At 69.5% G+C, this 54,946-nt stretch carries 61 protein-coding genes (2 of these 61 running past the window's edge); 44 read left to right on the top strand and 17 right to left on the bottom strand.

Translation table 11 applies throughout. The features are described from left to right. Positions 1-86, top strand: partial view of an acetaldehyde dehydrogenase ExaC gene (gene exaC, locus ACFXP5_RS10115; protein ID WP_394544525.1) — the 3' end only. The gene continues 1,465 nt to the left of window position 1, outside the view; the window shows 86 of its 1,551 coding nt (coding positions 1,466-1,551); its start codon lies off the left edge, out of view; the stop codon is at positions 84-86. Between the two features lie 61 nt (positions 87-147). After that, positions 148-594 carry a DUF779 domain-containing protein gene (locus ACFXP5_RS10120; protein WP_394544526.1) on the top strand — a complete coding sequence of 149 codons (447 nt, stop codon included), beginning with the start codon at positions 148-150 and terminating at the stop codon, positions 592-594. On the opposite strand, the gene ACFXP5_RS10125 is transcribed toward ACFXP5_RS10120, so the two are convergent. Beyond that, positions 583-1,746 carry a hypothetical protein gene (locus ACFXP5_RS10125; RefSeq protein WP_394544527.1) on the bottom strand — a complete coding sequence of 388 codons (1,164 nt, stop codon included), beginning with the start codon at positions 1,744-1,746 and terminating at the stop codon, positions 583-585. The genes ACFXP5_RS10120 and ACFXP5_RS10125 overlap by 12 nt on opposite strands. Before the next feature lie 216 nt (positions 1,747-1,962). Here ACFXP5_RS10125 and rpsF point away from each other — a divergent pair, with 216 nt between their 5' ends. From rpsF to rplI, 4 genes are all read left to right on the top strand, one after another. Further along, positions 1,963-2,349, top strand: a complete 387-nt coding sequence (gene rpsF / locus ACFXP5_RS10130; RefSeq protein WP_394528154.1) for a 30S ribosomal protein S6 — start codon at positions 1,963-1,965, stop codon at positions 2,347-2,349. Continuing rightward, a complete protein-coding gene (locus ACFXP5_RS10135; protein ID WP_394528155.1) occupies positions 2,349-2,882 on the top strand; it encodes a single-stranded DNA-binding protein in 534 nt (177 codons plus the stop codon). Before rpsF ends, ACFXP5_RS10135 begins: the two co-directional genes overlap by 1 nt. 149 nt (positions 2,883-3,031) lie before the next feature. Continuing rightward, entirely contained in the window at positions 3,032-3,286 is a 255-nt protein-coding gene (gene rpsR, locus ACFXP5_RS10140; RefSeq protein ID WP_013584646.1) for a 30S ribosomal protein S18, read from the top strand. A gap of 8 nt (positions 3,287-3,294) precedes the next feature. Continuing rightward, the gene (rplI, locus tag ACFXP5_RS10145) at positions 3,295-3,747 is read left to right on the top strand and encodes a 50S ribosomal protein L9 (RefSeq protein WP_394528156.1); all 453 of its coding nucleotides are present in this window, start codon (positions 3,295-3,297) and stop codon (positions 3,745-3,747) included. A 96-nt stretch (positions 3,748-3,843) separates the two neighbouring features. Here rplI and ACFXP5_RS10150 read toward each other — a convergent pair whose 3' ends face one another. Continuing rightward, positions 3,844-5,052: a hypothetical protein gene (locus tag ACFXP5_RS10150; protein WP_394544528.1), complete on the bottom strand. Its 1,209-nt coding sequence runs from the start codon at positions 5,050-5,052 to the stop codon at positions 3,844-3,846. Positions 5,053-5,151: 99 nt separating this feature from the next. Next, a complete protein-coding gene (locus ACFXP5_RS10155) occupies positions 5,152-6,231 on the bottom strand; it encodes a hypothetical protein (protein WP_394544529.1) in 1,080 nt (359 codons plus the stop codon). A gap of 551 nt (positions 6,232-6,782) precedes the next feature. Between ACFXP5_RS10155 and dnaB the strand changes: the two genes are divergently transcribed. From dnaB to ACFXP5_RS10170, 3 genes are all read left to right on the top strand, one after another. Next, positions 6,783-8,150 (top strand): replicative DNA helicase, encoded by a 1,368-nt coding sequence (gene dnaB / locus ACFXP5_RS10160; RefSeq protein WP_394528159.1) that lies wholly within the window; start codon positions 6,783-6,785, stop codon positions 8,148-8,150. 258 nt (positions 8,151-8,408) lie between these two features. After that, on the top strand, positions 8,409-9,296 hold the full coding sequence (locus ACFXP5_RS10165; protein WP_394544531.1) for an SAM-dependent methyltransferase: 888 nt from the start codon (positions 8,409-8,411) through the stop codon (positions 9,294-9,296). A 134-nt stretch (positions 9,297-9,430) separates the two neighbouring features. Then, on the top strand, positions 9,431-10,438 hold the full coding sequence (locus tag ACFXP5_RS10170) for an endonuclease/exonuclease/phosphatase family protein (protein WP_394544532.1): 1,008 nt from the start codon (positions 9,431-9,433) through the stop codon (positions 10,436-10,438). A 55-nt stretch (positions 10,439-10,493) separates the two neighbouring features. Here ACFXP5_RS10170 and ACFXP5_RS10175 read toward each other — a convergent pair whose 3' ends face one another. Beyond that, entirely contained in the window at positions 10,494-11,159 is a 666-nt protein-coding gene (locus ACFXP5_RS10175) for a trimeric intracellular cation channel family protein (protein WP_394544533.1), read from the bottom strand. 76 nt (positions 11,160-11,235) lie between these two features. After that, entirely contained in the window at positions 11,236-11,958 is a 723-nt protein-coding gene (locus ACFXP5_RS10180; protein ID WP_394544534.1) for an alpha/beta fold hydrolase, read from the bottom strand. 150 nt (positions 11,959-12,108) lie between these two features. Here ACFXP5_RS10180 and ACFXP5_RS10185 point away from each other — a divergent pair, with 150 nt between their 5' ends. Further along, positions 12,109-12,795: a GntR family transcriptional regulator gene (locus tag ACFXP5_RS10185; RefSeq protein ID WP_394544535.1), complete on the top strand. Its 687-nt coding sequence runs from the start codon at positions 12,109-12,111 to the stop codon at positions 12,793-12,795. Positions 12,796-13,084: 289 nt separating this feature from the next. Here the strand turns inward: ACFXP5_RS10185 and ACFXP5_RS10190 are convergent, their stop codons facing one another. Next, positions 13,085-13,309, bottom strand: coding sequence for a hypothetical protein (locus tag ACFXP5_RS10190; protein WP_394544536.1), 225 nt, complete (start codon positions 13,307-13,309; stop codon positions 13,085-13,087). 155 nt (positions 13,310-13,464) lie between these two features. Between ACFXP5_RS10190 and ACFXP5_RS10195 the strand changes: the two genes are divergently transcribed. Beyond that, a complete protein-coding gene (locus ACFXP5_RS10195) occupies positions 13,465-14,400 on the top strand; it encodes a D-cysteine desulfhydrase family protein (protein WP_394544537.1) in 936 nt (311 codons plus the stop codon). Positions 14,401-14,440: 40 nt separating this feature from the next. Here ACFXP5_RS10195 and ACFXP5_RS10200 read toward each other — a convergent pair whose 3' ends face one another. Continuing rightward, positions 14,441-14,923, bottom strand: coding sequence for a MarR family winged helix-turn-helix transcriptional regulator (locus ACFXP5_RS10200; protein WP_394544538.1), 483 nt, complete (start codon positions 14,921-14,923; stop codon positions 14,441-14,443). Between the two features lie 50 nt (positions 14,924-14,973). Between ACFXP5_RS10200 and ACFXP5_RS10205 the strand changes: the two genes are divergently transcribed. Then, a complete protein-coding gene (locus ACFXP5_RS10205; protein ID WP_394544539.1) occupies positions 14,974-16,653 on the top strand; it encodes an FAD-dependent oxidoreductase in 1,680 nt (559 codons plus the stop codon). On the opposite strand, the gene ACFXP5_RS10210 is transcribed toward ACFXP5_RS10205, so the two are convergent. Both ACFXP5_RS10210 and ACFXP5_RS10215 read right to left on the bottom strand, forming a co-directional pair. After that, positions 16,650-17,909 (bottom strand): FAD-binding oxidoreductase, encoded by a 1,260-nt coding sequence (locus tag ACFXP5_RS10210; protein WP_394544821.1) that lies wholly within the window; start codon positions 17,907-17,909, stop codon positions 16,650-16,652. The genes ACFXP5_RS10205 and ACFXP5_RS10210 overlap by 4 nt on opposite strands. A gap of 19 nt (positions 17,910-17,928) precedes the next feature. Further along, positions 17,929-18,699, bottom strand: coding sequence for an SDR family NAD(P)-dependent oxidoreductase (locus ACFXP5_RS10215; RefSeq protein ID WP_394544540.1), 771 nt, complete (start codon positions 18,697-18,699; stop codon positions 17,929-17,931). 198 nt (positions 18,700-18,897) lie between these two features. On the opposite strand from ACFXP5_RS10215, the gene ACFXP5_RS10220 reads away from it, so the two are divergent. The 4 genes from ACFXP5_RS10220 to ACFXP5_RS10235 all read left to right on the top strand — a co-directional run bounded on the left by ACFXP5_RS10220 (position 18,898) and on the right by ACFXP5_RS10235 (position 22,665). Beyond that, entirely contained in the window at positions 18,898-19,488 is a 591-nt protein-coding gene (locus ACFXP5_RS10220) for a nitroreductase family protein (RefSeq protein ID WP_394544541.1), read from the top strand. Positions 19,489-19,612: 124 nt separating this feature from the next. Then, entirely contained in the window at positions 19,613-20,920 is a 1,308-nt protein-coding gene (locus ACFXP5_RS10225) for a hypothetical protein (RefSeq protein ID WP_394544542.1), read from the top strand. 39 nt (positions 20,921-20,959) lie between these two features. Beyond that, on the top strand, positions 20,960-22,435 hold the full coding sequence (locus ACFXP5_RS10230) for an SDR family NAD(P)-dependent oxidoreductase (protein ID WP_394528168.1): 1,476 nt from the start codon (positions 20,960-20,962) through the stop codon (positions 22,433-22,435). Further along, positions 22,429-22,665 (top strand): putative acetyltransferase, encoded by a 237-nt coding sequence (locus tag ACFXP5_RS10235; RefSeq protein WP_394544543.1) that lies wholly within the window; start codon positions 22,429-22,431, stop codon positions 22,663-22,665. Before ACFXP5_RS10230 ends, ACFXP5_RS10235 begins: the two co-directional genes overlap by 7 nt. Here the strand turns inward: ACFXP5_RS10235 and ACFXP5_RS10240 are convergent. After that, on the bottom strand, positions 22,634-23,059 hold the full coding sequence (locus ACFXP5_RS10240; RefSeq protein ID WP_394544544.1) for a DUF1801 domain-containing protein: 426 nt from the start codon (positions 23,057-23,059) through the stop codon (positions 22,634-22,636). The genes ACFXP5_RS10235 and ACFXP5_RS10240 overlap by 32 nt on opposite strands. A gap of 811 nt (positions 23,060-23,870) precedes the next feature. Between ACFXP5_RS10240 and ACFXP5_RS10245 the strand changes: the two genes are divergently transcribed. Genes ACFXP5_RS10245 through ACFXP5_RS10260 form a run of 4 tightly spaced genes read left to right on the top strand, consistent with a single transcriptional unit; the run spans position 23,871 to position 26,403 of the window. Beyond that, a complete protein-coding gene (locus ACFXP5_RS10245; RefSeq protein WP_394544545.1) occupies positions 23,871-24,569 on the top strand; it encodes a cyclase family protein in 699 nt (232 codons plus the stop codon). 51 nt (positions 24,570-24,620) lie between these two features. Next, complete coding sequence (locus ACFXP5_RS10250; RefSeq protein ID WP_394528172.1) at positions 24,621-25,385, top strand: Pr6Pr family membrane protein; 765 nt, start codon at positions 24,621-24,623, stop codon at positions 25,383-25,385. Between the two features lie 50 nt (positions 25,386-25,435). After that, positions 25,436-26,068, top strand: a complete 633-nt coding sequence (locus tag ACFXP5_RS10255; protein WP_394544546.1) for an acyl-CoA synthetase — start codon at positions 25,436-25,438, stop codon at positions 26,066-26,068. After that, a complete protein-coding gene (locus ACFXP5_RS10260) occupies positions 26,065-26,403 on the top strand; it encodes an amino acid transporter (protein WP_394528174.1) in 339 nt (112 codons plus the stop codon). The genes ACFXP5_RS10255 and ACFXP5_RS10260 overlap by 4 nt, the downstream gene beginning before the upstream one ends. A 4-nt stretch (positions 26,404-26,407) precedes the next feature. On the opposite strand, the gene purB is transcribed toward ACFXP5_RS10260, so the two are convergent. Beyond that, complete coding sequence (purB, locus tag ACFXP5_RS10265; RefSeq protein ID WP_394544547.1) at positions 26,408-27,787, bottom strand: adenylosuccinate lyase; 1,380 nt, start codon at positions 27,785-27,787, stop codon at positions 26,408-26,410. Positions 27,788-27,810: 23 nt separating this feature from the next. Next, entirely contained in the window at positions 27,811-28,317 is a 507-nt protein-coding gene (locus ACFXP5_RS10270; protein WP_394528176.1) for a low molecular weight protein-tyrosine-phosphatase, read from the bottom strand. Between the two features lie 154 nt (positions 28,318-28,471). Between ACFXP5_RS10270 and ACFXP5_RS10275 the strand changes: the two genes are divergently transcribed. After that, positions 28,472-28,723 (top strand): hypothetical protein, encoded by a 252-nt coding sequence (locus ACFXP5_RS10275; protein WP_394528177.1) that lies wholly within the window; start codon positions 28,472-28,474, stop codon positions 28,721-28,723. Beyond that, on the top strand, positions 28,720-30,024 hold the full coding sequence (locus ACFXP5_RS10280) for a hypothetical protein (RefSeq protein WP_394544548.1): 1,305 nt from the start codon (positions 28,720-28,722) through the stop codon (positions 30,022-30,024). Before ACFXP5_RS10275 ends, ACFXP5_RS10280 begins: the two co-directional genes overlap by 4 nt. Here the strand turns inward: ACFXP5_RS10280 and ACFXP5_RS10285 are convergent. Next, positions 29,990-30,388, bottom strand: a complete 399-nt coding sequence (locus tag ACFXP5_RS10285) for a phage holin family protein (RefSeq protein ID WP_394528179.1) — start codon at positions 30,386-30,388, stop codon at positions 29,990-29,992. The genes ACFXP5_RS10280 and ACFXP5_RS10285 overlap by 35 nt on opposite strands. 105 nt (positions 30,389-30,493) lie before the next feature. On the opposite strand from ACFXP5_RS10285, the gene ACFXP5_RS10290 reads away from it, so the two are divergent. The 15 genes from ACFXP5_RS10290 (at position 30,494) to rpsN (ending at position 43,278) form a co-directional block, all read left to right on the top strand. Then, the gene (locus ACFXP5_RS10290) at positions 30,494-31,600 is read left to right on the top strand and encodes a histidinol-phosphate transaminase (RefSeq protein ID WP_394544549.1); all 1,107 of its coding nucleotides are present in this window, start codon (positions 30,494-30,496) and stop codon (positions 31,598-31,600) included. 86 nt (positions 31,601-31,686) lie between these two features. Then, entirely contained in the window at positions 31,687-32,814 is a 1,128-nt protein-coding gene (locus ACFXP5_RS10295; RefSeq protein ID WP_394544822.1) for a thiamine pyrophosphate-dependent dehydrogenase E1 component subunit alpha, read from the top strand. Then, positions 32,811-33,788, top strand: coding sequence for an alpha-ketoacid dehydrogenase subunit beta (locus tag ACFXP5_RS10300; protein ID WP_394528181.1), 978 nt, complete (start codon positions 32,811-32,813; stop codon positions 33,786-33,788). The genes ACFXP5_RS10295 and ACFXP5_RS10300 overlap by 4 nt, the downstream gene beginning before the upstream one ends. Before the next feature lie 19 nt (positions 33,789-33,807). Beyond that, on the top strand, positions 33,808-35,187 hold the full coding sequence (locus tag ACFXP5_RS10305) for a dihydrolipoamide acetyltransferase family protein (protein WP_394544550.1): 1,380 nt from the start codon (positions 33,808-33,810) through the stop codon (positions 35,185-35,187). 75 nt (positions 35,188-35,262) lie between these two features. Further along, positions 35,263-36,258, top strand: a complete 996-nt coding sequence (locus ACFXP5_RS10310) for a metal ABC transporter solute-binding protein, Zn/Mn family (protein ID WP_394544551.1) — start codon at positions 35,263-35,265, stop codon at positions 36,256-36,258. Next, complete coding sequence (locus tag ACFXP5_RS10315) at positions 36,255-37,073, top strand: metal ABC transporter ATP-binding protein (protein ID WP_394544553.1); 819 nt, start codon at positions 36,255-36,257, stop codon at positions 37,071-37,073. The genes ACFXP5_RS10310 and ACFXP5_RS10315 overlap by 4 nt, the downstream gene beginning before the upstream one ends. Beyond that, positions 37,070-37,936: a metal ABC transporter permease gene (locus ACFXP5_RS10320; RefSeq protein ID WP_394544554.1), complete on the top strand. Its 867-nt coding sequence runs from the start codon at positions 37,070-37,072 to the stop codon at positions 37,934-37,936. Before ACFXP5_RS10315 ends, ACFXP5_RS10320 begins: the two co-directional genes overlap by 4 nt. A 132-nt stretch (positions 37,937-38,068) precedes the next feature. Next, complete coding sequence (locus ACFXP5_RS10325; protein WP_394544555.1) at positions 38,069-38,482, top strand: Fur family transcriptional regulator; 414 nt, start codon at positions 38,069-38,071, stop codon at positions 38,480-38,482. After that, positions 38,469-39,500, top strand: coding sequence for a permease (locus ACFXP5_RS10330; RefSeq protein ID WP_394544556.1), 1,032 nt, complete (start codon positions 38,469-38,471; stop codon positions 39,498-39,500). Before ACFXP5_RS10325 ends, ACFXP5_RS10330 begins: the two co-directional genes overlap by 14 nt. Next, positions 39,493-40,287: a TIGR03943 family putative permease subunit gene (locus ACFXP5_RS10335; RefSeq protein ID WP_394544557.1), complete on the top strand. Its 795-nt coding sequence runs from the start codon at positions 39,493-39,495 to the stop codon at positions 40,285-40,287. The genes ACFXP5_RS10330 and ACFXP5_RS10335 overlap by 8 nt, the downstream gene beginning before the upstream one ends. Beyond that, positions 40,277-41,701 (top strand): hypothetical protein, encoded by a 1,425-nt coding sequence (locus ACFXP5_RS10340; protein ID WP_394544558.1) that lies wholly within the window; start codon positions 40,277-40,279, stop codon positions 41,699-41,701. The genes ACFXP5_RS10335 and ACFXP5_RS10340 overlap by 11 nt, the downstream gene beginning before the upstream one ends. Beyond that, positions 41,698-42,399: a DNA-3-methyladenine glycosylase gene (locus tag ACFXP5_RS10345; RefSeq protein ID WP_394544559.1), complete on the top strand. Its 702-nt coding sequence runs from the start codon at positions 41,698-41,700 to the stop codon at positions 42,397-42,399. Before ACFXP5_RS10340 ends, ACFXP5_RS10345 begins: the two co-directional genes overlap by 4 nt. A 164-nt stretch (positions 42,400-42,563) precedes the next feature. After that, positions 42,564-42,800 carry a 50S ribosomal protein L28 gene (rpmB, locus tag ACFXP5_RS10350; RefSeq protein ID WP_394528191.1) on the top strand — a complete coding sequence of 79 codons (237 nt, stop codon included), beginning with the start codon at positions 42,564-42,566 and terminating at the stop codon, positions 42,798-42,800. Further along, a complete protein-coding gene (rpmG, locus tag ACFXP5_RS10355; protein ID WP_013584775.1) occupies positions 42,800-42,970 on the top strand; it encodes a 50S ribosomal protein L33 in 171 nt (56 codons plus the stop codon). Before rpmB ends, rpmG begins: the two co-directional genes overlap by 1 nt. Positions 42,971-42,972: 2 nt before the next feature. Next, positions 42,973-43,278, top strand: a complete 306-nt coding sequence (gene rpsN, locus ACFXP5_RS10360; RefSeq protein WP_394528192.1) for a 30S ribosomal protein S14 — start codon at positions 42,973-42,975, stop codon at positions 43,276-43,278. Between the two features lie 83 nt (positions 43,279-43,361). Here the strand turns inward: rpsN and ACFXP5_RS10365 are convergent, their stop codons facing one another. Further along, positions 43,362-43,826 (bottom strand): RidA family protein, encoded by a 465-nt coding sequence (locus ACFXP5_RS10365; protein WP_394528193.1) that lies wholly within the window; start codon positions 43,824-43,826, stop codon positions 43,362-43,364. A gap of 325 nt (positions 43,827-44,151) precedes the next feature. On the opposite strand from ACFXP5_RS10365, the gene ACFXP5_RS10370 reads away from it, so the two are divergent. Beyond that, entirely contained in the window at positions 44,152-44,439 is a 288-nt protein-coding gene (locus ACFXP5_RS10370) for an HU family DNA-binding protein (RefSeq protein ID WP_394528194.1), read from the top strand. Between the two features lie 119 nt (positions 44,440-44,558). Continuing rightward, positions 44,559-46,598, top strand: coding sequence for a bifunctional copper resistance protein CopD/cytochrome c oxidase assembly protein (locus tag ACFXP5_RS10375; RefSeq protein ID WP_394544560.1), 2,040 nt, complete (start codon positions 44,559-44,561; stop codon positions 46,596-46,598). Between the two features lie 6 nt (positions 46,599-46,604). On the opposite strand, the gene ACFXP5_RS10380 is transcribed toward ACFXP5_RS10375, so the two are convergent. Next, positions 46,605-47,732, bottom strand: a complete 1,128-nt coding sequence (locus ACFXP5_RS10380) for a hypothetical protein (protein ID WP_394544561.1) — start codon at positions 47,730-47,732, stop codon at positions 46,605-46,607. A 141-nt stretch (positions 47,733-47,873) separates the two neighbouring features. Here ACFXP5_RS10380 and ACFXP5_RS10385 point away from each other — a divergent pair, with 141 nt between their 5' ends. From ACFXP5_RS10385 to dctP, 4 genes are all read left to right on the top strand, one after another. After that, on the top strand, positions 47,874-48,476 hold the full coding sequence (locus ACFXP5_RS10385; RefSeq protein WP_394544562.1) for a TRAP transporter small permease: 603 nt from the start codon (positions 47,874-47,876) through the stop codon (positions 48,474-48,476). 3 nt (positions 48,477-48,479) lie between these two features. Next, complete coding sequence (locus ACFXP5_RS10390; RefSeq protein WP_394528198.1) at positions 48,480-49,757, top strand: TRAP transporter large permease; 1,278 nt, start codon at positions 48,480-48,482, stop codon at positions 49,755-49,757. Between the two features lie 14 nt (positions 49,758-49,771). Beyond that, positions 49,772-50,221: a type II 3-dehydroquinate dehydratase gene (locus tag ACFXP5_RS10395; RefSeq protein ID WP_394528199.1), complete on the top strand. Its 450-nt coding sequence runs from the start codon at positions 49,772-49,774 to the stop codon at positions 50,219-50,221. Positions 50,222-50,491: 270 nt separating this feature from the next. After that, positions 50,492-51,544: a TRAP transporter substrate-binding protein DctP gene (dctP, locus tag ACFXP5_RS10400; RefSeq protein WP_394528200.1), complete on the top strand. Its 1,053-nt coding sequence runs from the start codon at positions 50,492-50,494 to the stop codon at positions 51,542-51,544. Positions 51,545-51,601: 57 nt separating this feature from the next. Here dctP and ACFXP5_RS10405 read toward each other — a convergent pair whose 3' ends face one another. Both ACFXP5_RS10405 and ACFXP5_RS10410 read right to left on the bottom strand, forming a co-directional pair. Then, positions 51,602-52,315 carry an IclR family transcriptional regulator gene (locus ACFXP5_RS10405; protein ID WP_394544563.1) on the bottom strand — a complete coding sequence of 238 codons (714 nt, stop codon included), beginning with the start codon at positions 52,313-52,315 and terminating at the stop codon, positions 51,602-51,604. Positions 52,316-52,319: 4 nt separating this feature from the next. Continuing rightward, positions 52,320-53,087, bottom strand: a complete 768-nt coding sequence (locus tag ACFXP5_RS10410; RefSeq protein WP_394544564.1) for an IclR family transcriptional regulator — start codon at positions 53,085-53,087, stop codon at positions 52,320-52,322. A gap of 129 nt (positions 53,088-53,216) precedes the next feature. On the opposite strand from ACFXP5_RS10410, the gene ACFXP5_RS10415 reads away from it, so the two are divergent. Further along, positions 53,217-54,946: the 5' portion of a bifunctional sugar phosphate isomerase/epimerase/4-hydroxyphenylpyruvate dioxygenase family protein gene (locus ACFXP5_RS10415; RefSeq protein WP_394544566.1), read on the top strand. The gene runs 118 nt beyond the window's last position; only the first 1,730 of its 1,848 coding nucleotides appear in the window; it begins with the start codon at positions 53,217-53,219; its stop codon lies beyond the right edge, outside the window.

The following is a 54,946-nucleotide window of genomic DNA, read 5'->3' on the forward strand; positions in this document are numbered from 1 at the left end:
AGAACCACCTCCGCATGCTCGATCACTACCAGCAGACGAAGAACCTGCTCGCGTCGTACGCAGAAGGCCCGATGGGCTTCTTCTGAGTCGACGGCCGGGACGGGCGCCTCACCCGCGTCCGTCCCGGCATCGATCCGAAGGGATGAGATGACGCAGTTCTCCCGCGTCGAGGTGACCGAGGCGGCAGCATCCCTGCTTCGCGACCTCACGAAACAGCATGGTCCGCTGATGTTCCACCAGTCGGGGGGATGCTGCGACGGCAGCTCGCCGATGTGCTTCCCGGTGGGGATGTTCCTCACGGGTCCGGGTGATGTGCACCTGGGCTCCGTCGATGTCAGCATGCACCCTTCGACGAGCTCAGGGCCGGTATCGATCGGCGCTGAGCCGATCGACCCGATCGAGGTCTATATGTCGGAGTCGCAGTTCGAATACTGGAAGTACACGCACCTGACGATCGACGTCGTGCCCGGTCGCGGTGGGGGTTTCTCGGTCGAGGCGCCCACGGGCATGAGGTTCCTGATCAGGTCCCGGATGCTGGATCAGCCCGAGCTCGAGCACTTCGGCCTCGTGGCCGCCGAGGAATCAGCGCGATAGCAGACTCGCGAAGACGCCCCACCCGCCGAACACCGAGAACAGCCACACGAGGCCGATCCCCCCGAAGACGAGGATCGCCACCCACGGGACGCCGCCCTTCAGGCGCCGACCCGCCGGAGCGACGCCCGGCGGCGGGGTCGTGAGAGGTGCCGGCACGCCGGGAGCCGCCCCCGGGATGCCGGAGGCCGCTCCCCCCGCGCTCGGGGCCAGCGCGCTGTCCAGGTGATCGTCGCGCCACCGCGCCCACTGGGCCATCTTGTCGAGCAGCGCGGCGACCGTGGAGAACAGCCACCCCCACGTGGCGGGGTCGAGAGTGGAGAGATCGCGCTTGGCGTAGAGGAACATCCAGTCGTCGACGATCTCGACGTCGAGCTGCGCGGCGTTGTCGATGAAGCGGGCCATGATGTCGGGCGTGAAGAGGTACAGAGCGTCGCGCTCGTAGCCCTGCGGGCAGAACAGCGCGAAGTACCGGTCGAAGTCGCCCTCGAGGCTGAGCCGCTGGTCGCGGTCGAAGAACATGGGGAGGTTGGAACCGAACAGGGCATTGTTGCCCGTCGCGTCGAGGATGATGTGCGGCAGCGGCACGTCGAGTTTGACCGCGACGTAGCCCCACCGGTGCGTGGTGCGGCTCTTACCCGAGCCGGTGACGTAGCGGTAGTTGCCGAACTCGACGAAGCGGGGCTGCTCGCCGCGCACGAGGTCGCTGGACTCGCGACTGCCGCCCTGGTTGAAGATCATGCCCGGCAGATGGGGGTTCGGCAGGCTGGGAACGAAGCTCATCCCGTTGGCGCGAGCGAAGCGATCCAGGCGCAGCCATCGCACGTTCCCGTTGCGTGAACCGCGGACGATCGCCGTGATGACGACGACGGCGATCACGGTGAAGACGACGAACGGCACAGCCGCGGCGAGGGCACCCGCGCCCCCGCCACCGCCTGAGATCGCTTCGATGATCCCGCCGATCACCGCCAGGAAGGCGCCGCCGCCGATGAGCAGACCGAATCCGCCGACGATGACGACCGCGATGATGCCCGCGATGTTGGTGCTCGGCACGCGGCCCTGCGCCCGCAGCATCCGCGTGAACTCCCGCGTCTCGCGCGGATCGACGGGATCGACGAGGGGACGCCAGTCGAAGCCGACCTGTGGTGTCGTCATGCGGTGCGCTCCATGGCGTCCACGCTACCCACGGCCCGGCCCGACGGAGGGACGGATGCTGCGCCGGAGCTCGTGATCGTCAGGCCGGCCAGTTTCCGCTAGACTTCGAAGGTTGTCTGGCGGTGGGTCTATCCACGTGAGCCCCGATGACGTGCACACACCCTCCTGCTGCCGGGAAATGCCCGGTGGCCGTTCAAGTCCGAAGGAGGTGGGTTAGTGACGCACCAGTACGAACTCATGGTCATCCTCGACCCCGAGGTTGACGAGCGCCAGGTTGGTCCCAACTTGGACAAGTTCCTCAAGGTCATCACGAACGATGGCGGCTCGATCGACAATGTCGATATCTGGGGTCGCCGCCGTTTCGCGTATGAGATCCAGAAGAAGACCGAAGGCATCTACGCCGTCGTGAACTTCACCGCATCCAGCGAAGCCACGCAGGAGCTCGACCGTCAGCTCAAGCTGAACGAGCAGATCCTGCGCACCAAGGTGCTCCGCGCCGAGGAAGCGATCGCTCTGGTCGCCTCCGAGAAGCTGCGCTCCGACGCGAAGGCTGCGCGTAAGGCCGCGATGCCCGAGACCCGGACGGCCAAGAAGGAATCCTGATGGCCGGCGAAACCGTCATCACCGTCGTGGGAAACCTCACGGCCGACCCCGAACTGCGCTACACGCAGAACGGACTCCCGGTGGCGAACTTCACCATCGCGTCGACTCCTCGCACGTTCGACCGTCAGGCGAACGAGTGGAAGGACGGCGAGGCGCTGTTCCTGCGCGCCTCGGTGTGGCGCGAGTTCGCCGAGCACGTGGCCGGTTCGCTGACGAAGGGTGCCCGCGTCATCGCGACCGGTCGCCTGAAGCAGCGTTCCTACCAGGACCGCGAGGGCCAGAACCGCACCTCCATCGAGCTGGAGGTCGACGAGATCGGCCCCTCGCTCCGCTACGCGACGGCTCAGGTCACTCGCGCGGCAAGTGGCAGCGGCGGTGGCGGCAGCGCCGGTGGCGGACAGTCTCGCCCCCAGGTCGCGGCCGACGAGCCGTGGTCGACCCCGGGTTCTTCGTCCGGAGGCAGCACTCCTGCCACCGGCGGAGCCGACGCCTGGTCGACGCCCGGTAACTACGGCGACGACACCCCTTTTTGAGTCGAGACGGATCATCGCGGCGTAGCCGCGTTGACGCGTCTACGACTCAACACTGAGCGAGGAGCGCCGAAGGCGCCCCGAGTCGAAGTGCAGACATTCCGGATGCGGGTCAGTCCCGGCATCCGAAACATTTTCAGAAAGAAGGAAGCATGGCTGGAAAGGCCACCGGCGATCGCCGCAAGCCGCGGAAGGGCGCGAAGAACGCCGCCCCCGCGAAGGCGATCCGCGTCGGCGTCATCGACTACAAGGACGTCGCCACCCTCCGCAAGTTCATCTCGGAGCGCGGGAAGATCCGCGCCCGTCGTATCACCGGTGTTTCGGTGCAGGAGCAGCGTCTGATCGCCCGTGCGATCAAGAACGCTCGCGAAATGGCGCTCCTGCCTTACGCCGGCGCCGGCCGCTAAGGAGCACCATGTCGAAGCTGATTCTCACGAACGAGGTCACCGGGCTCGGTAGTGCCGGTGACGTGGTCGAGGTCAAGGACGGGTACGCCCGTAACTTCCTCATCCCCCAGGGTTTCGCCGTGTCGTGGACCCGTGGTGGCGAGAAGCAGGTGGCGTCGATCCGCGCCGCTCGCGAGTCGCGTGCCATCCACGACCACGAAGAGGCCCTTGCACTCAAGAACACTCTCGAGTCCAACAAGGTGCGCCTCGCCATCAAGGCCGGTAACGAAGGTCGCCTGTTCGGCGCCGTCAAGACCGGTGATGTCGCAGACGCTGTCAAGGCCGCCGGTTTCGGTGACCTCGACAAGCGCAAGATCCAGATCACCTCGCCGATCAAGTCCGTCGGCGAGCACGAGGCGACTGTTCGCCTGCGTGACGACGTGACCGCCGTGATCACCCTTCAGGTGGTCGCTGCGAAGTAGTGGTGCGACCCCGGTCGCTTCGGCGATCGGGCGCGACGGATGCCGCGGGCCCTCATCGGGTCCGCGGCATCCGTCGTTCACTGCGAGCGTCGTCCCTCAGGCGACGCGACGGCGAAACCGCAGCGCAACGGCTCCGAACAGGACGAGCAACGCGCTCACCAGCAGCATCGGCCACCCGATGCCCTGGCCACCGGTGGCAGCGAGCTCACCAGCGGTCAGCGCCGAGACGGAGCCGGTCGCTGCCGGGCTGCCGACGACGGCCAGCGGGAAACCACCGGTGGGGTTCACACCGTCACCGCTCGGTCCCGCCGGCGTGACGGGAACCGTCGGCGTCGTCGGCGTCACCGGCGTCACGGGCGTCGTCGGCGTTACCGGCGTCGTCGGCGTCACGGGCGTCGTCGGGTCGGTCGGGTCGGTGGGATCCGTGGGGTCGACCACCGTGGTCGAGCCCCCCGTCGTGCTATCCCCGATCACGGAGACAGCGTTGCCGCCGAGGGTCACCGGAATCGACACCGGCAGGCCCAGCTGCGATCCCCCAAGAATCGCATCGTCGCCCCCCGTCGTGATGGTCCCCGCACCGGTGGTGGGGGTGATCTCGGTGGTGCTGTCGCTGGTCTCGCTGTCTCCGATTGCGGAGATGGCGTTGCCGGCGACGGTCACCGGGGCGGTGATGGGTGCGAGCACCTGGGTGCCGCCGAGGATGCTGTCGTCTCCGCTGGTGGTTGCGCCGCCGGTGGTGGCGCCTCCGGTGGTGGGGGCGACCTCGGTGGTGCTGTCGCTGGTCTCGCTGTCTCCGATTGCGGAGATGGCGTTACCGGCGACGGTCACCGGGGCGACCACATCGACGAGCGCCTGCGTGCCGCTCGCGATCGCGTCGTCGCCCGAGGTCTCCGGAGCCGCGGTTACCGGTGCTGCCACCGGCGCTGTGGGCGCCGGGGCGCTCTGGGTCGCAGCATCCGACGACTGGCTGTCGCCGAGCACGGAGATGCCGTTACCCGACACCGTGACCGGGACGGAGACGGAGATGACGGCTTGGCTGCCCGAGGCCACCGCGTCGTCACCACTGGTGATGGGGGCGGCTGCCGCCGGAGCGGGGGCCGTCGAGGTGGTGGCGCCGTCGCTGGACGAGTCCCCCACAACCGAGACCGCATTGCCACCGACGGTCACCGGTGCGGCGACCGAGAGCAGTGCTTGGGTGCCGGACAGCAGCCCCTCGTCCCCTGATGTGTCCGCCGCGTTCGCGACGCCTGCTCCGAGGACGACGATGCCGCCCCCGATGACCGCTCCGAGAAGCGCTCGTTTCATGAATGTACGCATGGTCAAAACTCCTGATCGAATATGAGGATTTCGGTGCGGCTCGAGGCGCACCAGGTCGCGTGCCGCGAATGCGCGGCGCGATCGTCCTCAGTCAGGAGCGACGTCGGTGTCGAACACCGGAGCACCCGGGAGGGCGTCATCGGTGTGCACCCGGAAGTACGAGAAGCTGTTGTGGGCCCCGTGGGGCGCAGTCCCGGCCAACGCGGCGCCCAGACCGGGAGCGCCGCCGGATCCACCGACGGAAGCCGGGCTGCCGGGCACGGAGCCGGCGGCTCCCGCCGAGCCCCAAACGGGGGCCTCACCGTCGGTGATGGTGGCTGCGGGGGGTACCCCCGGGATGACCGCTTCTTCCGCGGACAGGCCGGTGGCGTGAGCGGCGGTGAAACGGATCGACGAAGGGCTGCTCGACGGCGTCGATGCCCCGCTCTGCGACGCAACCGGGGCCGCGGGAATCACGACGGATCCGGGCACGATGCCGGCAGGGATACCGCCGATGGGGAAGACCGAGCCGGGAAGTGAAACGGGCGACGGAACCAGAATCTCCGTCACGGCGTCGACTGCGCCGGTGGGGAGCTGGGGAAGCAGGGGGGCCGTGGCCGGTGCGCTGCCGACCAGGTCGGACACGGCGCCGTCGAGGCCGCCGGCGACCGAGTCGAGCGCGGAATCCGCGCCGGTCTCCTCGACGAGCGACCCGAGGACCGGCACTTCCGTCACGACATCCGTGACGGGCGCGACCACGGCGGAGACCAGTCCGGCGTCCGCGACTTCCGCCACGGCGCCGGTCGCTGCGTCGACCGTGGCGGTGGCGACGGTGTCGACGTGGGCGACCGCTTGGTTCACGATCGCGGGGGCCTGAGTGACCACCAGGGCGACGGGGGCCGCGACGGGCTCGGGGATCGGAGCGACGACGGGTGTCGCGACCGGCGCGACCGCCTGGACGGTTCCGGTCAGCACCTCGTCGACGGTGTCCGTGACCCCTCCGACGACGTCGCCGGCGCTGCCCACGACGGAACCGACCGTGCCGAGCAGTCCGGAGCCGTCCTCCTCGGCGGACGCCGAGGAGGACGGAGCGAACAGGGAGAAGACGCACCAGGCGACGCCGAGGAGCAGGGCGAGAAGGGCAACGCGAACGGCACGCTTCCGCGCGGCTTCGATCTCGACATCCATGTCCCACCCCCCCGTTGTCTGTACTCGCGTAACGAAAACGGCCTTGGCCAGGACTATAGACCCGAGGTCTACTCGGAGGGAAGCCCCCGTCTCGGCGGGTGGGGCGGGCGGAAACCCGCGGCTGACGCTCTCGACTTATCCCCCAAGTTGTGCACATGCCACCCCTCCAGGTGGCCAACCTTCAACCCACACTTCAACCGGGGTGGAGGATCGGGTGTGTGGATAAACGAATTCCTGATCAGGCAGCGTTTCCGGCGCGATATCAGATCCTGTGCGTGACGTTGTCCACAGCCGTTGTGCACAGGGTGCGCGGCGTTTCTCGCATTCTCTCCACAGAGTTATCCACAAGCTGGTTTGCGGGTGGTCGAGAGCGTCCCTAGCGTGGGGGCAACCCATCGGGAGTTCCTCGCGGTCGTTCCTCGGTGCTGTGTCGGGGGTCCGTGCTGTCATTTGAGCACGGGGCGCGCAGCATCCTGAAGCCGACCCGACGTGCGGTGCCCACCACCCGAAGGCGTGATCGTCGCGCGTGCGCAACGAAGAACGGAGACCACGTGTCGATTGCCGACATCTCGCAGGATCGCCTCGGCGGCCCCCGTCAGTCCGAGCGCACGCCTCCCCACGATCTTCTTGCCGAGCAGAGTGCCCTGGGCGGGATGCTGCTGTCGAAAGACGCCGTGGCCGACGTCATCGAGGTGCTGCGCGGGGGCGACTTCTACGTCCCGAAGCACGAGCTGATCTTCGAGGCCGTCCTCACCCTGTACTCGCACGGCGAGCCCACCGACGTGGTCGCCGTCACCGACGAACTCATCAAGACCGGCGAGCTGCAACGCGCCGGGGGAGCGGACTACCTCCACACCCTCACTTCGATCGTCCCCACCGCGGCGAACGCGGGTTACTACGCCTCCATCGTGCAGGAGCGTGCGCTGCTGCGCCGCCTCGTCGACGCGGGAACGCGCATCGTGCAGATGGGCTACAGCGGTCAGGGCGATGCCCTCGACCTGGTCAACAGCGCACAGGCCGAGATCTACAACGTCTCCGGCACCGAGACCGCCGAAGACTACGTTCCGTTGACGGTCGCCGTCGATGCGGCCGTGAACGAGATCGAGGCGGCGCGCGGACGCGACGGTCAGATGACCGGCATCCCGACCGGCTTCAGCGGCCTCGACCAGCTGACCAACGGCCTGCACCCGGGCCAGATGATCATCATCGCGGCGCGTCCCGCGATGGGTAAGTCGACCCTCGCGCTCGACTTCGCCCGTTCGGCGGCGGTCAAGCACGACATGCCGACCATCTTCTTCTCGCTGGAAATGGGGCGCAGCGAGATCGCGATGCGCCTCATGAGCGCCGAGGGAGCGATCCCGCTGCAGAGCATGCGCAAGGGAACGCTCGACTCGCGGGATTGGACCACCATCGCCGCCACCCGTGGACGCATCAACGAGGCGCCGCTGTTCATCGACGACAGCCCGAACATGACGCTCGTCGAGATCCGGGCGAAGTGCCGACGGTTGAAGCAGCGCGAGGGCCTCAAGATGGTGGTCATCGACTACCTGCAGCTGATGACGAGCGGCAAGCGCGTCGAGTCGCGCCAGCAGGAGGTCAGCGAGTTCTCGCGGGCACTGAAGCTGCTCGCCAAGGAGTTGCAGGTTCCCGTCGTCGCTCTCTCCCAGCTGAACCGTGGCGCCGAGCAGCGCGCCGACAAGAAGCCGGCGCTCAGCGACCTTCGTGAGTCGGGCTCGATCGAGCAGGACGCCGACATGGTGGTGCTGCTGCACCGTGAGGCCGCCTATGAGAAAGACAGCCCGCGCGCGGGCGAGGCCGACCTCATCGTGGCCAAGCACCGTAACGGCCCCACCGACACGATCACCGTCGCATTCCAGGGCCACTACTCCCGCTTCGCCGACATGGCGCCCGGGATGTAACTCGTTTGCGAACCATTGCCATGACAGGTGCGCTTGGTTGCGGCTTGTGGGGCTTTGTCGCGATCACGCCGATGGCCTGGTCGCGGGACCTCCGACGAGTAGTGAGCGTCGCGATCTGGGTCTTCTGCCGCGTGCTGCCGACCGCCTGCAGAATGCAGTATATTGCATTCTGCAGACGTGAACATGTGCGCACGAGGCTCGACCCACGCGTACACCCCAATCGTCAGGAGACCCGTGTCTGATCAGCGTGCACACGCAATGGATGTCGTGAACGAGCTTTGGGCATCGTCGGTCTTGGCGGCCGCAGTCGCCTCGGCTCTGACGGACTCGGTGGCCCGCACGCCGGCAGAGGCGCTGAGCATCAACCATGAACGCGCAGCTGTGCTGAGGACGATGCCGGAGGTGGAGTCTGTGCTGGCTTCACTCTGGGATGACCGATCGGCCGTGGGTTCCGCGATGGTGAGCGTACTGAGCCAAGGGACTGCCGCTGCAGCAGGGACGACTCGGGTCTGGTCCGATCTGAGCGACGAGGCGATGCGCGCTCAGGGAGAGGCGTCAGCGTTGATGGCGAGGGTCATCATTTCGCGGGTCGCGCCCGCATACGGAGTCCTCCTCCCGGACGGCGAGGCGCGAGTGCTCGATGTGGGCACCGGGGTGGGTGCAATCGCGACGGCGTTGGCGGAGGCGGTGCCCGGCGTTACGGTCACGGGGATCGACATCGACGCGCGTCCGCTGGCGATCGCCGAGGCGCGGCTCGGCGAGCTGGGCGGCGTCGGGGGCCGGGTGCGGCTGCGTCATCAGGATGTGCTGGAGCTCGAGGAGGTCAGCGTCTACGACCTGGCTTGGTTGCCCGTGCCGTTCATCCCGGATGCGATCATCGACCAGGCGATCACAAAGGTGATCACCGCGTTGCGTCCTGGGGGGCTGCTGGTACTCGGGACCATTCCTGGCGCGCAGGAAAAGACGCAACGCACCGCGAACGCCTGGTTGGCAGCGGTTGCGGGCGGGAGCACACTGACGACAGACGACGTGATCGACCGCGTGAGCCAGCGGGGATTCCTCCGTCTGCAGAGATTCGAGTCCGTTCCGGGCGGGCCCATTCTTGTCGCTGCGATCCGCGCCGGCAGCGACGTCGACGCCCGGTAGTTCGTCGATCGCGCGGTCATCCGCACCGCACGGGAGAAGTCGCCGACGGTCATCAGAGAGCGCACGGCTCGATCTCACTTCGGTGTCCCAGCCGGTATCCAGTCTTCTCGGTTGTTGTGCGATTCACTGGAACGATGCGAGCTACGCGGTGGCATCCGATCCGGCTGACCATTACGGTCCTGGTTGCCGGGCTGGCCGTGACGCTGCTCGTGTGGCCCCAGCTGTTCGGAGCTCAGCGCGCCCTCATTGTGTCGCAGGTGGTTGCGTTTCGTGTGCCGACCGCGCTCGCCTTGTGCGTCGGGACCGTGCTGTTCGCAGTGATCGCGTGGAGGAAGGGGTCGTGGGGGATGGCTGCGGGTCTGGCCATCGTTCTCGGGGTGGGGAGCGTCGCCAGCGGTGGCATCCTCCTCGGACGGGGGGCGGCCGGCGGTCAGCCCGTACGAGGTGAGGTGACGGTGGTGGCGTGGAACACGCAGGGCGGGGCGGCGGGTCCGGCCGATGTCGCCCGTCTCGTCCTGGACGTCGGCGCCGACATCGTCAGCCTGCCCGAGATGGACGAACGCGCAGTGGCGGAGGTCGCCCGGATTCTCGCCATGGACGGATACGGGATGGCGGCGTACACGTCGCGCGGCGAGACCGGGTACTCCGAGATCCCTACGTCCGTCTTGATCGCCGACGGTCTGGGCACCTACGAGGTGGATCATGACGCTGGGTCGACACCGGGGCTGCCCAGCGTCGTGCTGCGACCGGTCAACGGCGACGGGCCGACCGTTGTGGCGGCGCATCCGTTCCCCCCGCTGCCGTGGCGGATGGACGCCTGGCGGGCAGGGCTCGAGTGGGTTGCCGACCAGTGCGCTTTCCCGGACGTGATCGTCGCCGGCGACCTGAACGCGACGGTCGACCACCTGTGGGGACTGGGTGAGGGCGTCGGGCTGATCGGGTCCTGTGAGGACGCGTCCGTGAACGCCGGCACGGCTGCGGTCGGCTCCTGGCCCGCCTCCGCACCGCCCTGGCTCGCGTCCCCGATCGATCACGTCCTGACCGGGCCGGCGTGGAGCGTGCGCGCGGCGTTCGTCGTCACGTCGTTCGACGACGCGGGAAGCGATCATCGCCCGATCGTGGCGGTACTCGACGGTCGGTAGCGGGCCGTCGGCCTCCGCGGGTTGCACATGGCTCGCCGCGGGGGGACGCGGCCGTTCAGGACTGCTTCGGCGCCCGGCGATGCGGTGTGGGGAGCGATCGCTGCTCAGGGAAGGTCCAGCCGAGGACGACAGCCACGAGGCGGACGATCGTCGTCACGACGACACAGATGACCGCCGCGAGGGGCACGGAGGTTCCCAGGCCGATGAGCAGGACGAGGACGCCGACCCCCGAGCCGGCGGCGACGGCGTAAAGCCTTCCGACCTGCAGGAAGGAGACCGGCACGCTGAGGACGATGTCGCGGAGCATCCCGCCGCCGATGGCGCCGATCACTCCGACCACCAGCGCTCCGATCGCGCCGACGCCGAGGGAGAGTGCCTTGGTGGCCCCGATCGCACCGAACAGCCCCATGACGACGGCGTCGAGCACGGTGATCAGCCAACCGGCATGGGAGATCAGGGGTTGGAGGACCATGCCGATGAGGGCGGCGGCGCCGGCGACAACCAGGTACCAGTTCATCCAGATCACGGTCGGCGGCTGGTTCAGGACAACGTCGCGCAGCAAGCTACCGCCGAGCGCGACGATCAATCCGATGATGAGCACGCCGAGAACGTCGATGCGCCGGTGTCGGGTGTCGGCTGCGAACAACGCACCTTGAAGGCCTCCGAGGCCCGCAGCGAGCAGTTCTACCCACAGAGCCACCTGAAACGTCGTGACCGGCATCATGTCCTCCTCCCGAGGAAAAGCCGGGGTCAGCTTGTCTTCGCAGGCGAGCTGACCCCGCGCGGGTTGGAAGGCGTCAGCGAGCGCCGGCTTCGGCAACCACCTTGGCCGCGGAGTTCGTGGCCGTGGCGATCACGTCGGCAACGGTGTCCGCCTGCGTGATGAACAGGGCGTGGCTGCCGGGGACGTTGGTGATGTCGGCGCCGACGCGGCCGGCCATGTGCTGCAGCATCGCCTGGTCGAACGCCTTGTCCTCCGTGGCGATGACCGCCCAGCTCGGCTTGTCGCGCCATGCTGCCGCCGTGACTGCTTCGCCGAAGACGGCCATGTTCACCGGCACCTGGCTGTCGGCGAGGAAGGCGGCGTCAGCGTCGCTCGCGTCGGCGGCGAATCCCGAGTGGAAAGCGTCGCGGTTGAGGCGGCCGTACCCGTCATCGCCGATGTCGATCACGAATTCGGGGGTCGGCGCGAAGCCCTCGTACTGCTGCCCGCTGGTCTCCCCGACGTCCGGGATGAGGGCAGACACGTAGACCAGGCCGGCGACCTTCGGGTGTACACCCGCTTCCGTGATCACAGTGCCGCCCCACGAGTGGCCGACGAGGATGGCCGGGCCGTCTTGGGTGTCCAGGACGCGGTTCGTCGCCGCGACATCGTCGGCGAAAGAGGTGAGCGGGTTCTGCACGATCGAGACGCGGTAGCCGCGAGCGGTAAGCAGCTCGTAGACCCGGCGCCAGCCGGACCCGTCCGCGAACGCCCCGTGCACGAGAACGACATTCTTGATCTCTCCGATGGTGGTCATGACTCTTCCTTCCTGAATCGGCTCCGAACGAGCCGGGCGGTTTGTTGTGAAGTAGAACATCAGCGATACGCAATATATTGCACGCAGGATTCAGGAAGCAACAGGAGTGTCGATTTGCGTTCCGCGCGGAAAGGGTGCGCAATATATTGCATGCCGATTCCTCAGAAAGCCGTAGGTCTGGACCGTTCACTCCTGCGCGACGACGTCTTCCGCCGGCTGCGCGATGCCATCGTCGACTGCACGTTCTTGCCTGGCGAGCAGCTGAAGGACGCGGAACTCGCCGAATGGCTCGGGGTGAGTCGGACGCCGGTGCGCGAAGCGCTGCTCCGGCTAGGGGCGAGCGGGCTGGTGGTTGCCAAGCCCGGCCGTTCCACAACGGTGAGCGCCATCGACCCGAAGGCCGTTCGCGATGCCCGGGACGTTGTCGCTGCCATGCACATGCTGGCTGTCCGGACGATGGCAGGAAATGCCACCGACGCCGAACTCGACCGCATGAAGGAGGCGAATGGCCGCTTCGCCCAGGCGCTGAGCGCGGGCGACCTCGGCGCGGCGATGGACGCAGACGAAGCGTTTCATCGGGTGCCGGTGACCGTGCTCGGCAACGATGCCGTCGCGTCCGTCCTCGACCACTTCGGGCCCGTCGTGCGTCGTGCCGAGCGGGCCCGCTTCGCCGCGGACGGCCAGGCATCCTTCGAGCGGCACGAACGACTCATCGCTTCGCTGATCGACGGCGATGTCGAAGGGGCATCCGGTTTGACCTTCGAGACCTGGCACACCCTGTCCGTCGACGGTGATTCGTCGCCTGAGCAGACTCCTGATGCGAGTCCGAGGATGTAGACGGGCACCTGCGATCCGGCGCAGATCGACACGAGGTCTTCGGTGCTGACGGACGTGAAGGCGGCGGCGGCCAGACCGACGACGATGATCGCGCCGGGGACGGTCAGGGCGCCCATCCGATCGAGCCGCGGGCCGGTTTCTCGAGTCGGGGCCCGCGCTGGTGCGGGCCCAATGGACAAGTCGGGCCGTTCCCTACATCTGAGTTCCGTACAGGGCATGTTCCGTCGACGGGACCGACGCGCGCGTATCCGTGCTCATAGGTGCCAGAGGCGACAAGCGCCGCGCACGCTCAGCGGATCTCGTCCTGCTCACCTCGCGCCAGCTCGGCCAAGGCCGCGACCAGCACGTCGCCCACGATCGGTGAGCCCGTCGCCGAGTCGAGCACGCGGCGATTGCTCGCAGGGAGGAATCCGCGGCGCGTAGCGTCCACCACGATCTCCCGCACCGCCTCCTGTCGACCAGCAGGAAGTTGACCGATCAGGCGGTCCACGCTCGCCAGAGTTTCTCGTTCCATCATCGTCCTTCCCCGACAACCGGCCCGTATCCCTGCGAGCGTACCCACCCATTGACGTCGTCACCGAGAGACAGGCGACTGCGTCAGCGGACGATCACAACGAACAGCCCGGGTCGCGTGGTCACCGCACCGTTCCCTGTGAGACATTTACCGGCATGGCATCTCGAATCTCCCTCCTCTCGGGCGCCACGCCCATCGAGCGGGCGCCTCGCCTCGCCGAAGCCCTGGGTATCGCGGCAGACCGGTTCTGGATCAAGCGCGATGACCTGATCGGCCTCGGCGGCGGCGGCAACAAGGTACGCAAGCTGCAGTACAGCCTGCGTCGCGCTCTCGATGCCCACGCGCGCGCTCTCGTCACCACGGGCGCACCGCAGAGCAACCATGCGCGGCTGACGGCGGCGGCGGGGGCGCGACTGGGCGTGGACGTGGTCCTGGTCCTGACGGGTGCCCCGGCGCCGATCACCGGGAACGTCCTGCTCGATTCCCTCTTCGGCGCGTCGATCGTCTGGGCCGAGGGCGAGGACGCCGAAGCCCGCGCAGACGACGTCACATCCCAGCTCGAGCGCGACGGCCGGCAGCCGTTCCGCATCCCGTTCGGCGGATCGGACAGCCACAGTGCGCAGGGATACACGGATGCCGCAGACGAAATCATCGAGCAGATCGGTGAGTTCGATCAGATCGTCACGGCGGTCGGTTCCGGCGGCACGATGGCCGGTCTTGTCAGCCGGCTGGGCCCGCACTCCGTGGTCGGGGTGCACTGCGGTGCCGTCGATGATCCACGCTCGACGGTCACCGGACTTCTCGCCGGAATGCCGGGCGCAGCAGTCGACCCCTCGAGCCTGCGAATCGACCTCGACCAGGTGGGAGAGGGGTACGAGCACCTCACTCCGGCCGCGCGTCAGGCGATGGAGCTGTTCGCCCGTACCGAGGGGGTCGTGCTCGACCCCACCTACACGGCTCGCGCCGCTGCGGGTCTGATCACCGGCCTGGCCGACGGCACGATCGGCGCGAACGAACGCACCGTGTTCCTCCACTCGGGGGGGTTGCCCAGCGTCTTCGCACATGAGGGCGTCGCCGGCATCCGCTTCTGAGACGACGTTCGCCGCCGACAGCGATCGGGGTATCGGCAGCTCAGTCCCCGCGCGTCGTCGTCGACGGCGAGAGGTCGTTCGTATGACCGAGCAAGGTGTCGAGCACGTCGTTCAGGTTCCGCACCTGGGCGTCGGTCAAAGCATCCGCGAACCATCTCTTCGCCGCGCGCAGGTGGGGCCCGATCGCTCGGCGGTACGCCGTCTGGCCGGCAGCGGTCGGGATGATCAAGGTCGCCCGGCCGTCCGATCCGTCGCCCTTCTTCATGGCGACCAGCCCGCGCTTCTCCAGCCGTCGCAGCTGGTGGGACAACCGGCTCGAATCCCATCCGATGCTGCGGGCGCACTCCGACGGGCGCACGCCGGTGCTGTTCTCACCCTGCAGGTGGGCGAGCACGCTGAACTCCGCGTCGGAGAGCTGTGCGTCGTCCCACAGTTCGCGCCCCACTTCACGGTGCAGCACCTCGGCGACGGTCTGAAAGTTCTCCCACGCCCGGAGTTCCTCGGCCGACATTCTCGCTGACACGTCACTGACTTTACGCCCCTAGGCCCTCGCGGGCAGACGATAATGAGCCGGTGAGCGAGCCCGACTTCGACGAGACGAACGCCGCGGCGCCGACGCCGGCGTTCGAGAAGCTCCCCCCTCAGCTGCTGAGCCGATTCGCCGACTACGGCGTCATCGAAGACACGACGGAAGGGGACATCCTCTTCCAGGCCGGCCGCGACCGACAGCAGCTGTACGTGGTGCAGGACGGCGTGGTCGAGATGCTGCGCTACGAACCGGGCGCCGACTCCGCCGCGGTCGTCGTGCGCTACGGCGCGGGAGACGTCGTCGGCGAGCTCGCCCTGCTGACCGGGCAGACATCGTTCGTCACCGCTCGCGTCGCCGAGGCCGGTCGAGTGCGGCGCGTGGACGCGAGCGAGTTCCGTCGCCTGATGAACAGCGAGACGGAGCTCTCCGACGAGTTGCTGCGCGTACTGTCCGCCCGACGCGACGTGCTGTCCACCGGTGCCGTCGCCAAGACCATCGAGATCATCGGCGACGCCCACTCCGGTGGCTCGCTGGCGTTGCGCACCTACGCCGCCCGCCATCGGATCCCGCACGTCTGGCTCGAGGCCGGAACGCCCGAGGCCGAGACCCGGCTGGAAGAGGCCGGGCTGACGGGCGCCGACCTGCCGCTGGTCTACAGCGCGAAGGGGATCTTCCCCCGCACCACTCCGGGCGAGCTGGCGTACGTGCTGGGCCTCACCTACCCCGCCGACGCCCGCGACGTCGATCTCGTCGTCATCGGCGCCGGTCCCGGCGGTATGGCGGCGGCCGTGTACGGAGCCTCGGAGGGACTCGACACGATCGTGCTCGATTCCACGGGTGTCGGGGGCCAGGCCGCCGCCAGTTCGCGCATCGAGAACTATCTCGGGTTCCCCTCGGGGATCAGCGGCGCGGAACTGTTGGAGAACTCCGCCCTGCAGGCCGAGAAGTTCGGCGCGCAGATCTATGCGCCGTGCACGGTGGCGGGCCTCGACGTGAGCACCGGCGCGGTCGTGCTCTCGCTCTCGGACGGAACCCGCATGACGCCGCGGGCGACGGTGATCGCCACCGGCGCGCGGTATCGGGCCCTTCCGCTCGAGCGCTGGTCGGAGTTCGAGGCGACGAGCATCTACTACGCGGCGACCGACATCGAAGTGCGCGAGGTCGCCGGCGAGGCCGTCGTCGTCGTCGGCGGCGCGAACTCCGCGGGCCAGGCGGCACTGCACCTCGCCGCTTCCGGTAACGAGGTCACCCTCATCAGCCGCAGCCCGCTGCGCAAGAGCATGTCGAGCTACCTCGCCGACCGACTCGCTTCGCATCCGTCGATCACCGTCGAGGAGGGTGCGCAGGTCTCGAAACTGCACGGGGGATCGACGCTGAGCGCGGTCGACGTCACGAACGGCGAGGGCACGCGGATGCTGGCCTGCCGGGGCCTGTTCTGTTTCGCCGGCGCCCAGCCCGAGACCCTGTGGGAGTCGGTGGTGGAGACCGATGCCAAGGGCTTCATCCTCACCGACAACGACCTGGCCGACTACGTCTCCTCACCCGAAGGCGGCGGGACGTGGGGCGCGCTGGGCAGAACCCCGCTCGCTTTCGAAACCAGCATCCCCACCGTCTTCGCCGTCGGCGACGCGCGGCGCGGGTCGATGAAACGCGTCGCAGCGGCCGTCGGCGAAGGGGCCAGCGCCGTGCATTCCGTGCACCGCGCGCTGGGGGGCGCGAGCTAGGGGCGCGCAGTCACGTCGAAGTTCTGGGTGAAGATCCCCTCGGGGTCCCAGATCGCCTTCAGGTCGCGCAAGCGGGCGAGGGTACGGGGCGGGAACGCGTCTTCGACGTGTCGCGGCGCGTGGTCGGACTCGAAGCTCAGGTACATCCCGTCCATGAGCGCGAACGCCGGTTCCCAGGCTGCGTCGAAGGCCGCCCGCGCACCCACACTGATCGCCGTCACCGAGAAGTTCTGGTGACGGTGCGCGTACGCCGTGGCGTCTTCGGGCACATCGTTGATCGCTCCGCCGGCGGAACGGATCTGCAGCATCTGCACGGCGCCGCCGGACATCATCGTGGCCAGGCGGCGGGACAGCGCGCGGTCGAGGTGGTCGACCAGGCCGGTGTGGGTCAGCGCGCGCTGTTGACCGGAGTGTGGAGCGTCGGTGGTGAGGGGCACATCCGCGTAGGCGGTGACCTGCGCCCGTTGGCCGACGACTCCCGGAAGGGAGGCGAACGGCTCGAGCGCGCGGGTCGCCGCCGCCGTGTCGGTGCCGGCGTAGACCACCGTCGCCTGCGCGAAGGGCTGCGCACCACCCCCCAGATAGAGGAACGCCGAGATCTCGCGTGGCGACGCCTCCACGGTCGCACCCCACGTCTCGAGGAAGCCGGCGAGGTTGGGCACTGCGAAGGCGAACTGCGCCTGCACGACGTCGGCCGAGGTGGAAGCGGTGAACTCGAAAGAGGTGACGATGCCGAAGTTCGCGCCCGCGCCGCGGATAGCCCAGAACAGATCGGGGTTCTCGTGTGCCGACACGGTTCGGATGATGCCGTCGGCGGTGAGGATCTCCGCGCGCACGAGGGAGTCGATCGTGAGGCCGTGCGCCCGTCCCATCAGGCCGATCCCGCCGGTCGTCGCCAGGCCGCCGACGCCGACGTCGCCGGAATCCCCAGAACTGATCGCCAGACCCCACGGGTGCAACGCCCGCGCCACGTGCCCCCAGTGGGCACCGGGCCCGAGGCGAACGGTGCGGGCATCGAGGCGGTCTATCGACGCGAGCGCGCCGAGATCGATGACGGTGCCCCCGTCATTCGTGGCGATGCTGCTGATGCCATGTCCGCCGCTGCGCACCGCGAAGGGGGATCCCGCATCGCGCGCGAACGCCAAAGCTTCGATCACCTCCTCGGGCGAGGTGGGACGCACGACGGCGCCGGGGGAGCCGGTGGCTCCGTAGACGTGACGCACCCGCGCGTAGCGGGCGTCGCCGGGGCGGATCACCTCGAGCAAAGGGTGCTCCTCAGAGTTGGGGAGCGGCGGCGCGAGGCCCGTCGCTCTTGTCGATGAAGTAATGGACAGTCGTGTCGGCGAGCGGGCTCGTGCCGGCGATCAGCTCCGCCAGGTGGACGCCGATCTCGGTGCCGTCGATCCAGCGCTCGTCATCGATGCCGGCACGCTGGCGCGCCCGGGTGCGGACGACGCCGAGGATCACCTCGTAGACGCGGGCGCCCCGCCCCTGCATCTCGGCCGCGATCGTGCGCGTCATCGACTTCGTCGCAGCCGCGGTGAGGGCGACACCGCCCGCCCCGGGAAACGGGAGGTCGGCGCTCATTCCGTTGAGCTGTACGAGGGCGCCGTTCGCGGTGAGGGTCGGATACAGGGCTCGGTAGGCGCGGAAGACGGCGGTCTGGTTCTCGGCGACGAGCACGTCCCACTCGGCATCGGTCAGCGCGAGCAGCGGCTTGCGACCCTGCTCGCCCCACGAGGCGATCGTCACGATGACTCCGTCGAGCGGACCGTAACGTTCGGAGATGTCGCGCACGTCGTCCGCGAACCCGCCGGACAACGCGTCGAGAGCCTCGACGTGGAGCCGGGGGTCGTCGAGACGCTCGGCGAACGCCTGCGCACGGCCGGGGTTGCGGCTGGTGGCGATGACGGAGGCGCCCTGAGCGAGCAGCGTCCGTACGACGCCCTCGCCGACCCCGCCGGCCCCTCCGACAACGAGCACGGTGCGCCCGGTCAGATCGGCGGCGGCGGCGAGGGCCCAGTCAGGGCGCAGGGGGAGAGTCATGGTGATCCTTTTCGGCAAGGGGAACCGCGTCTGGATGGATTGCTGACGCGTCAGAAACCTTAACATCATGCTGACGCGTCAGTATTCCCCTAGGGTGGGAATAGCGAACCCTGCCGGTTGTTGTATTCAGCGGCATAGATTTCGCCTTCAACGCTCGACGGTGCGCGTGACCTCCTCGTTCCAGAGAAAGAGCATCCCGTGAGCATCGACACCCCGACCCGCGCAGCTCAGACGAGCACGCCCATCCTCCCCGCGCTTGCCGAGCGGTGGAGCCCGCGCTCCTTCGCCGCCGACGCGCCGATCGACGAGCAGAAGCTCGCCGCCGCCATCGAGGCCGCCCGGTGGTCGGCGTCAGCCGCGAACTCTCAGCCGTGGCGGTTCATCGTCGCGCGCCGTGGGTCCACGGCTTTCACGCAGATCGCGGCCACCCTGGCACCGGGCAACCTGGCATGGGCCGCGTCGGCGGGCGCCCTCGTCGTCGGCGCATACGAAATCGCCGGCCCCGACGGGACCCCGAGGCCGTGGGCGCAGTACGACCTCGGTCAGGCGATGGCGCATTTCGCCGTGCAGGCTCACGCCAGTGGACTCCACGTGCACACGATGGGCGGGTTCGACGCGGATGCTGTGTCCGCCGCCTTCGATCTGCCCTCGGGCGTTCGTCCTCTTACGGTGACGGCGGTCGGCACGGTCGCACCCGCCCACCTGCTCGGTGACGAGCGCCTCATCGCCCGCGAGACCGCGCCGCGGGTTCGGCGTCCGCTCGAGGAGATCGTGCTGATCGACGACTGACCGCCTGACGCGGAGCCGTGCAACGCCCGGGCCGTACCGGAGGCGACGGGTGCAAGGCAAGCGTGTCGGGCGGCGGGGAAACCCCGCCTAACCTGGGAGGACACCGCACCCAGGAGGCCTTGCCGTGAGCACCGACGGAACCGACGACCGCGAGACGCCTCCAGCCGGCGGCTACCCGCCCCCGCCGCCGCCGCCCGTGCCGCAGCATCCGGTCGCCCCGCCGGCGGCGCACCCGGCGCAGCCCGGCCCGGTGTCGCAACCGCCTCTGCCGTCCCCGGGCCCGGGCTCGGCGCCCTACCCCGGCCAGGCGCCCTACGCTGCGCAGCCGCCGTATGCCGGGCCATATGCCGGTGGCGGCGGTCAGCCGCCCTACCCCTACGCGCCGCAGCCTGCTCCTGCGCAGGGCCCTCGCAAGGGTCTCGGTACGGGGGCCATTGTCGGCATCGTCGCCGGAGCGATCCTTCTCGCCGCCGTCGTGGTCGGGGTGTTGATCGCCGTGGTGAGCAACCTGGGCAACCGTCCGACGGCGGGCAGTGGCGACCCCGACACGCCGACATCGACCCCGGCCGGTGTCGTGCGCGGATATCTTGAAGCGCTCGCCGCGTCCGATGCCGAGACGGCGCTCTCCTTCATCAGCGACCCGCCCGCCGCCTCGCCCTTCCTCACCGACGCTGCCCTCGAAACATCGAATGCGCTCGGACCGATCACGGACATCGAGGTGACCGAACCCGAGGACGCCGACTTCTCCATCACCGTCAGCGCGACCTACTCGGTCGGGACCGAGGTCGTCACGGCCGAATACTCGGTGAACGAGTACGACACCGAGGGGGAGTGGAGCATGACGGCCGGCACCGCCGACCTGATGCTGACCAGCAGCCGTTTCGCGGGGTTGGACATGACCCTCAACGGTGAGCCCCTCGACTCGGACACGGTCGCCGTCTTCCCGGGCACCTACGAACTCGCCACCACCACCCCGAACTTCGAGGTGACGGGGGAGACGATCGTCACGGTGCGGGAGCCCTTCGACTATCCCAGCCTCAGCGACGTGCAGGCGAGCCTGACCGAGGAGGGAGCGCAGCTGTTCCGCACCACGGTTCAGGATGCCGTGGCCGTGTGCCTCGCTTCGAAGACCCTCACCGCGGGATGCGGACTCGAACTCCCCGAGGTGCTCGACGACGGCGCCCGGCTGATCGACGGCACCCTCACGCGCTCGCTCGGTGCCGAAGCGCAGGCGACCCTGGAGTCGCTGGCGCCCCAGGAGAGCTTCAGCGACCCGCTCGTCGTCCGCGGCGACTTCATCGGTTCGGTCGGCGTCACCGCCGAAGTCGAGCAGAACGGTCAACGCGGAACGGGCGAGCTGCTGTTCGCCCCCAGCCTCGGGGCACCGGTCGTGGACTTCACCTCGGGCACTCCGGTGGTGCGCTGGGACTGACCTCGCGCTGCATCCCGCCGGGGGAACGTAGAATCTCGTGTGCCCAATCCCCCCTCCGACGCCACTCCGCCGAGCGGCATCGAGCCCGCCGACCTCGCGGTGACCCTGGGTGTGCTCGCCCGGATGGCGCAGGTCGACGAGACCCACCCCGATTACATCGCCGTCCGCCGTGCGACCGCCGCGATGTTCAAAGCAGTCAAGAAGGAACGGCGCCGCGAGATCCGCGAAGCGATCGCCACGGCTGATCGCGGCGTGATCGCGGCCACGGCGACGGGAGCCGCAGACCGCATCGACGACGAGACCCGTGGCATCCCGATCAGCACCTCGACCACGGCGCCCATCGCGGGCACGCTGTTGAAGGCTCGCGGATGCTACATCTGCAAACAGCCCTACACGGTGGTCGACGCGTTCTACCACCAGCTGTGCCCCGAGTGCGCGGCCATGAGCCACGCGAAGCGCGACGCCCGCACCGACCTCACCGGTCGGCGGGCGCTGCTGACCGGCGGCCGGGCGAAGATCGGGCTGTACATCGCGCTGCGCCTCCTCCGTGACGGTGCGCACACCACGATCACCACCCGTTTCCCGCGCGACGCGGTGCGTCGCTTCCGCCGGCTGCCCGACTCGGACGAATGGATCCACCGGCTCAAGATCGTGGGCATCGACCTGCGAGACCCCGCCCAGGTCATCGGCCTGGCCGACGATGTCGCAGCGGCAGGCCCCCTCGACATCCTGATCAACAACGCCACCCAGACCGTACGGCGCTCGACCGGCGCATATCAGCCGCTCGTCGACGCCGAGCTCGCGCCCCTGCCGGACGGCCCGTTGCCTGAGCTCGTGACCTTCGGCCACACGAACGACCAGCATCCCCAGGCCCTCGAACGTTCCGTGGCAGCGCACCCGGTGCTCGCCGCCGCTGCCTCCCGTGCCGACGAACTGACCGAGCAGGCACTCACGGCCGGTTCCAGCTCGCTCGAACGGCTGGCTGCGGGCACCGCGATCGACGCGGGCGGCTTACTGCCCGACCTGCACGACGTGAACTCGTGGACCCAGCGCGTGGACGAGGTCGACCCGCTCGAGATGCTCGAGGTGCAGCTCGCGAACACCACGGCGCCCTTCCTGTTGATCTCGCGCCTGCGCGCCTCGCTCGCCGCGAGCGAGGCCCACCGCACCTACATCGTCAACGTGAGTGCGATGGAGGGGGTGTTCGGCCGCGGCTACAAAGGACCGGGCCACCCCCACACCAACATGGCCAAAGCGGCGGTGAACATGCTCACCCGCACCAGCGCGCGGGAGATGTTCGAGACCGACCGCATCCTCATGACGAGTGTCGACACCGGGTGGATCACCGACGAACGGCCCCACCCCACGAAGGTGCGCCTCGCGGAGGAGGGCTTCCACGCTCCCCTCGACCTGGTCGACGGGGCGGCCCGCGTCTACGACCCGATCGTGCGCGGCGAGGCCGGCGAAGACCTCTTCGGGGTGTTCCTCAAGGACTACGCGCCCGGCGCATGGTGAAGCTGCCCGCCCCGGGAGCACGCGTGGTGGTGCGCTATCTCTTGCCTTCGGGGCAGGCGACCGACGCGCTGGGTGGACTCCTCAGCGCCGATGCGTCGACGGTGGTCGTCGACGGCAAGCGCGGGGTGGAGCGCATCGCGGTTGCCGCCATCATCGCGGCGAAGGAAGTGCCGCCGCCCCCCGCGCCGCGAAACCGCCTCACCCGGCCGCCCGGCGCACCAGACGCGTGACCTCCGCTTCGACGGCGGGCGACCAGCCGGCGACCGCGAACGCGGTCGGCCAGAAGTCGCCGTCGTCGAGGGCTGCCGCCTCCTGGAATCCCAGCGTCGAGTACCGGGTCTTGAACCGCGCCTTGTCCTGGTAGAACAGCACCACCTTGCCGTCCCTCGCGTACCCGGGTGAGCCGTAGAACGTCTTCGGCACGAGGTGCGGCGCTGTCGCGCGGACGATGTCGTGCACGTGGCGGGCGATCGTACGGTCGTCCTCGGCCATCTTCTCGATCGCGGCGAGCACGGCCTTCTCCGCCTCGGCACCCTTGAGGGCTGCCTTGTTCTCCCGGGCGCGCTCGCGCATGGCGGCGCGCTCCTCAGCGGTGAACGCGGACTTCTTCGTCGATTCGACCATGGTTGCTCCTCTGTGCGGGTGGTCCGTGCATCCCACGGTAGGGCGCAGCATCCCACCCCCGCTTCTCCGATCGTGACCGGATCACCCGCCTGGCCGCCCCCATTCCCGCCCGCCCGGCCGGCACAACTTCGGAGGAACTCGGCCCTTCACCGCCCCGGGGGCTCGGAATCCCGGCGTGTCGGGGGAAACCTCCGAAGTTGTGCTGGAGCGGAGGGGCGCGGATGCGAGGGTGCGTCGGGCGCTCATCCTTCGCGGCGTGTGCCATCCCGCCGACCTCGGCGCACAACTTCGAAGGAACTCGCCCCTTCACCGCCCCGGGGGCTCGGAATCCCGGCGTGTCGGGGGAAACCTCCGAAGTTGTGCTGGAGCGGAGGGGCGCGGATGCGAGGGTGCGTCGGGCGCTCATCCTTCGCGGCGTGTGCCATCCCGCCGACCTCGGCGCACAACTTCGAAGGAACTCGCCCCTTCACCGCCCCGGGGGCTCGGAATCCCGGCGTGTCGGGGGAAACCTCCGAAGTTGTGCTGGAGCGGAGGGGCGCGGATGCGAGGGTGCGTCGGGCGCTCATCCTTCGCGGCGTGTGCCATCCCGCCGACCTCGGCGCACAACTTCGGAGGAACTCGCCCCTTCACCGCCCCGGGGGCTCGGAATCCCGGCGTGTCGGGGGAAACCTCCGAAGTTGTGCTGGAGACGGCGGCGCGGCGGCCACCCGTAGAACGCCCGCCGAGCCCCCGTCCTCGTTGGCAGGCATCGGTCGACATCTGACTCGAAGCACCTCGTTCGAGCGCGCGCCCGCGCAGTACCGTGGCGAACATGCCCGATCCTGCTTCGCCGTCCCGCCCGCGCATCATCGACCTGAGCCACCCCATCCGGGTGGGCCTGGTCACCTACCCGGGGCTTCCGGCGCCCGTCATCACCCCGCACCTCACCCGGGAGGCATCTCGCGCGAAGTACGCCCCCGGCACCGAGTTCGCGATGGACATCATCACCCTCATCGGCAACACGGGCACCTACCTGGACTCGCCGTTCCACCGCTACGGCGAAGGCGACGACCTGGCGGCGCTCGACCTCGCGACGCTCGTGGGCCTGCGGGCAGAAGTGTTCCACGTGGAACGAACAGCGGATGCTGCGGACCGCGGCATCCGTCAGGAGGAGCTCGCAGGCCGCGACCTGCGCGGTGCGGCCGTGCTGCTGCACACGGGCTGGGACCGCTTCTTCGCCACCGCGGCCTACGGGAACGGCGCACCCTTCCTCACCGAGGCGGCGACGCGATGGCTGATCGACGAGGGCGTCGTACTCGTCGGCATCGACTCGCTCAACATCGACGACACCGAGTCGGGCGGCGAGCGGCCCGTCCACTCCCTCCTGTTGGCAGCCGGGATCCACGTCGTGGAGCACCTCACCCATCTCGAAGACGTCCCGACCCAGGGTGCGCGATTCACCGCCGCACCGCCCGCCATCGAGGGGTTCGGCACCTTCCCCGTGCGCGCCTTCGTCGAACTGCCGGCGTGAGCGGGGCCGGCACCAGGTGACGGGAGCCGCGAAATCGGCGAAGATGCACGGGTGAGCGACGACCCGACGAGACCCACGACGAGCCGTCGTCCGGCCGGCGAGACGGTGTGGGCGGTGCTGCGGTTGATCCTGGCCGCCCTGATCATCGCGGCGGTGATCGCGCAGGGCGCGGTCAGCATCGGCGGCGCAGCCGCGCAGGGACGTGACACCGCGACGACCGCGGTCAACTTCTTCAGCTTCTTCACCATCCTCTCCAACCTGGCGGCAGCGGCCGTGCTGCTCTGGGCGACCGTCCGGTGGGTCTCCGGGCGGGCACCCCGGACCGACGGGGTGGCGTTCGCGACCACGCTCGCCGCGGTGACGACGTACATGATCGTCACCGGGATCGTCTACAACACGCTGCTCCGCAACATCCCGCTCCCGCAGGGATCGACGGTCCCGTGGTCGAACGAAGTCCTCCACCTCGTCGCTCCGCTGTTCCTGCTGCTCGACGTCTTCCTCGGCCCCGGCCGCCGTGCCCTGCGCTGGCGCGCCATCGGTCAGACGCTCATCTTCCCGATCGCGTGGGTGGCCTACACGCTGATCCGCGGGCCCCTCACCACCGATCCCTCCGGATCCCCCGACTGGTGGTACCCGTATCCGTTCCTGAACCCCAACACGCTCCCCGGCGGATACCCCGCCGTCGCCGCCTACGTCGCGGGGATCGCCGTGGTGATCGCGCTGGTGGCGACCGGGGTCGTGGCCGTCAGCCGACGGCGCGGTGCGCACGTCGACGCGGGGGTGTCTCGCCGGCGAGGCATCCGGCCGGGGGCGTGAAACCGCGCCCGTAGACTGAGGGCATCGCCTCCGCTTCCCCGGGATCCACCGTGACCTCTGCAGCATCCGCCCGCACCTTCGAGGTGCGGCACCTTCAACTCGCCCGCGCGGCGCTCGCCGCCGTGGCGGCCCTCATGGTGACCTTTTCCCCGGATCACTCCGCCACCGTGGGCCTCGCCGTGTTCAGCGGTTTCGCCCTCGCCACCGCCTTGGTGCTCGCCCTCTCCGCCTGGCTGGTCTTCCCGCGGGGTGCGCGCTGGCCCGTCGTGGTGCTGTCGATCCTCGGGTTCGCTGCCGCGTTCGCGGCGAACATCCCGGTATGGCGCAGCACGACCGGATTCTTCGTGATCGTGATCATCTGGGCGTTCAGCACCGGGGCGATCGAGGTACTCGCGGCCGTGCGGGCTCGGGCCACCGCGGAGCGCCGGGTCGACCGCGACGGCCTGACCGTGGGCGTGCTCACGCTGGTGCTCGGTTCCGCACTGCTCGTCATCCGCCCCGATTACGCCCTCGAGTACTTCATCGACGACGCCAACCGTTCCTTCGTCCTGACCGGCATCACCATCGCTGTCGGTGTCTTCGGCGGTTATGCCGCCATCGTCGCCGTGTTCTTGGGGATCGCGGGTTTCTCCCCGCGCCGCGACGCGGTGGCGGCTCGTACCGAAGGGAGGGCGGCAGCATGACCGAACGTCCCACTCGCCGTGACCTCATGAAGCCCGTCCAGCTCCTGGGCATCGCGTTCGTCTCGGCGTTGTTCGCCGGCATCGTCACGCTGGTGTCGATGGGCTTCTTCCAGGCCAAGCCCGGCGATCAGATCGCCCGAGCCCTGGTGACCGCCGCCGTCGTCGCCGGTATCGCCTTCATCGTTGTGCTCGTCGTCGTGGCGCTGCTGCTGCTCGCCGTCGATCCGGTGCAGGTCACCAAGACGATCGACCGCCCGGTGCTGCTGCCCGACGAGGACGACGGCTCGGCGCCCGACGACACCGCGCCCGGGGCGACCCCGAAACCACGGCACTGAGGCGTCAGAGCCAGTCGACGACCGCGGAGGCGAGGCCGACGTAGGTCGCCGGAGTCAGCGCCAGAAGGCGGTCGCGGGCGGCGTCGCCGATGTCCAGACCTCGCACGAACTCGGCCAATTCGGCAGCGCCGACCCGCCTACCGCGGGTGAGGTCCTTCAGCATCGCGTAGGGATCGGTGATCTGCGAACGGCCGGCGGCGATCTCCGCGCGCACCACCGTCTGGATCGCTTCGGCGAGTACTTCCCAGTTGGCGTCGAGGTCGGCCAGCAGCACGTCGGGAGCGAGCGACACCGCCCCGAGGCCGCGTTGCAGGTTGTCCAGCGCGAGGAGGGAGTGCCCGAACGCGACACCGATGTTGCGCTGCGTGGTCGAGTCGGTGAGATCGCGCTGCAACCGTGAGGTGACCAGCGTCTGGGCGAGCGTGGCGAAGAGTCCGCCGGAGATCTCGAGGTTCGCCTCGGCGTTCTCGAAACGGATCGGGTTGATCTTGTGCGGCATCGTGGAGGAACCGGTCGCTCCCGCCACCGGGATCTGCGCGAAGTACCCCAGCGAGATGTACGTCCACATATCGGTGGCGAGGTTGTGCAGGATGCCGCCGGCGTGCCGAGCGCGGTCGTACAGCTCGACCTGCCAGTCGTGGGATTCGATCTGGGTCGTCACGGGGTTCGCGCCGATACCCAGCGACTCGAGGAACGCCGTCGTCAGAGCCGGCCAGTCGACGTCGGGGTCGGCGGCCACGTGCGCCGACCAGGTGCCGGTGGCACCGGAGAATTTGGCGAGGTAATCGGATGCTTCCAGCTGCCGCGCGACGCGGCGCAGACGCCAGGCGAAGACACCCAGCTCCTTACCCATCGTCGTCGGGGTGGCGGGCTGACCGTGGGTGCGCGCGAGCATAGGGGCATCACGGTGCTCCGCGGCCATCGCCGTGAGGGTGTCGATGACCGCGTACAGCTTCGGCAGCCAGACGCGGGTCACGGCGCGCTGCACCGTGAGCGCGTACGCGGCGGAGTTGATGTCTTCGCTCGTGCAGGCGAAGTGCGTGAGCTCGGCGATCGCGTCGAGTCCGAGCGTCTCGAGCCGATCGCGCACGAGGTATTCGACGGCCTTCACATCGTGGCGGGTGATGGCCTCGCGCTCGGCCAACCAATCGATCTCGGCCTGGCCGAAGTCGAGGTACAGCGCGCGGAGGCGGCGCTGATCGGCATCGCCGAGCGGCGCCGTGCCGAAGAGGGAGCGATCGGTGAGGGCGATCAGCCACTCGACCTCGACCTCGACGCGCGCACGGTTGAGACCCGCCTCGGAGAGGTAGTCGGCGAGAGGCGCGACGGCGGACTGATAGCGGCCGTCGAGGGGGCTGAGCGGCTGCGGGGGGAGAGAAGGCACGGAGGCTCCCGGAGGTCGAGCGATCAGACCGCGGAGCGGATCGCGGGTTCGAGCTGGCGGAACAGGGCTCTGCTCGCGCCCTCGATCATACCGAGCACCTCATCGAACATCGCGGGCCCGCCGTAGTAGGGGTCGGGCACGTCCATCGTCTTGGCCGCCGAGTCGAACGACATCAGGAGTGAGATCTTGTCGGCGTCGGTCTCGCTGCCGGCCCAGCCGCGGAGGATCCGTTCGTGGCTGTGGTCCAGGGCGACGACGAGATCGCTCCGACCGAAGTCGGCGGCCACGAACTGGCGCGCGCGGTGACGGGTGCCGTCGTAGCCGCGCCCCTCGAGGGCCTCGAGCGTGCGGTGATCGGCGCGCTCGCCGACGTGCCAGTCGCCTGTCCCGGCGCTCGTCGACGCGATCCGGTCGGCGAGCCCGGCCCGCTCGATCATGGAGCGGAAGACCACGTCGGCCATGGGGGAGCGGCAGATATTTCCGCTGCAGACGAAGACGACGCGGAACGGCTCGGCGTCGCTTTCACTCACCCACCCATTCTGGGGTACCGACCGCTCCTGCACAGGTCGCATTTCGCATCGCGTCTCCCCTGATCGCGCACGCCGCCCTCGCAGCGGCGAGGGGCCGGAGCACTGTCGAAGGATGTTCCCCGGTGTCCCCGTTCCTCTTGGAACCGTCCAGGCCATGGCGGCGCTCGATGACGCGACCCGGCTGGTGCGGAGTCTGCGCGATGATCTCGACGACCTCCGCTCGCGCACCTCGACCCTCGCGGCCGACGCCGACTGGCACGCTCCCTCGGCGCGCGCCTTCGGCGATCGCGCCGCACGGTGGCACGCTCTGCTGCTGGCGGCGCAGGCCCGAGCCGACGACACGGTCGACGCCCTCGCCCGCGCTCGCGCCGACCTGCTCGCCCGGGCATGGACGGCCGCGCCGTGAGCGACCTCGTGATCCGCGGCGGCAGCGTCGTGGAGGTGGACACCGCAGCGCTGCGCGACGTCGCACGACGGCTACGAGCGATCGCGACCGAGCTGAACGGCCTCCGCGCGCACGCCGCTGCGGCCGTCGAGGCGGCCGCCCGTGCATCCGCGACGAACGCGACGGCGATGCTGGAGGCGACCCTCCTTCGCTCGGCCGTCGAGACCGCAGAGCGCGAGGCGGAGGATCTCGCCGACCGGGTGGCGAGCGCTGCAACCTTGTACGAGACCGTGGAGTTGCTCATCTCTCGCGCCACGGCCGCAGGAGACGTAGGGCGTCTCGCCGGAATCGACGCCCGGCTGCTCCGTCTCACGGCGGAGGATCCCCTCCTGGTCGCGGCGGCCCTGCGCGCGCTCGCCGGAGCCCCCACCGGCCACGACGAGCTGTACCGCCAAGCCCGCACGGCCCTGCAGCCGTTCCCCGTCATCGCCCCGCCCTGGCTCGTCTTCCCTATGGCTTTCGGCACGGTGGATCTCCTCCGCCTCGGCCCGGTCGCAGCGAACGCCCGGCTCACCGGGGGCGACGTGCCGGTCGAGGTGCGGGCCACAGCATCCGCCCCCGTCGCAGCTCCGAAGAACCTCGCCGAGGCGGCGGCGCGCATCCCCACCGGCGAAGCGCGCATCAGGGTGGAGCGGCTGACGATGCCCGACGGCTCGCGGCAGTTCGCGGTCTACGTCGCGGGCACCCGGTCGGGCGGGGCGAACGAGCCGTTCGACATGGACTCGAACGTGCAGTTGTACAGCGGGGTGCGCAGCGCCTCGTACGCGGCCGTGCTCACCGCGCTGCGCGATGCCGGGGCGAAACCGGGCGATGTGTTGCACGGATTCGGTCACTCCCAGGGCGGGATGATCCTGGAACGGCTCGCACTGGAGGGCACCTACGACACCCGCACGCTGGTGTCGTTCGGGTCCCCCGTGCAGGCGGATGTGGGCTCCGACACCCTGAGCGTCTCGGTGCGGCACACCGACGACCCGGTCATCGCCCTGCAATCCGGCGGCCATGCGGGGGCGGTCGGCGCGCCGGGGAGCTTCGTCGTCGAGCGGGTGGCCGACCCGGCGGTCGGTCTCGGTGACCTGCACCTTCCCGCTCATCACCTCAGCGAGTACACCGAGACGGCCCAACAGATCGATGCCTCCACCGACCCGCGCGTGCGCGCGCTCCGTGAGGTGTTCGACGAGTGGCAGCAGGTCGACACCGTCGACGCCACCGATTACGTGGCGACCCGCGTCAGTCCTTCTCGCGACGGCTCGGGCGAAGGATGATGCCGAAGATCCAGTTGATGACACCGATGATCACCGCGGCCACGACCGCCCACCAGAAGCTGTCGACGCGCAGGCCCCAGTCCCAGAAGCCGGTGATCCATGCGGTCAACCAGAGCAGGAAGGCGTTGATGATGAGCGAGATCAGACCGAGGGTGAGGATGTAGAGAGGGAAGGCGAGCACCTTGATGACCGTGCCGATTACGGTGTTCACCAGCGCGAAGATCGCTCCCACCAGCAGCAGGGTGAGCGCCACCTGCAGCCACTCGCCCGGGGCGAAGGGGAGAAGTCGCACCTGCAGCACGGGGAGCAGCGTCACGACCCAGATCGCGAAGGCGTTCACAACGACGCGCACCAGGAACCTCATGAGGCGAGTCTGGCACGCCACGGACCGTCACCGCGAGGCTCGCACCGCGCTCCGGCGCCCGCCGATGAACGGGGCTCGGCGCGTGGTCGCGCCTAGACTCGGGGCGTGGCAGACGACATTCCCGTGCGCATCCGCCCTGAGATCGCCGCCCTCCCGCCCTACCGGCAGGGGAAGCCCGCGGGCGAAGACGGGTTCAAGCTCTCGAGCAACGAGAACCCCTTCGATCCCCTCCCCGGGGTGATCGAGGCGATGTCCGAGGCCAACGCCGTCAATCGGTATCCGGATGCTTCCGCCCGGCGCCTGCGGGAACGCCTCGCCGCGCGGTACGGCGTCGAGCCCGACGAGGTGCACATCGGCGCGGGGAGCGTCTCGATCCTCTCCCAGCTCATCCTCGCCGCCGCCGGTCCCGGCGACGAGGTCGTCTACGCCTGGCGCTCGTTCGAGGCCTACCCGGGCCTGGTGCGCGTCGCCGGCGCGACCCCGATTGAGGTGCCGCTGACGGCCGATGCCCGCCACGACCTCCCCGCGATGGCCGCACGGGTGAACGAGCGCACCCGCGTGATCATCGTCTGCAGCCCGAACAACCCCACCGGAACGGTCGTGGGCCACGACGAGTTCGCCGCCTTCCTCGATACCGTGCCGAGCGACGTGCTGGTCATCCTCGACGAGGCCTACGCCGAGTTCGTCACCCAGTCCGGCGCCGTCGACGGACTGCGCGTGCTGGGCCTCCTCGGCCGGCCGAACGTCGTCGCCCTCCGCACCTTCTCGAAGGCGTTCGGACTCGCGGGACTGCGCATCGGCTACGCGATCGGACACCGCCGCGTGCTGGACGCCGCTCGCTCCACGGCGATCCCTCTCGCCGTCACCGGCCAGGCCGAATCGGCCGCGCTCGCGAGCCTTGCGGCGGAATCCGCTCTCCTCGAGCGCGTGCGCCAGCTCGCGAACCGGCGGGATCGGATCGTGGCCGGGCTCCGCGAGTCGGGATGGCGGGTACCCGAGGCGCAGGGCAACTTCGTGTGGCTCCCCACCGGGGCGGAGACGAGCGAGCTGGCGGAGGCCTTCGACAGCGAGGGTCTCATCGTGCGTTCCTTCCCCGGGGACGGCATCCGCATCTCGGTGGGAGAGGAGGAGTCTGTGGACAAAGTCCTACGGATCGCAGCATCCGTTGTGCAGGCTCTCCCAGAGGGTCACTCCGCTCGCGGGTTAGCGTAGGAACCGTGACCGTCCCCGAAGTCGCTGTCCCCGCCGTCGAGGTGTCCGCCGAGGTCGCGCCCACGACCGATGCGTCCGCCGATGTGATGCCTGTCGGGGGGCCCGAGTTCGTGCAGATTCTCGCCGCCGACGGATCGATCACCCCGACGCCCGCCGCAGAACGCTACGTCGGCGTCATCAACGCCCTGCCCGAGGCCGAACTCGAGCAGTTCTACCGCGACATGGTCAGCATCCGCGCCTTCGACCGTCAGGCCACACTGCTGCAGCGGCAGGGCCAGCTCGCCCTCTGGCCGCCGAGCTGGGGGCAGGAGGCTGCCCAGGTCGGCTCGGCCCGGGCCGCCCGCGCGCAGGATCACCTGTTCCCCTCGTACCGAGAGCACGTCGTCGCGCGCATCCGCGGCGTCGATCCCGTCGACATCATCCGGCTGATGCGGGGGCTCACCCACGGCGGGTGGAATCCCTACGACCCGAAGAACGGCAACACCCATCTCTACACGCTCGTGCTCGGCGCCCAGACGCTGCATGCGACCGGGCTGGCGATGGGACTCGTCTTCGACGGCAAGAGCGGCACCGGCGATCCCGAGCGCGACGAGGCCGTCATCGTCTACTACGGCGACGGCGCGTCGAGCCAGGGCGACGTGCACGAGTCGATGGTCTACGCCGCAAGCTTCGCGGCGCCCGAGGTCTTCTTCCTGCAGAACAACCAGTGGGCGATCTCGGTGCCGGTCGCCACGCAGTCGCGTACCCCGCTCGTGCGCCGCGGTGAGGGCTACGGCATGCCCAGCGTGCAGGTCGACGGCAACGACGTCCTCGCGAGCTACGCCGTCACGCGCGTCGCACTCGACGAGGCACGCGGCGGCGCGGGTCCGCGCGCGATCGAGGCCATGACCTACCGCATGGGCGCACACACCACGAGCGATGACCCCACCAAGTACCGCACCTCCAAGGAGGAGCAGTCGTGGGGCCGCCGCGACCCGATCGCGCGCATGCGCGCCTACCTCGAGGGCCGAGGGGCGTCGCAGTCGTTCTTCGACGACGCCGAGGCCGAAGCTCAGGCGGTCGCCGACGACGCTCGCACGCGCACCAACGAGCTGGGAAGCCTCGACCCCGACCAGATCTTCACGAACGTCTACTCCGCCCCGCACCCGCTCGTCGAAGAGGAACGCCGCTGGTTCCACGACTACGAGGCATCGCTCGACGGAGGCGCATCATGACCGCGGAGATGGCGCTCGCCAAGGCGATCAACGCCGGGCTGCGTCGCTCGCTCGAAGAGAACGACCGCGTCCTGCTCATGGGCGAGGACATCGGCCCGCTCGGCGGTGTCTTCCGCGTCACCGAGGGCCTGCAGGCCGACTTCGGCCCGCGCCGGGTCATCGACACCCCGCTCGCCGAGTCCGGCATCGTCGGTACCGCGATCGGACTCGCGATGGGCGGCTTCCGGCCGGTGTGCGAGATCCAGTTCGAGGGCTTCGTCTTCCCCGCCTTCAACCAGATCACGAGCCAGCTCGCGAAGCTCACCTACCGTCACGAAGGCGCCCTGCAGATGCCCGTCGTGATCCGCATCCCCTACGGCGGGCACATCGGCGCGATCGAGCACCACCAGGAGAGCCCCGAGACCTACTTCACGCACACCGCCGGTCTGCGCGTCGTGAGCCCGTCGACCCCGAACGACGGCTACTGGATGATCCAGGAGGCCATCGCGTCCCCCGACCCGGTGATCTTCCTCGAGCCGAAGAGCCGCTATTGGCCCAAGGGCGAGGTCGACACCGAGGCGCCCGCCCTGGAACTGCACGCCAGTCGCGTCGTGCGCCGCGGCACGGATGTCACCCTCGTCGGTCACGGCGCCATGGTCGCCACCCTCCTCCAGGCCGCCGCGCTCGCCGAGAGCGAGGGCACCAGCGTCGAGGTCATCGACCTGCGCTCGCTGTCTCCGGTCGACTACGGTCCCATCCTCGACTCGGTGCGCCGCACCGGCCGCATGGTCTACGCGCAGGAGGCCCCCGGCTTCGTGAGCCTGGGCAGCGAGATCGCCGCCACGGTCACCGAGCGGGCGTTCTACTCCCTGGAGGCACCCGTCATCCGCGTCTCCGGGTACGACACCCCGTTCCCGGCGGCCAACGTCGAGGCCAAGTACCTGCCCGACGCCGACCGCATCCTCGAGGCCGTCGATCGCGCCCTCGCCTACTGAGTCCTCGAAAGGACATCGGATGAGCACCCAGACCTTCCTCCTCCCGGACGTCGGTGAAGGCCTCACCGAGGCCGAGATCGTCTCGTGGCACGTCTCTCCGGGGGATACCGTCGCCGTCGACGACGTGCTCGTCGAGATCGAAACGGCCAAGTCGCTCGTCGAGCTTCCGTCGCCGTTCGCCGGCACGGTCGGCGAACTGCTCGCCTCCGAGGGCGACACCGTCGAGGTCGGCGCGGCCATCATCACGATCGGTGGCGGCGTTGCGGCCGCTCCCGCGGCGGCTCCGGCAGTTCCCGCAGCGGAGGAGCCAGGGGGAGCGGTGCTCGTCGGCTACGGCAGCGCCGGCCAGGTCTCTTCGCGCCGCCGGAACACCCGCCCGGCCGAACGAGCCGAGGCGGGCCCTGCAGCATCCGTCGGCATCATCGCGAAGCCCCCGATCCGCAAGCTCGCCCGCGACCTCGGGGTCGAGCTCGCCTCGGTCACCCCCACCGGTCCTTCCGGCGAGGTCACCCGCGACGACGTGGTCAAGCAGGCGTCGCAGGCGAGCGTCTTCCGCAACATCGAGACCCCGGCGTGGGGCGAGGTGCGGGAAGAGACCTTCCCGGTGACGCCCGAGCCGGAGGAGATGGCGGATGCTGCGGCGCAGCCCGCCGCCGCACGCCCCGACGCTGCTCCCCAGCCGGCGCCGGCGCAGGACGGTCGCGAAGAGTCGATCCCGGTGCGCGGTGTGCGCAAGGCCGTCGCCTCCGGCATGGTGCGGACCGCCTACTCCGCCCCTCACGTGTCGGTCTGGACCGACGTCGACGCCTCGCGCACGATGGAGCTGGTCAAGCGACTCAAGGCCTCCCCTGATTTCGCCGACATCAAGGTGTCGCCGCTGCTCATCATGGCGCGCGCGGTGATCTGGGCCGTGCGGCGGACGCCGATGGTCAACGCTGCCTGGATCGACGGCGACGACGGCGCGCAGATCCGCGTGCACCACTACGTGAACCTCGGTATCGCCGCCGCCACGCCGCGCGGCCTGCTGGTGCCGAACATCAAGGACGCGCAGGACATGAGCCTGCGCGAACTCGCCCGCGCACTCGAGAAGCTCACGCTGACGGCGCGCGAGGGCAAGTCGACACCGGCCGACCAGCAGAACGGCACGATCACCATCACGAACATCGGCGTGTTCGGTATGGACGCCGGCACCCCGATCATCAACGGCGGCGAGGCCGGGATCGTCGCCCTCGGCACGATCCGCCAGAAGCCCTGGGTCGTGGACGGCGAGGTGCGCCCCCGCTGGGTGACCACCGTGGCCGGATCCTTCGACCACCGGGTGATCGACGGTGACGGCATGAGCCGGTTCATCGCCGACGTGGCCTCGATCCTCGAGGAACCCGCGCTGCTTCTCGACTGAGCCGCCGCGAGGCCGTTCGACGCGATGGCCGGTGTCGAGTTGAGAACGATTATCAGTAGCGTTACAGTGGGGAGCGTGACCCCCACTCGACTCGCCTCCGCCGCTGCCCTCGCCGCAGCCTCCGTCCTCGTTCTCGCCGGCTGCGCCGGGGCTTCCGCCTCGAGCGACGACGGGCGCCTGCAGGTTCTCGCCTCGACGAACGTGTACGGCCAGATCGTGCAGGAGATCGGCGGCGACGCAGTCGACGTCACCTCGCTCATCACCTCGGGCGCGCAGGACCCGCACTCCTTCGAGCCCAGCGCGCAGGACCAGCTGGCCGTCAGCAACGCCGACCTGATCGTGGAGAACGGCGGCGGCTACGACAGCTTCGTCGAGTCCCTCGTCTCGGCATCCGGCACCGACGCCCCGGTAATCACGGCCGCCGAGTATTCGCACGACTGGCCGGGCAATGCCGGCCACGCCGAGGACAGCACCGAAGCGCCCGTCGACGAAGCTCCCAGCGACGAGCCGGAGCACTCGGACGACGACGGCCACGACCACATCGAGGGCTTCAACGAGCACGTCTGGTACGACCCGCACACGGTCGAGCACGTGGCCGAGGCCATCGCCGACGAGCTGTCTTCGCTCGCCCCCGACGACGCCGCGACCTTCTCATCGAACCTCGACGCCTTCACCGGGCAGATCGGCTCACTCGAGTCGTCGCTGACGCAGATCGAGGAGACGGATGCGGGGGCGTCGATCTTCGTCACCGAGCCGGTGCCGTTGTACCTGACCGGTGCCGCCGGTCTTGTGAACGTCACGCCCGAGGCGTTCAGCGAGGCGGTCGAGGAGGGCCAGGACGTTCCGCCGGCCACCCTGCTCGAGGCGCTCGGCCTGCTCGAATCGGGCGAGGTGCGCGTGGTCATCGTGAACGCGCAGACCGGGGGAGCCGAGACCACCCAGATCGTCGACACGGCGGAAGGCCGCGGCATCCCCGTGCTCGAGTTCGCGGAGACCCTCCCCGAGGGACAGACTTACATCTCGTGGATGAACGACAACGTCGCCCAGCTCGCGGCGGCCCTGGCGGAGTGACCGACCCGTCGCCCCTGCGCATCCACGACGCCTCGCTGCGTCGCGGTGACCGGGAGCTGTGGAGCGGGCTGGATCTCGACGTCGCGCCCGGGGAGTTCATCGCCGTCCTCGGACCGAGCGGCTCGGGCAAGACCACACTGCTGCGCGCCATCCTCGGACTCGAACGGTTGAGTTCGGGCAGCATCGAAGCGCTCGGCACCCCGGTGCGCCGGCGGGGCAACCGGCGGATCGGCTACATCCCGCAGCAGCGGCCCCTGGCGCCCGAGACCGCGCTGCGAGGGCGCGACCTCATCGGCCTGGGTGTCGACGGGCACCGCTTCGGTTTGCCGATCCCCCGCAAGGGCGACCGCGACCGGGTGGCCGAGTTGGTGCGCGCGGTCGGCGCCGAGCAGTACGCCGATCGCCCCGTGGGCGAGCTGTCGGGCGGCGAGCAGCAGCGCCTCCGAGTGGGTCAGGCCCTGGCGGACGACCCGAAGCTCCTGCTGTGCGATGAGCCCCTCACCAGTCTCGACCTCGCCAACCAGCAGGGCGTCGTGCGGCTGATCGATCAGCACCGCCGCCGCACGGGCGCGGCCGTACTGTTCGTGACGCACGACATCAACCCGGTGCTCGAGCACGTCGACCGCATCCTCTACATCGCACACGGCCGCTTCATGCTGGGTGCCCCCGACGAGGTCCTCGACTCCGCGGTGCTGAGCGATCTGTACGGCGCCCCGGTCTATGTGCTGCGCGCCGGCGACCGGTTGGTCGTCGTGGGAGCGCCCGATGCCGATGACGCGCACCATCACCACCACGACGAGGAGGGCCACAAGTGAACTGGCCCGACATCTCGGATGCTCTCTTCGGCGGCCTCCCGGTCTACGGCGAGATCCTCGCGCTCGTCAGCAACTCGGTGCTCGCGGGAGCGGTGCTCGGTCTCGTCGGCGGCCTGATCGGGGTCTTCGTCATGCAGCGCGACATGGCCTTCGCCGTCCACGGGATCAGCGAACTGTCGTTCGCGGGAGCGGCCGCGGCTCTGCTCATCGGTGCCGACGTCGTGACCGGGTCGATCATCGGGTCACTCATCGCCGCCGCGCTCATCGGTTGGCTCGGTGCGCGCGCCCGTGACCGCAATTCGATCATCGGGGTGCTCATGCCGTTCGGCCTCGGCCTCGGCATCCTGTTCCTCTCCCTCTACGACGGGCGCAGCGCCAACCGTTTCAGCCTGCTCACCGGGCAGATCGTCTCGGTGCAGAGCGGTCAGCTGGGCTGGCTCGTCGCCCTCAGCTCGATCGCGTTGCTCGCCCTGCTGCTCATCTGGCGGCCGCTGCGGTTCGATTCGCTCGACCCGCAGTCCGCGGCCGCTCGCGGCGTGCCGACGACCGGGGTGTCGCTGGCGTTCATGCTGCTGCTGGGCCTCGTGGTCGCCGTCGCGGTTCACATCATCGGCGCCCTCCTGGTGATGGCGCTGCTCGTCACTCCGGCGGCCGCCGCGATGCGCGTCGCCACCGGACCGGTGTCGGTGCCCGTTCTCGCCGCCGTCTTCGGCTTCGTCTCGGCCGTCGGCGGCATCCTGCTCGCGATCGCGGGCACCCTGCCGGTGAGCCCGTACATCACGACCGTGTCGTTCCTGATCTACCTGGTGTGCCGCATTATCGGCGCCCGCCGCGGCCGCGTGACCCGCACCCCTGCCGCGTGACCGGGCGCGCCGGGATGCTGCTCGCCTGTCACGTTGTGTGGGTGGGACCCGCACGTTGTGACAGGGGAGCAGGAGGAGGGGCGGATGCTGCGCCCAGGGCGACGTTCAGCGAGCGCCGGTAGAGTCGTGGGCATGGCTCAGCGCAACACCTGGCAGCGCGAGCGCGTGCGCGAAGCGCTCGCCGACGCGCGCGGCTTCGTCAGCGCTCAGACCCTGCACGCGACGCTCCGCGAGGAGAACACGGGCATCGGTCTCGCGACGGTATACCGGGCACTCGCCGGGCTCGCCTCGCAGGGCGACGCCGATTCGCTGCAGAGCCCCGAGGGCGAGAACCTCTTCCGCGCGTGCGTGAGCCCCGGCCACCACCACCACCTCATCTGCCGCAACTGCGGCCTCACGGTCGAGATCGAAGCATCCGACGTCGAACAGTGGGCGCACGCCACCGCAGCCACCCACGGCTTCACGCAGGCCGAGCACATCGTCGACATCTTCGGGCTCTGCGCCGCCTGCACGCAGCTGCGCGCGAACGAGCGTGTCGGGCAGTAGCGCGACCGCGGTACGTCAGCGCCGCCGGCCCCGCCTCGGGCTGCCGCTGCTCCTCGGCGTCGCCGTCATCGCCGGTCTGTTCGCGATCGACGCGTTCGCGCCGCAGCTGTTCGCCTCCTCCCTCCCCACCCGTGCGCAGGACGCGGTCACCCTCTCGCTCAGCGTGCTCATCGAGTCGCTGCCGTTCGTCGTGCTCGGCGTCGTGCTGTCGATCGTGGTGCAGGTGTGGGTGCCGCCCGGCGCGATCGAGCGGTGGATGCCCCGCCGCGCCTGGGCGCGTCGAGCCGTGCTGTCGCTGTTGGGGATGCTGATACCGGTCTGCGAGTGCGGCAACGTGCCCTTCGCCCGGGGCCTGCTCATGCGGGGGTTCACGGTGTCCGAGACGCTCACCTTCCTCGTCGCCGCGCCCATCGTGAACCCGATCGTGATCATCACCACGCACGCGGCGTTCGGGTTCGACGACAACATCCTCGTCGCCCGTCTCATCGGCGGCTACCTCGTCGCGAACCTGATCGGCTGGCTGTACAGCCGCCACCCCTCACCCGATGCGCTCATCACCGATCGCTTCCGAGAGACCTGCGAGTTGGCCCTCGCGAACTCCGGCGGACCCGGCAGCGATCGTGGACGCCGGAGCCTCGCGCAGTTCGTCGTCGAACTCCGTTCCGTGATGCCGGCCCTCGTCATCGGCTCGGCGCTGGCCGGGGCGGTGCAGATCCTCGTACCCCGCGACGTGCTGGTGTCGATCGGATCGGACCCCGCCCTCTCGATCGCCGCCATGATCGCCCTCGCGATGGTCGTGTCGATCTGCTCGAACGTCGATGCCTTCTTCGCCCTGTCGTTCGCCTCGGCCTTCACTCCCGGTTCGCTGGTCGCCTTCCTCGTGGTCGGTCCGATCGTCGACGTGAAGATGCTCGCGCTGCTGCGCACCACCTTCACCACCCGCGTGCTCGTGGGCATGACCGTCGTCGTGGTGCTGTCCGCCTTCGCCCTCGGAACGGTGGTGAACCTCGGTGCCTGACCTCGACTCGCTCGCCACGCGCTGGCTCGGCGTCGGCCTCGCCTCGTGTCTCGCCGTCGTCACGGTCGGCCTCGCGCTGACCGGCCGCCTCGGCCTTTACCTCAACCCCGACTCGGCCTGGTTCGCGATCGGCATGGCCGTGCTCCTCCTGATCGGCGCGATCGCCAGCTTCGCCCTGCCCCTGGGGTCGGAATCCGATCACGGGCACGACCACGGCGAAGCCGACCACGACCACGCTGACCACGATCATGCGGGCGGGCGCCGGCATCCGATCACCTCCGACCGTTTCGCCGTCGCCGCGACCGTCGCCGGGGGGCTCGTCGCTTCGGGCGTGGTCGTGACCATGCTCGTCACCCCGCCCGCATCGCTGTCGGCCGAGCTCGCGATATCGCGCGACATCGGCGCACCGCCGTTGTTCGCGGGCTCGGACGTCATCACCCTCGCCGCCACCGGGGACACGAGTGAGTTCGGGATCGGCGACTGGGCGAGCATCTTCGCCACGGCCACCAACCCCGACACCTTCGACGGTGACGCGGTCACGCTCACCGGCTTCGTCACCCCGGGGGAGGGCGACGGCTCGTTCGATCTCACCCGTCTCGTCATCACGCACTGCGTGATCGACGCCCAACCGGCGAGCCTGCCGATCGCGGCTCCCGCCTCGATCCCCGACACCGGGCAGTGGGTGACGGTGACCGGCACGGTGCGCTCGACGAGCAGCGGCGCGCTCGAGATCGCGTCGGCGGAGGTGGCCGTCATCGACGAGCCGCAGGACCCTTATGAGTACTGACCGCCTCAGCCGGCGGGAGCGCTCGCGCCGACGGCGGGGACGCGCGTTCGCGGGCGCCTTCGCGATCGTGCTGGGCGTGCTCGTGGTCGTCGGGGGCGCGGGCGCCTTCGTCGCGGTCGGGCAGGGTCCTCGCGTCACCGACGTGCAGGTCGACCCCGCGGGCGCGATCGCCGCCTCCGGGAGCCGGGTCATCCTCACCACGACACAGGCATTGCACGACGTGGATGCTGCCCAGGTGACGGTGGAGCCGGCTGCCCCCTTCACCGTGGACACCTCCGGCCGGAACGTCGGCGTGCGCTTCGGATTGCCGCTGCGCGACGACACCGACTACACCGTGACCGTCCACGATGTCGCCGGACGCGGAGCCGGACCCGCCGCGACGCTCACCACGACCTTCCGCACCCCGCCGCTGCAGCCCTACATCCTGCAGCGTGGGGACGGGGAAGACACGATCTACCGCACCGACCTGACCGGCACCGCCGCCGAAGCGGTGTTCACCCACCCGCACATCGAGGACTTCCGTGCGACGGCGTCCCACCTCGTCATCTCGGTCGACGAGGACGACGGAGACGGCACGGCCGGGCTCATCGTCACCGGCCCGGCGGGGGAGGACCCCCGCGACCTCCCGCTTCCCGGTGTCGGCTTCGTATCGAACCTGCAGAGCGCGGACCGCGGCGAGACGATCGGGTACACCTTCTCCGACGCCGATCTGGGGGCGGACGGCGGCCAGGAGTCGGTGTTGTACACCACCTCGGTCGCCGAGGGCGCGGCCGACGGCCCGCCCACGCCCGTGGGGCTCGCCGGAGACGACAGCCGGGTCGCGGAATGGCGGTTCGTGCCCGACACCGACAGCATCCTGGTTCTGACCTTCGACGGCCGTCTGCTGCTGTCGGGCGCCGACGGTGCGGGAGCCGCGCCCCTCGGGACGGCGCTCGGAATCGACGGCATCGCGCGCGGATCCTCGCTCGCGGTCGTGGAGCGCCTCGAGGGCATGCGCGTGATCGACCTCACCGACGGCAGCGAGGAGCCGCTGGGCGAGCCCGCCACTCCGCTCGGCTCGCTGGGGGATGTGACTCCGGTGCCGGGCGAGGACGCCGGCACCGTGCGCACCTACGCTCAGCTCACCGACGGCGGCGGCCTCACGTCGACCGTGGTCGCCTTCGTGCGGGCCGACGGCGAATCCACCGTGCTGCTCGATGCGCGGGCCACCGACTCCGTGCTGCAGACCTGCGTCTCGGCGAGCGGACGCTACGCCGCGGTGCTGGTCGCGCCCGACGCCGCCACGAACCCGTACGACCGCTACCACCTGCCCCTGCCGCAGCGCGTCGAGACGCACGTCGTCGACATCGAGACGGGCGACGAGGTCGTGCTCGACGGCTTCGCCCTGTCGTGGTGCCAGGTGCCCGCGGCATGAGCGGGCTGCGTCCGGCGACCCGCGCCGATCTCCGGGCACTGCCGGTGGAGGTGGCGCCGCGACTGCTCGGCGGCGTGCTGCAGACGACGGTCGCGGGCGAGCGGGTGGCCGTGCGCATCACCGAGGTCGAGGCGTACCACGGCCTCGGCATGGGCCCCGTGGCCGACCCGGGGTCGCATGCCCGCATGGGCGCGACCCCGCGCAACGCCACGATGTGGGGCGAGGCCGGACACCTCTACGTCTATCTCAGCCATGGCATCCACTCGTGCGTCAACGTGGTCGCCGGCCCCGAGGGGGTGGCAGGCGGCGGAATCCTCTTGCGTGCCGGCGAGGTGATCGAGGGGACGGATGCTGCCACCGCGCGCCGGTTGCAGCGTCGCGGCGCGGTGCGCACCCCGCGCGACCTGGCCGCAGGCCCCGGGCGTCTCGGCGACGCGCTGGGGCTGCAGCATCCGATCCACGATGGCATCGACGCGATCGACGGCGTCGAGCAGGCGGGAGCGGTCGCGCGGCTGTTCCTCGCCCCGCCGGTGACCGAGGTCGCCACCGGCCCGCGGGTGGGAGTTGCCGGCGTCGCCGGTACCGAGGCGTTCCCGTGGCGGTTCTGGATTCCGGGGGACACGACCGTCTCGGCCTTCCGGTGGGGGCGTGGAGCGCGCGAGGCGGCTGCCGAGGAGGCAGCACGCGGGCCGTGCTAGCATTGTCGTTTGTCTGCGCGCACTCCAGCACGCAGTTCGCACCCCTCCCTCTTCGCTTCGTCTCGCTGCGCTCGCTCAGCGACCGGATATCGACGCGGCGCGGGGTGCAGACAAGGGATCTTGGGTGACACCGTCCGGTGTCACGGTACTAAGGAGTAATCATCATGGCAGCAGTGTGCCAGGTGACCGGCGCCGTTCCCGGCTTCGGTCACGCCATCTCGCACTCGCACCGCCGGACGAAGCGCCGCTTCGACCCGAACGTGCAGCGCAAGACCTATTTCGTTCCGTCGCTCGGTCGCAAGATCACGATCAACGTGTCCGCCAAGGGCATCAAGTGGATCGACTCGCGCGGCATCGAGTCCATCGTGAAAGAAATGCTCGCTAGAGGAGTGAAGCTCTAATGGCGAAGAAGGCCCAGGACGTACGTCCGATCATCAAGCTGCGTTCGACCGCCGGCACGGGATACACCTACGTGACGCGCAAGAACCGCCGCAACAACCCCGACCGCATCGTGCTCAAGAAGTACGACCCCGTGGTCCGCAAGCACGTCGACTTCCGAGAGGAGCGCTAAACATGGCAAAGAAGAGCAAGATCGCGCGCAATGAGCAGCGCAAGGTCGTCGTCGAGCGGTGGGCTACCAAGCGCGCCGAGCTGAAGAAGGCTCTGGTCGACCCGACCTCCACCGACGAGCAGCGCGAAGCCGCTCGCGTGGGCCTGCAGAAGCTGCCCCGCAACGCTTCGCCGGTGCGCGTGCGCAGCCGCGACGTCATCGACGGACGCCCCCGCGGTGTCCTCACGAAGTTCGGCATCTCGCGTGTGCGCTTCCGCGACATGGCGCACCGAGGCGAGCTGCCCGGTGTCACCAAGTCGAGCTGGTAACCAGCATCCGATCGCCGAAAGGGCGGGAGTTCTTCGGAACTCCCGCCCTTTTCCGCATCCCGTTCGTCGGCGGGGCGGACCGGTCAGACGAACTCGACCGTGAGCTCGACTTCGACGGGGGCATTGAGCGGTAACACGGCGACGCCCACGGCGCTGCGCGCATGCACCCCGGCCTCGCCGAAGATTTCGCCGAGCACCTCGGACGCGCCGTTGAGCACGACCGGTTGGCCGTAGAAGCCGGGGTCGGACGCGACGAAGCCGACGACCTTGACGATGCGGGTCACGCGGTCGAGCGAGCCGAGCAGGGCCGCGACGGCGGCCAGGGCGTTGATGGCACTGGTGCGCGCGTAGGTCTGCGCGTCTTCGGGGGTGACCTCGGCGCCGACCTTGCCCGTCGCAGGCAGGGCGCCGTCGACGAAGGGCAGCTGCCCGGCGGTGTACACGAGGTTGCCGCTGATCACGGCGGGAACGTACGTGCCCGCCGGTGCCGCCGCTTGTCGCGGGATCTCGATGCCGAGCTCTTGCAGGCGGTTCTCGATGTTCGGCATGGGGGTCCTCCCGCTCGGGCGGTGCGCAGCTCCGCGTTGCGCCCCACCCTAGGGACGCCGCGGGCGACGAACCTCCCCCAGCCCGTACCCCCCACCCGCGACGTGGGGGCGCAGCAGAGGGACGCAGGCTGGGAGACGCCACATCAGCCACATCAGTCACATGCGTCACGCGACACGCCTGCCGATGACGCGGAAAGACCGCGAAAATCCGCGGTTTTCCGGGCAGCGTTGATACATTCGAGGCGGTCGATCCGACCACCCGGGGGTGTTCACCCCCGTCCGAAGTATCGAGAGGCGGCGTTCTGCCGCCTTGGAGGACAACCACATGGCTGACAAGTCCATCACCAAGACCGAACTCGTAGCGTCCATCGCGAGCGCCACCGGACAGAGCCAGTCCGCCGTGTCGGGCGTGCTCGACTCCCTCTTCTCCACCGTCTCCGAGGCCGTTGCCAAGGGCAGCAAGGTCTCGATCCCGGGTTGGATCGCGTTCGAGCAGGTCGAGACGTCGGCGCGTACGGGCCGCAACCCCCAGACCGGCGAAGAGATCAGCATCCCCGCCGGCAAGCGCGTCAAGGTCACCGCGGGCTCGAAGCTCAAGGCAGCCGTCAAGTAATCGACGACGCCGTCGTGAAGGGGGATGCTTCGGCATCCCCCTTCTTCGTTTCCCGAGGATGTCCTCACCACCGTGATACCGCCACCTCGGGCACGCTCGCCGCGACTTAGGCTGGGGGGATGATCCCCACGGCCACTCCCCGCGCCGCCTCTGCCGCGCCGCGAGAGGCCTCGGGACGCGGCGCGTCCGCAAGTGCGTTGCGGGTCGCCGGCCCCGTGATCCTGGTCGTCGTTGCTCTCGCCGCCCTGGTGTGGGGGCTCGCGTTCGGCGGCGGCGCCGCCCCGCTGCTGCTCGCCGACCCCGGCCCCGTCGTGCGGTGGGGACTTCCCGTCGCGACGCTCGCGGTCAACCTGACCGCCGCCGGCATGGCGGGCTCGCTCGTGCTGGCGCTCTGGGCCTTCCGCGCGGGTGACCGGGCCTTCGAGGTCGCCCTCGACACCGCGTCCATCTCGGCAGCCCTGTTCACCCTCGCCGCCGCCGCGACCGGATTCTTGACCTTCCTCAACACCATCACCGCCGCGCCCAGCGCCGATGCCGTCTTCGGACAGCAGCTCGGCCGCTTCCTCGTCGAGGTCGAGCTCGGCCGCACCTGGCTCATCACGACCATCGCCGGCGCCGTGCTGACGGTGCTGACGTTCGCGGTGCGCTCGTGGACGGCGACGCTGCTGGTCACGCTGCTCGCCCTCGCCGCCCTCGTGCCGATGGGCACGCAGGGCCACTCCGGCGAAGAGGCGAACCACGACTCCGCGGTGGTCGCCCTCGTACTGCACATCCTGGCCGCGGCCGTCTGGCTGGGCGGACTGCTGCTGCTCGTCATCGTGCGGCCCGTGCTCGAGCGGGGAGCCCTCGCGCGCGTCATGCTGCGCTACTCGAGCATCGCGCTGGTCGCTTTCGTCATCGTGGCGATCACGGGTACGGTGCGCGCCTCGATCGGCCTCGGCGGGTGGGAAGCGCTTGCCTCGCCGTACGGCGTGCTCGTGCTGGTGAAGGTCGTCGCGCTGCTCGCCATGGGGGCACTGGGCGCCTGGTATCGCACGCGCCTGATCGCCCGTCTCGGCGACGAGGCCACCTCGCGCCGCTTCTGGGGGCTCATCGCCCTCGAGCTCGCCTTCATGGGTGTGGCCAGCGGAGCCGCGGCCGCCCTCGCGCGCACGCCTCCCCCCGGCTCGGACGCGATCCCGCCCCTGCAGAGTCCCGCCGAGATCCTCACCGGCGCCGCTGTGCCGCCCGAGCTCGACTTCGCCGGGTGGTTCACCACGTGGGACATCGACCTCGTCTGGCTGTTCGTCGCCGCGGCCGGCATCTTCTTCTACCTCGCCGGCGTCGCCCGGCTGCGCAAGCGCGGCGACTCCTGGCCGCTGCACCGCACCATCCTGTGGGTCGCCGGGATGCTGCTGTTGTTCTGGGTGACCTGCGGACCGATCAACGCCTACCAGGACTACCTGTTCAGCATGCACATGGTGGGGCACATGCTGCTCACCATGGCCATTCCGCTGCTGCTCGTGCCGGGCGCACCCGTCACCCTCGCCGCGCGCGCGATCCGCAAGCGCGACGACGGCACACGCGGTGGACGGGAGTGGATCCTCTGGGCTGTGCACAGCCCGGTCGCGCGCATCCTCACCAATCCCTACGTCGCCGCGGGCCTCTTCATCGGCTCGCTGTGGCTGTTCTACTACACCGACCTCTTCCGCTGGTCGCTCTATGATCACCTCGGGCACGAGTGGATGACCGTGCACTTCCTGCTCACCGGCTACCTCTTCGTGCTCTCGCTCATCGGCATCGACCCGGTTCCCTACCGCCTGTCCTGGCCCATGCGTCTGCTCGTGCTCATCGGGATCATGGCGATGCACGCCTTCTTCGGTATCGCGATCATGATGCAGTCCGGGCTGATGGTCGCGGAATGGTTCGGGGCGATGGGCAGAACCTGGGGCGTGAGCCCCCTCGCCGACCAGTACGTGGGCGGCGGCGTCGCCTGGTCGGTCGGCGAGATCCCGACCCTGATCCTGGCCATCGCCGTCGCGATCCAATGGAGCCGCTCCGACGAGCGGATGCAACGCCGCCGCGACCGCCAGGTCGACCGTGCCGGCGACATCGAGCTCGACGAGTACAACGCCCGCCTCGCGGCGATGGCCGAACGCGACGCCCGCGCTGCGCGCTGAGCCCGGCTACTCGCCTTCGCTGCCGCTGACCTTGATCGAGACGCTCCCGTCGGGGAGTACCTCGATCGTGCCGTTGACGAAGAACGGCACGTCCTCCGAGACCGTTCGCACCGAGCCGTCGAACAGCGAACGGATGTCGACGTCGATGCGTGCGACGGCCTCGGCGGTCGGGATCTTCCAGCCTGCGCCGTCGGGCAGCACGGTCACCGTGGGCTGCTCCGAGATCGACCACGACGGCAATCCGACCACGCGGTTCTGAACGCTGAAGCCGAACGGGCACCCCGTCGGCTGCAGCACCTGCTGGGTCGCGCACGCGGCCAGGAACTCCTCGACCTTGCCCTGCACCACGTCGATGAACTCGGTCGTCGCCGTGGCCTGCATGTCGACGGGGATGCTGACGAACGGGGAATCGGCCAGTACCGCCGCACCCGGAGTCGCGGAGATCGGGGTATCGACGTCGACCGAGTACACACCCGGGCTGAAGATCAGCAGCGGCACGGCCGCCATCGGGTCGGCATCGACCCCGTCGATCGACACCTGGCGCTTGTCGACTTCGAAGTCGTTGACCGCGAAGCGCATCGAACCGCGCACCACGAGGTCCATCACGGCGAGCGGGCTGCGCTCGAACCGCCAGGCGGGAACGACCCCCAGCCACCCGTCCTGTGCCACATCGAACGTGGTCTCGCCGTCGTGCGCACCGGCGCGGTACGCGACCGTGACGCGGGTCGCATCGTCGCCGGGTACCTCGGAGACCACGCGCACGTCGGACAGGTCGCCCAGCGCATCCGAGCGGAGAAGCGCCGTCGACGCCGTCGGTGAGAGACCGGCGTCTTCGAGTGCCGCGGAATCGACCGCGACGCCGGGCACGGCCAGCGCGTCGGCGGCGCGGCCCTCGGCGAGCAGATCGAGGTAGCGCAGCACGAAGGCGCTGGGGCTGTACAGCTCGCGGTACAGCACGCTCGCCCCGGCGGCGAAGGCGCCGAGAGCGATCACGCCCACGACCGCGATGACGGTGAGCTCCAGGCCGAGCCGGCGGCGCCGCGGGGGGCTGGCGAGGGGCGGTGCGGGTGCGGTGACCTCGGGCGTCGGTGGCGCGCTCGGCGTCACAGCATCCGCTCGTTCTTCCGTGCCCACCCCCTCAGTCTAGGAAAGGCGAGCAGTCGAGCGAGCAGCGCGGCGTCCCATTCGGCGAGACACGACTTTGCGCGGCCGGGCTCGAAGGCCCAGAGTCGCAGGAGCGGCTGCCCGCGGCGCGCGCACAACAGAGAGGTTGTCATGGCCGAGAACGAGGACCCCGACGACAAGAACCCGGATGCGTCCATCTACGGCGAGACGGAAACCTTCTACACGATCCCCGAGATGAACACCGGGGTGCCGCGTGACCCGGCATTCATCCGTGTCCTGGCCCGGATCGAGATCTCCATCGGGGTGGCGCTGTTCGCGTTGCTGTTCGCCGGCGTGATGTACCAGGTGATCGGGCGGTACTTCCCCGCGATCGGCTGGGTGGGCGCCGGTGAGTTGGCGCTGCTGTCGATGGTGGCGATGACCTTCATCACCACGGGGTATCTCGTCGGGCGCAACGGCCACGTCGTGATCGAGGTGTTCGACCAGGCGCTCGAGGGCAAGCGGCTCTTCGTCGTGTTGCGCGTCATCTCCGCGATCATCATGGCGGTGACGTGCCTCGCGCTCGCGTACGAGGCCTTCGTGAAGGTGCAGGTCGAATGGCTGCGCACGAGCGCCGCGATGCACGTGCCGCTCGGTGTGCTCTACCTGTTCGCCCTCGTCGGGTTCCTGTCCGCCGCCGTTCACTCGGTCATGAAGATCCCCTATGCCAACCGTCCCGAGCACCAGCTCGACATCTCCGAAATGGAGGGCTGATCCGTGGATCTCTGGCTCTACATCCTGCTGCTCGTCGTCCTCCTCCTGCTGCGCGTCCCCGTCGCCTTCGCGATGATCGCGCCCAGCATGCTGTATTTCTACAGTCAAGGGCTCTCCCCGGGGTACGCGATCTCGTCGATCGTCAACGGGATCAACAGCTTCCCGCTGCTCGCCGTGCCGCTGTTCATCTTCGTCGGCACCGTCGCCAACCATCTCGGGATCGCCACACGGCTCTACGACTTCGCGCGGGCGTTGCTGCCGCGCCTGCCGGGCAACCTCGCGTACGTGAACCTGGGCACCGCGGTCGGGTTCTCGTGGATCAGCGGTTCGGCACTCGCCGACGCTGCCTCCACCAGCAAGGTGCAGATCCCGCAGATGCTCAAGGCCGGCTACCCCTACGGATTCTCGGCGGGCTTGACGGCCTCGGGGTCGCTCCTGAGCACGGTGATGCCCCCCAGCATCCCCGCCGTCCTCTTCGCGGCCACGGCCGCGATCTCCACCGGCGCCCTGTTCGCCGGCTCGATCCTGCCCGCCGGTCTCATGGCCCTCGGACTCGCGGTCTACATCTTCATCTGGGTGCGCAAACACCCCGAGGTGGCCGTCAGCCGCCCCTTCGACGGGGGCATGTTCCGGGCGGCCGTCGTTCGCGTCATCGGCCCCGCTCTGCTTCCGGTCATCATCCTCGGCGGCATCTTCAGCGGATGGTTCACCCCGACCGAGAGCGCCGGCATCGCCGCCGCCTACATGCTGGTGCTCGGCCTGATCTACCGCACGCTGACGTGGCGGGTGTTCTGGCGCGCGGCCAAGGAGACGGCTGTCATCTCGGGCGGCATCCTGCTGATCCTGGGCGCCTCCAACCTGATGGGGCAGGTGCTCGCCCGTGAGCAGGTGTCGCGCAATCTCGGCGAGTGGCTGACGAACCTCACCGACAACCCGATCATCTTCCTGCTCGTGCTCAACGTGCTGCTCATCCTGCTGGGCATCTTCCTCGAGGCCGCTCCCGTGATCCTCGTGCTGGTGCCGATCCTCATGCCGATCATCGGCGACTTCGGCATCGACCCCGTGCACCTCGGCGTGATCATGATCCTGAACCTCATGATCGGTTCCTTGACCCCACCGGTGGGCGCCGTGCTGTTCGTCGTCGGCTCGATCACCCGAAGGCCGATGGGCGAGCTGTTCCGCGGCATCCTGCCCTTCCTCATCCCCTTGGGAGTCGTGCTCATCCTGCTGACCGTCTTCCCCCCGATCGTGACGATCGTGCCGACCTTGCTGGGCCTGTGATGAAGGAGTCACCCGTGAAACGCAAACTCTTCGTCCTCAACGGTCCGAACCTGAACATGCTCGGCCTGCGCGAGCCGGGCCTGTACGGCAGCGCCACCCTCGACGACGTGCGGGCCGACTGCGAGCGTCTGGCGGAGGACTTCGGCTTCGACCTCTTCTTCGCCCAGTCCAACGCCGAGCACGAGATCGTGGACTGGCTGCAGCAGGCGTTTCGCGAGGGGGCGACCGTCGTGATCAATCCCGCCGGTTTCAGCTTCCGCTCGATCCCGGTGCTCGATGCCTTGCGGATGCTGGAGACACCCATCGTCGAGATCCACATCACCAACATCCACGCTCGCGACGCCGCTCACCAGCACTCGCTCGTGTCCACGGTGGCGCGCACCGTGATCGCCGGAGCCGGCGTGTTCGGTTACGAGCTCGCCGTGCGGGCGGCCGATCACCTCACCCCGCGCGAAGCCGCCTGACTCAGGGATTCCGGGCTGCGCCGGCTCGGAACCGCGCGACGTCGACGCTCGCGCCGCGCGCGGGGCCCAGGGTACGTCGGCGGGTCACCGCATGGACGGGGCGTCCCATTCAGCGGGGAGACGGGGAGGCACCGGACCCGTATGTTCCATTCGACGGGACATCGCTTTGCGAAGCGGGCGCCGTCGGCGAGAGTCGGCCTCGCCACAGTCTTGGCCCCGAACCACATGTCACCGCACGCACGAAGAAGTGCATCAGCAGAGGAGAGTCACATGAGCACAGCCCGATCGGCGTACCGAGGCCGGATCGCCGCATCCGTTCTCGCCGCCACCGCACTCGTGGTCACCGGTTGCGCCGGCGGCGGCACTCCGGAGGGAGGCGGTGAGAGCGGCGGGGGGAACAGCCCCGTGACACTCACCGTCGCCACCAGCCAGAACGAGCAGACCCCGAACTACTACTGCGGCGTCGAACTGCTGCAGGAACGCCTCGAGGGGGCGGACCTCGGCTTCACCGTCGAGCTGTACCCCGCGAGCCAGCTCGGGCCCGACGCCGATCGGTTCCCGCTCGTCCAGGCGGGCGACATCGACATCGACCTGCAGGGCGCCTCGGCGCTCAGCTCGACCTACGAGCCGATCGGTGTCATCGACGCCGCCTACGCCTTCGACGACGTCGACCACGCCTTCAAATGGATCGACGAGGGGTCGGAAGACCTCTTCGGCGGGTTCCACGAGGCGACCGGGGTGAGCGTCGTCGACGGCTGGTTCTTCGGCAACCGCACCTTCACCACGAAGGGCGTCGAAGTGCGCAGCCCCGATGACCTCGAGGGCGTGCCGATCCGCTTCCCGAACTCCCCGGCATTCCTCGCGAACGCCGAGGCGCTCGGCGTCACCAACCCCGTGTCCGTGGCTGTCGAAGAGGTCTACACCGCCCTGCAGCAGGGGATCGCGGTCGGCCAGGAGAACCCCATCGTCGCGACGCGCTCGTCGAGCTACGACGAGGTGCTGAACGTCGCCGTCCTCAACAACCACAACGTCGGCATCCACTGGATCCTGGTCGGCGACCGCACCTACGAGAAGCTGAATGACGAGCAGGCCGCGATGCTGGATGAGACCATCCACGAGATCCGCGCGGAGAACCGCACCTGCGTCGAAGAGGCCACCGAGGAGATCCTGGAGGAGTACCGCGGCGACGCGAACTTCACCGTGATCGAGCAGGAGGACATCGACATGGATGCCTTCATCAGCCAGTCGGAGGACTTCTTCGAGGGGTACTTCACGGGGGAGAACCTCGAGGCTTACCAGGCCATCCGCGAGACCGCGGGCTGACCCTACGCGGAAGGGGGCCGGCGGAGGATCTCTCTCCGCCGGCCCCCTTCTGCGTGTTCACGAGACGCGCGCGCCTCCTCCCCGGCGGCTGAGGGTCATCGCCGATGCGCGCACCGCCGCGGCGATGGGGGCGGTGTCGAGCTGGTCGGCCTGCCCGACGACGCCGATGCTCGCGCACGCGGCGCGTCCGGCGTCGATCACGGCGCCGGCCAGACAGAAGCCCGTCACCGGGCGCTCGCCGCGGTCGGTGGCGACGCCGTTCCGACGGATCTCGGCGAGCTCCCGCTCGGAGACGACGTCGTCCGCGGCGCCAGGCGGTGCGAAGGCCAGGAGGGCTTTTCCGAGAGCCGTCGCGTGCGCCGGTAGCCGTGCGCCCACGCGGGGGACGGCGACCGCAGCGGGCTGCGCACGGGTGACGGCGAGCACGACGACGTCGGCCCCGTCCAAAATGCCCAGGAGCACGCTGGCACCCGTCAGGGCACGCAGGTGCGCCATCACCGGCAGGGCGCGCTGGCGCAGCATCCGCGGTCGCTCCACGGTGCGTCCCAGCTCGAACAGGCGCATGCCGATGTGGAATCGATCGCCGACGCGGTCGAGGTACTGCTGGGCGACGAGCTCGGCGGCCACGCGGGAGACCGTAGATTTCGGGAGGTTGGCGCGGCGGGCGAGTTCCGAGACGCCGAGACCCTCGTCGTCCTCGCCGAACGCCTCCAGCACTGCGGTGACGCGATCGAGCACCGTGACGGAGGTCGTCCACTCGGCCGTGCGCACCCGGCTACGCCGCTTCGACGAGGCGTCGGGTCAGCGTCGCGCCCGCGGCGCGCACGAGCGGCCCCACGGCCTCGGGGTCCATCGCGCCGGTCGGACCGGCCAGCGACAGCGACGCCAGCACGTGGCGGTCGCCGGCGAGCACGGGACTCGCGACGGCGCAGATTCCGGGGTACGACACTCCGGGATCGGTGGCGACGACCTCGGTGCGCACCCGCATGAGCTCGTCGCGGAAGTGCAGCGCATCGTCGTCGACGAGGGTCGCGCTGACGCGCTCGACGACCCGTTGATCGGTGCAGAAGGCCAGAAACGCCTTGCCGCTCGCGGTGGTGAGCACCGGTGAATGCATTCCCGCATCGGCGGGCAGCTCGGGCAACCGGCCCGGAACGGTCGCGATCGAGACCATGTCGGGACCCTGGTGAACCCAGAGACCGACCCGTTCGCCGGTGAGGTCGGAGAGCTTGCGCATCACGGGCGCTGCGGCAGAGAGGATGCGACGGGGCAGGCTCGCGCGGGCGCCCAACTCGAACAGGCGCAGCCCCAGGGTCACGCCCTCGTCGGTGCGCTCGAGATAGCGGTGCTGCGTGAGCTCGGCGGCGAGCCGCGACACCGTCGACTTGGGCATCCCCGTGGTCGTCGCGATCTCGGTGATCGAGACCGACCCCCCCGATTGCCGCACCGTGTCGAGGATGGCGATGATGCGCGCCAGCACAGACGTTCCCGTCTCCGCGGTCGGGCGCGGAAGAGACGTGTTCCATTCGGCGAGACTCGGCATCGAGAATTCCCTCCACCAGGTTTGAATCGACATTGACCACCTGCGGGCTAAACGTACTAGTTAGTTCACAGTCTGACAATGACGTCATCGGGTATCGGCTCCGCCCGATCCGATGCGGATGGAGAGTTCATGCGCACGTCGATCGCCACGGTCTGCCTGAGTGGAACGCTCGACGAGAAGCTCGCCGCCGCGCGCGCGGCCGGATTCGACGGCGTGGAGATCTTCGAGCCCGATCTCGTCGCCTCGCCGCAGAGTCCCGAAGCCATCCGCGAACGGGCGCGAGATCTGCAGCTCACGCTCGATCTGTATCAACCCTTCCGCGACTTCGAGGGGGTCGGGCCCGACCTCCTCGCGCTCAACCTCCGTCGCGCGGCCGCCAAGTTCGCCCTCATGTCGCGGCTGGGCATCGACACGATGCTGCTGTGCAGCAACGTCGCGACCGCGCGCAGCGGCGACGAGCAGCTGGCCGCGGCGCAGTTGCGTCAACTGGGCGACCTCGCCGAGACGTTCGGGGTGCGCGTGGCGTACGAGGCCCTCGCCTGGGGGCGTTTCGTCGACGGCTACGAGCAGGCGGCGCGCATCGTGCGCCTCGCCGACCACCCGCGCATCGGGGTGTGCCTCGACAGCTTCCACATCCTCTCGAAAGGGCACAGCCCCGAGGCGATCGAGACCATCGCGGCCGACAAGATCTTCTTCGTCCAACTCGCCGACGCCCCGTTGCTGTCGATGGACGTGCTGTCGTGGAGCCGTCACCACCGGCTGTTCCCCGGCGAGGGGGGTTTCGACCTCGGCGCCTTCATGGGGCACCTGGTGCGCACGGGATACGACGGGCCCGTCTCGCTCGAGATCTTCAACGACACCTTCCGGCAGTCCGACCCCCAGGCCACGGCGGTGAACGCCCGCCGGTCGCTCCGGTGGCTCGAGCACGAGACCGCGGCGTGGCTGGGGGTGCCGAGCGGTGCCCGCGCCGCCCGGATGGCGACGGCTCGGCTTCCCGCCATCGCCTCGCCCACCGAGGTGAACTACATCGAACTGCGCACCGAAGCCCTGGCCGACGTGCGGCTGCTGCTCGAACAGCTCGGGTTCGGCTCTCACGGCCGGCATCGCACCAAGAGCGTCGAACTGTGGTCGCAGGGCGCCGCTCGGATCGTGCTCGGCCGCCCCGCTTCGGATCGGCCGCAGCCGGTCGTGGCCGGCATCGGGATGTCGGTCGAAGATCCCGACGCGGCGATCCAGCGGGCCCTCGAGCTGAAGGCTCCGCCCGTGCACCGCGAGCAGAGCGACGACGACGAACCGCTCGTGGGGGTGCGCGCTCCCGACGGGTCGGAGGTGTTCTTCGGCGCCGCGGGCCTCTCCGAGCCGAACTGGGTGCGCGAATTCGGCGAGGCGGGCCTCGAGGGTGCGCCGGGCATCGACCGCGTCGACCACGTCAACCTCGCCCAGCCGTGGCAGTACTTCGACGCCGGGGTGCTCTTCTTCCATTCCGTGCTCGGCCTGCACCCGCAGCCGTCGATGGAAGTGGCAGCCCCGATCGGACTCGTGCGCAGCCAGGTGCTCACGAGTGCGGACGGCGTCGTGCGGATCGCGCTCAACATGGTGCCCTCCGGCGCCGATGCCGACGCCATCCTGCCGCAGCACATCGCCTTCGCCTCATCCGATGTGCTCGCCGTCGCCCGCTCGGCCCGGTCGCGCGGGTTCCAGCCTCTCGACATCCCCGCCAACTACTACGACGACCTCGAGGCCCGGTACGACATCGCTCCGGCCCTGCTCGCCGAACTCAAGGAGCTGAGCGTGATGTACGACCGCGACGAGACGGGCGAGTTCCTCCACTTCTACACACCACCGATCGGCACGGTCTT

Origin of the sequence: Microbacterium hanjuni (assembly GCF_043556395.1) — a bacterium.
Taxonomy (GTDB): Bacteria; Actinomycetota; Actinomycetes; order Actinomycetales; family Microbacteriaceae; genus Microbacterium.

Excerpts from the sequence above, each read along its gene's own strand:
- ACFXP5_RS10120 (WP_394544526.1), top strand. The coding sequence starts at position 148 with ATGACGCAGTTCTCCCGCGTCGAGGTGACCGAGGCGGCAGCATCCCTG.
- ACFXP5_RS10125 (WP_394544527.1), bottom strand. The coding sequence starts at position 1,746 with ATGACGACACCACAGGTCGGCTTCGACTGGCGTCCCCTCGTCGATCCC.
- ACFXP5_RS10135 (WP_394528155.1), top strand. The coding sequence starts at position 2,349 with ATGGCCGGCGAAACCGTCATCACCGTCGTGGGAAACCTCACGGCCGAC.
- rpsR (WP_013584646.1), top strand. The coding sequence starts at position 3,032 with ATGGCTGGAAAGGCCACCGGCGATCGCCGCAAGCCGCGGAAGGGCGCG.
- rplI (WP_394528156.1), top strand. The coding sequence starts at position 3,295 with ATGTCGAAGCTGATTCTCACGAACGAGGTCACCGGGCTCGGTAGTGCC.
- ACFXP5_RS10150 (WP_394544528.1), bottom strand. The coding sequence starts at position 5,052 with ATGAAACGAGCGCTTCTCGGAGCGGTCATCGGGGGCGGCATCGTCGTC.
- ACFXP5_RS10155 (WP_394544529.1), bottom strand. The coding sequence starts at position 6,231 with ATGGATGTCGAGATCGAAGCCGCGCGGAAGCGTGCCGTTCGCGTTGCC.
- ACFXP5_RS10165 (WP_394544531.1), top strand. The coding sequence starts at position 8,409 with ATGGATGTCGTGAACGAGCTTTGGGCATCGTCGGTCTTGGCGGCCGCA.
- ACFXP5_RS10170 (WP_394544532.1), top strand. The coding sequence starts at position 9,431 with ATGCGAGCTACGCGGTGGCATCCGATCCGGCTGACCATTACGGTCCTG.
- ACFXP5_RS10175 (WP_394544533.1), bottom strand. The coding sequence starts at position 11,159 with ATGCCGGTCACGACGTTTCAGGTGGCTCTGTGGGTAGAACTGCTCGCT.
- ACFXP5_RS10180 (WP_394544534.1), bottom strand. The coding sequence starts at position 11,958 with ATGACCACCATCGGAGAGATCAAGAATGTCGTTCTCGTGCACGGGGCG.
- ACFXP5_RS10185 (WP_394544535.1), top strand. The coding sequence starts at position 12,109 with ATGCCGATTCCTCAGAAAGCCGTAGGTCTGGACCGTTCACTCCTGCGC.
- ACFXP5_RS10190 (WP_394544536.1), bottom strand. The coding sequence starts at position 13,309 with ATGGAACGAGAAACTCTGGCGAGCGTGGACCGCCTGATCGGTCAACTT.
- ACFXP5_RS10195 (WP_394544537.1), top strand. The coding sequence starts at position 13,465 with ATGGCATCTCGAATCTCCCTCCTCTCGGGCGCCACGCCCATCGAGCGG.
- ACFXP5_RS10215 (WP_394544540.1), bottom strand. The coding sequence starts at position 18,699 with ATGACTCTCCCCCTGCGCCCTGACTGGGCCCTCGCCGCCGCCGCCGAT.
- ACFXP5_RS10235 (WP_394544543.1), top strand. The coding sequence starts at position 22,429 with ATGGTGAAGCTGCCCGCCCCGGGAGCACGCGTGGTGGTGCGCTATCTC.
- ACFXP5_RS10240 (WP_394544544.1), bottom strand. The coding sequence starts at position 23,059 with ATGGTCGAATCGACGAAGAAGTCCGCGTTCACCGCTGAGGAGCGCGCC.
- ACFXP5_RS10245 (WP_394544545.1), top strand. The coding sequence starts at position 23,871 with ATGCCCGATCCTGCTTCGCCGTCCCGCCCGCGCATCATCGACCTGAGC.
- ACFXP5_RS10260 (WP_394528174.1), top strand. The coding sequence starts at position 26,065 with ATGACCGAACGTCCCACTCGCCGTGACCTCATGAAGCCCGTCCAGCTC.
- ACFXP5_RS10275 (WP_394528177.1), top strand. The coding sequence starts at position 28,472 with ATGGCGGCGCTCGATGACGCGACCCGGCTGGTGCGGAGTCTGCGCGAT.
- ACFXP5_RS10285 (WP_394528179.1), bottom strand. The coding sequence starts at position 30,388 with ATGAGGTTCCTGGTGCGCGTCGTTGTGAACGCCTTCGCGATCTGGGTC.
- ACFXP5_RS10295 (WP_394544822.1), top strand. The coding sequence starts at position 31,687 with ATGCCTGTCGGGGGGCCCGAGTTCGTGCAGATTCTCGCCGCCGACGGA.
- ACFXP5_RS10300 (WP_394528181.1), top strand. The coding sequence starts at position 32,811 with ATGACCGCGGAGATGGCGCTCGCCAAGGCGATCAACGCCGGGCTGCGT.
- ACFXP5_RS10305 (WP_394544550.1), top strand. The coding sequence starts at position 33,808 with ATGAGCACCCAGACCTTCCTCCTCCCGGACGTCGGTGAAGGCCTCACC.
- ACFXP5_RS10325 (WP_394544555.1), top strand. The coding sequence starts at position 38,069 with ATGGCTCAGCGCAACACCTGGCAGCGCGAGCGCGTGCGCGAAGCGCTC.
- ACFXP5_RS10340 (WP_394544558.1), top strand. The coding sequence starts at position 40,277 with ATGAGTACTGACCGCCTCAGCCGGCGGGAGCGCTCGCGCCGACGGCGG.
- ACFXP5_RS10345 (WP_394544559.1), top strand. The coding sequence starts at position 41,698 with ATGAGCGGGCTGCGTCCGGCGACCCGCGCCGATCTCCGGGCACTGCCG.
- rpmB (WP_394528191.1), top strand. The coding sequence starts at position 42,564 with ATGGCAGCAGTGTGCCAGGTGACCGGCGCCGTTCCCGGCTTCGGTCAC.
- rpmG (WP_013584775.1), top strand. The coding sequence starts at position 42,800 with ATGGCGAAGAAGGCCCAGGACGTACGTCCGATCATCAAGCTGCGTTCG.
- rpsN (WP_394528192.1), top strand. The coding sequence starts at position 42,973 with ATGGCAAAGAAGAGCAAGATCGCGCGCAATGAGCAGCGCAAGGTCGTC.
- ACFXP5_RS10365 (WP_394528193.1), bottom strand. The coding sequence starts at position 43,826 with ATGCCGAACATCGAGAACCGCCTGCAAGAGCTCGGCATCGAGATCCCG.
- ACFXP5_RS10370 (WP_394528194.1), top strand. The coding sequence starts at position 44,152 with ATGGCTGACAAGTCCATCACCAAGACCGAACTCGTAGCGTCCATCGCG.
- ACFXP5_RS10375 (WP_394544560.1), top strand. The coding sequence starts at position 44,559 with ATGATCCCCACGGCCACTCCCCGCGCCGCCTCTGCCGCGCCGCGAGAG.
- ACFXP5_RS10385 (WP_394544562.1), top strand. The coding sequence starts at position 47,874 with ATGGCCGAGAACGAGGACCCCGACGACAAGAACCCGGATGCGTCCATC.
- dctP (WP_394528200.1), top strand. The coding sequence starts at position 50,492 with ATGAGCACAGCCCGATCGGCGTACCGAGGCCGGATCGCCGCATCCGTT.
- ACFXP5_RS10410 (WP_394544564.1), bottom strand. The coding sequence starts at position 53,087 with ATGCCGAGTCTCGCCGAATGGAACACGTCTCTTCCGCGCCCGACCGCG.